Source organism: Caproiciproducens galactitolivorans (assembly GCF_026672255.1).
GTDB lineage: Bacteria > Bacillota > Clostridia > Oscillospirales > Acutalibacteraceae > Caproiciproducens > Caproiciproducens galactitolivorans_A.
Genome location: NZ_JAPOHA010000012.1, coordinates 1 through 57671 on the forward strand (window position 1 = coordinate 1; position 57671 = coordinate 57671).

55 protein-coding genes and 1 pseudogene are annotated in these 57671 nt (G+C 50.4%); 43 read left to right on the plus strand and 13 right to left on the minus strand.

Annotated elements, in window-relative coordinates; genetic code table 11:
• Positions 1-240: 240 nt before the first annotated feature.
• On the minus strand, positions 241-540 hold the full coding sequence (locus tag OUY18_RS13890; RefSeq protein ID WP_419196142.1) for a methyl-accepting chemotaxis protein: 300 nt from the start codon (positions 538-540) through the stop codon (positions 241-243).
• A gap of 54 nt (positions 541-594) precedes the next feature.
• Here OUY18_RS13890 and OUY18_RS11385 point away from each other — a divergent pair, with 54 nt between their 5' ends.
• The 3 genes from OUY18_RS11385 to OUY18_RS11395 all read left to right on the plus strand — a co-directional run bounded on the left by OUY18_RS11385 (position 595) and on the right by OUY18_RS11395 (position 2120).
• Entirely contained in the window at positions 595-1362 is a 768-nt protein-coding gene (locus OUY18_RS11385) for a DUF3849 domain-containing protein (RefSeq protein WP_268058913.1), read from the plus strand.
• A gap of 1 nt (position 1363) precedes the next feature.
• Positions 1364-1702 carry a plasmid mobilization protein gene (locus OUY18_RS11390; protein ID WP_268058914.1) on the plus strand — a complete coding sequence of 113 codons (339 nt, stop codon included), beginning with the start codon at positions 1364-1366 and terminating at the stop codon, positions 1700-1702.
• Between the two features lie 127 nt (positions 1703-1829).
• Positions 1830-2120: a CD1845 family protein gene (locus tag OUY18_RS11395; RefSeq protein WP_268058915.1), complete on the plus strand. Its 291-nt coding sequence runs from the start codon at positions 1830-1832 to the stop codon at positions 2118-2120.
• 236 nt (positions 2121-2356) lie between these two features.
• On the opposite strand, the gene OUY18_RS11400 is transcribed toward OUY18_RS11395, so the two are convergent.
• Entirely contained in the window at positions 2357-5218 is a 2862-nt protein-coding gene (locus OUY18_RS11400; RefSeq protein WP_268058916.1) for a TrlF family AAA-like ATPase, read from the minus strand.
• 230 nt (positions 5219-5448) lie between these two features.
• On the opposite strand from OUY18_RS11400, the gene OUY18_RS11405 reads away from it, so the two are divergent.
• From OUY18_RS11405 to OUY18_RS11440, 8 genes are all read left to right on the plus strand, one after another.
• The gene (locus tag OUY18_RS11405; protein ID WP_268058917.1) at positions 5449-6855 is read left to right on the plus strand and encodes a relaxase/mobilization nuclease domain-containing protein; all 1407 of its coding nucleotides are present in this window, start codon (positions 5449-5451) and stop codon (positions 6853-6855) included.
• A 472-nt stretch (positions 6856-7327) separates the two neighbouring features.
• On the plus strand, positions 7328-8404 hold the full coding sequence (gene rsgA / locus OUY18_RS11410) for a ribosome small subunit-dependent GTPase A (protein ID WP_268058918.1): 1077 nt from the start codon (positions 7328-7330) through the stop codon (positions 8402-8404).
• 127 nt (positions 8405-8531) lie between these two features.
• Complete coding sequence (locus OUY18_RS11415; RefSeq protein WP_268058919.1) at positions 8532-8801, plus strand: CD3324 family protein; 270 nt, start codon at positions 8532-8534, stop codon at positions 8799-8801.
• 149 nt (positions 8802-8950) lie between these two features.
• Entirely contained in the window at positions 8951-9718 is a 768-nt protein-coding gene (locus OUY18_RS11420; protein ID WP_268058920.1) for a class I SAM-dependent methyltransferase, read from the plus strand.
• A gap of 589 nt (positions 9719-10307) precedes the next feature.
• Positions 10308-10724, plus strand: coding sequence for an RNA polymerase sigma factor (locus OUY18_RS11425; RefSeq protein WP_268058921.1), 417 nt, complete (start codon positions 10308-10310; stop codon positions 10722-10724).
• Positions 10725-10890: 166 nt separating this feature from the next.
• Complete coding sequence (locus OUY18_RS11430; RefSeq protein ID WP_268058922.1) at positions 10891-11193, plus strand: helix-turn-helix domain-containing protein; 303 nt, start codon at positions 10891-10893, stop codon at positions 11191-11193.
• 576 nt (positions 11194-11769) lie between these two features.
• Positions 11770-11967 carry a hypothetical protein gene (locus OUY18_RS11435; RefSeq protein WP_268058923.1) on the plus strand — a complete coding sequence of 66 codons (198 nt, stop codon included), beginning with the start codon at positions 11770-11772 and terminating at the stop codon, positions 11965-11967.
• A gap of 97 nt (positions 11968-12064) precedes the next feature.
• On the plus strand, positions 12065-13774 hold the full coding sequence (locus OUY18_RS11440) for a recombinase family protein (RefSeq protein WP_268058924.1): 1710 nt from the start codon (positions 12065-12067) through the stop codon (positions 13772-13774).
• 192 nt (positions 13775-13966) lie between these two features.
• On the opposite strand, the gene OUY18_RS11445 is transcribed toward OUY18_RS11440, so the two are convergent.
• The 8 genes from OUY18_RS11445 to OUY18_RS11480 all read right to left on the minus strand — a co-directional run bounded on the left by OUY18_RS11445 (position 13967) and on the right by OUY18_RS11480 (position 19473).
• Entirely contained in the window at positions 13967-15025 is a 1059-nt protein-coding gene (locus OUY18_RS11445; RefSeq protein ID WP_268058925.1) for a hypothetical protein, read from the minus strand.
• Between the two features lie 15 nt (positions 15026-15040).
• Positions 15041-15337, minus strand: a complete 297-nt coding sequence (locus OUY18_RS11450) for a hypothetical protein (protein ID WP_268058926.1) — start codon at positions 15335-15337, stop codon at positions 15041-15043.
• The gene (locus tag OUY18_RS11455) at positions 15295-15648 is read right to left on the minus strand and encodes a hypothetical protein (RefSeq protein WP_268058927.1); all 354 of its coding nucleotides are present in this window, start codon (positions 15646-15648) and stop codon (positions 15295-15297) included. Before OUY18_RS11455 ends, OUY18_RS11450 begins: the two co-directional genes overlap by 43 nt.
• Positions 15649-15650: 2 nt before the next feature.
• The gene (locus OUY18_RS11460) at positions 15651-16883 is read right to left on the minus strand and encodes an MBL fold metallo-hydrolase (protein WP_268058928.1); all 1233 of its coding nucleotides are present in this window, start codon (positions 16881-16883) and stop codon (positions 15651-15653) included.
• Between the two features lie 10 nt (positions 16884-16893).
• Positions 16894-17361 carry a hypothetical protein gene (locus OUY18_RS11465; protein ID WP_268058929.1) on the minus strand — a complete coding sequence of 156 codons (468 nt, stop codon included), beginning with the start codon at positions 17359-17361 and terminating at the stop codon, positions 16894-16896.
• Entirely contained in the window at positions 17361-18083 is a 723-nt protein-coding gene (locus tag OUY18_RS11470; RefSeq protein WP_268058930.1) for a WG repeat-containing protein, read from the minus strand. Before OUY18_RS11470 ends, OUY18_RS11465 begins: the two co-directional genes overlap by 1 nt.
• On the minus strand, positions 18073-18573 hold the full coding sequence (locus OUY18_RS11475) for a hypothetical protein (protein WP_268058931.1): 501 nt from the start codon (positions 18571-18573) through the stop codon (positions 18073-18075). The genes OUY18_RS11470 and OUY18_RS11475 overlap by 11 nt, the downstream gene beginning before the upstream one ends.
• A 96-nt stretch (positions 18574-18669) precedes the next feature.
• Positions 18670-19473, minus strand: a complete 804-nt coding sequence (locus OUY18_RS11480; RefSeq protein WP_268058932.1) for a hypothetical protein — start codon at positions 19471-19473, stop codon at positions 18670-18672.
• 156 nt (positions 19474-19629) lie between these two features.
• On the opposite strand from OUY18_RS11480, the gene OUY18_RS11485 reads away from it, so the two are divergent.
• The 28 genes and pseudogenes from OUY18_RS11485 to OUY18_RS13895 all read left to right on the plus strand — a co-directional run.
• Entirely contained in the window at positions 19630-20541 is a 912-nt protein-coding gene (locus OUY18_RS11485; RefSeq protein ID WP_268058933.1) for a hypothetical protein, read from the plus strand.
• Positions 20538-21335 carry a hypothetical protein gene (locus tag OUY18_RS11490; protein ID WP_268058934.1) on the plus strand — a complete coding sequence of 266 codons (798 nt, stop codon included), beginning with the start codon at positions 20538-20540 and terminating at the stop codon, positions 21333-21335. The genes OUY18_RS11485 and OUY18_RS11490 overlap by 4 nt, the downstream gene beginning before the upstream one ends.
• Positions 21336-21656: 321 nt before the next feature.
• Positions 21657-22475: a ParA family protein gene (locus tag OUY18_RS11495; RefSeq protein ID WP_268058935.1), complete on the plus strand. Its 819-nt coding sequence runs from the start codon at positions 21657-21659 to the stop codon at positions 22473-22475.
• Positions 22432-23370 (plus strand): ParB/RepB/Spo0J family partition protein, encoded by a 939-nt coding sequence (locus tag OUY18_RS11500; protein WP_268058936.1) that lies wholly within the window; start codon positions 22432-22434, stop codon positions 23368-23370. The genes OUY18_RS11495 and OUY18_RS11500 overlap by 44 nt, the downstream gene beginning before the upstream one ends.
• Positions 23371-23436: 66 nt before the next feature.
• Complete coding sequence (locus OUY18_RS11505) at positions 23437-24024, plus strand: hypothetical protein (RefSeq protein ID WP_268058937.1); 588 nt, start codon at positions 23437-23439, stop codon at positions 24022-24024.
• Positions 24025-24070: 46 nt separating this feature from the next.
• Positions 24071-24661 carry a hypothetical protein gene (locus tag OUY18_RS11510; RefSeq protein WP_268058938.1) on the plus strand — a complete coding sequence of 197 codons (591 nt, stop codon included), beginning with the start codon at positions 24071-24073 and terminating at the stop codon, positions 24659-24661.
• A gap of 60 nt (positions 24662-24721) precedes the next feature.
• On the plus strand, positions 24722-26584 hold the full coding sequence (locus OUY18_RS11515) for a DUF5057 domain-containing protein (protein WP_268058939.1): 1863 nt from the start codon (positions 24722-24724) through the stop codon (positions 26582-26584).
• A gap of 28 nt (positions 26585-26612) precedes the next feature.
• Positions 26613-27479 carry a DUF6017 domain-containing protein gene (locus OUY18_RS11520; protein WP_268058940.1) on the plus strand — a complete coding sequence of 289 codons (867 nt, stop codon included), beginning with the start codon at positions 26613-26615 and terminating at the stop codon, positions 27477-27479.
• Positions 27480-27535: 56 nt separating this feature from the next.
• Positions 27536-27901 carry a hypothetical protein gene (locus OUY18_RS11525; RefSeq protein WP_268058941.1) on the plus strand — a complete coding sequence of 122 codons (366 nt, stop codon included), beginning with the start codon at positions 27536-27538 and terminating at the stop codon, positions 27899-27901.
• A 248-nt stretch (positions 27902-28149) separates the two neighbouring features.
• Complete coding sequence (locus OUY18_RS11530; protein ID WP_268058985.1) at positions 28150-28641, plus strand: PcfB family protein; 492 nt, start codon at positions 28150-28152, stop codon at positions 28639-28641.
• Positions 28638-30428: a VirD4-like conjugal transfer protein, CD1115 family gene (locus OUY18_RS11535; protein WP_268058942.1), complete on the plus strand. Its 1791-nt coding sequence runs from the start codon at positions 28638-28640 to the stop codon at positions 30426-30428. The genes OUY18_RS11530 and OUY18_RS11535 overlap by 4 nt, the downstream gene beginning before the upstream one ends.
• A 42-nt stretch (positions 30429-30470) precedes the next feature.
• Entirely contained in the window at positions 30471-30686 is a 216-nt protein-coding gene (locus OUY18_RS11540) for a Maff2 family mobile element protein (protein WP_013485766.1), read from the plus strand.
• Positions 30687-30808: 122 nt separating this feature from the next.
• Entirely contained in the window at positions 30809-31618 is an 810-nt protein-coding gene (locus OUY18_RS11545; protein ID WP_419196143.1) for a VirB6/TrbL-like conjugal transfer protein, CD1112 family, read from the plus strand.
• 16 nt (positions 31619-31634) lie between these two features.
• Positions 31635-32042, plus strand: a complete 408-nt coding sequence (locus OUY18_RS11550) for a hypothetical protein (RefSeq protein WP_268058944.1) — start codon at positions 31635-31637, stop codon at positions 32040-32042.
• The gene (locus OUY18_RS11555; protein ID WP_268058945.1) at positions 32043-32501 is read left to right on the plus strand and encodes a PrgI family protein; all 459 of its coding nucleotides are present in this window, start codon (positions 32043-32045) and stop codon (positions 32499-32501) included. It begins immediately after the preceding gene.
• The gene (locus OUY18_RS11560) at positions 32428-34806 is read left to right on the plus strand and encodes a VirB4-like conjugal transfer ATPase, CD1110 family (protein WP_268058986.1); all 2379 of its coding nucleotides are present in this window, start codon (positions 32428-32430) and stop codon (positions 34804-34806) included. Before OUY18_RS11555 ends, OUY18_RS11560 begins: the two co-directional genes overlap by 74 nt.
• 34 nt (positions 34807-34840) lie before the next feature.
• Entirely contained in the window at positions 34841-36568 is a 1728-nt protein-coding gene (locus OUY18_RS11565) for a C40 family peptidase (protein ID WP_268058946.1), read from the plus strand.
• Positions 36569-36588: 20 nt separating this feature from the next.
• Positions 36589-36828: a DUF4315 family protein gene (locus OUY18_RS11570; RefSeq protein WP_268058947.1), complete on the plus strand. Its 240-nt coding sequence runs from the start codon at positions 36589-36591 to the stop codon at positions 36826-36828.
• The gene (locus tag OUY18_RS11575; RefSeq protein WP_268058948.1) at positions 36815-37564 is read left to right on the plus strand and encodes a DUF4366 domain-containing protein; all 750 of its coding nucleotides are present in this window, start codon (positions 36815-36817) and stop codon (positions 37562-37564) included. The genes OUY18_RS11570 and OUY18_RS11575 overlap by 14 nt, the downstream gene beginning before the upstream one ends.
• 300 nt (positions 37565-37864) lie before the next feature.
• Complete coding sequence (locus OUY18_RS11580; RefSeq protein WP_268058949.1) at positions 37865-38722, plus strand: AraC family transcriptional regulator; 858 nt, start codon at positions 37865-37867, stop codon at positions 38720-38722.
• Between the two features lie 103 nt (positions 38723-38825).
• Complete coding sequence (locus OUY18_RS11585) at positions 38826-40886, plus strand: DNA topoisomerase 3 (protein ID WP_268058950.1); 2061 nt, start codon at positions 38826-38828, stop codon at positions 40884-40886.
• Entirely contained in the window at positions 40883-41185 is a 303-nt protein-coding gene (locus OUY18_RS11590; protein ID WP_268058951.1) for an immunoglobulin, read from the plus strand. Before OUY18_RS11585 ends, OUY18_RS11590 begins: the two co-directional genes overlap by 4 nt.
• Before the next feature lie 83 nt (positions 41186-41268).
• On the plus strand, positions 41269-43716 hold the full coding sequence (locus OUY18_RS11595) for a YodL domain-containing protein (protein WP_268058952.1): 2448 nt from the start codon (positions 41269-41271) through the stop codon (positions 43714-43716).
• 1 nt (position 43717) lies between these two features.
• Positions 43718-43936, plus strand: a complete 219-nt coding sequence (locus OUY18_RS11600) for a transposon-transfer assisting family protein (protein ID WP_268058953.1) — start codon at positions 43718-43720, stop codon at positions 43934-43936.
• Between the two features lie 113 nt (positions 43937-44049).
• Positions 44050-44607, plus strand: coding sequence for an RNA polymerase sigma factor (locus OUY18_RS11605; RefSeq protein WP_268058954.1), 558 nt, complete (start codon positions 44050-44052; stop codon positions 44605-44607).
• The gene (locus OUY18_RS11610) at positions 44604-45215 is read left to right on the plus strand and encodes a hypothetical protein (RefSeq protein ID WP_156989537.1); all 612 of its coding nucleotides are present in this window, start codon (positions 44604-44606) and stop codon (positions 45213-45215) included. Before OUY18_RS11605 ends, OUY18_RS11610 begins: the two co-directional genes overlap by 4 nt.
• 939 nt (positions 45216-46154) lie before the next feature.
• The gene (locus tag OUY18_RS11620; RefSeq protein WP_268058957.1) at positions 46155-46508 is read left to right on the plus strand and encodes a TnpV protein; all 354 of its coding nucleotides are present in this window, start codon (positions 46155-46157) and stop codon (positions 46506-46508) included.
• Between the two features lie 119 nt (positions 46509-46627).
• Positions 46628-52774 (plus strand): annotated as a pseudogene (locus OUY18_RS13895) (DEAD/DEAH box helicase family protein); the annotation flags it as partial.
• Between the two features lie 21 nt (positions 52775-52795).
• Here OUY18_RS13895 and OUY18_RS11630 read toward each other — a convergent pair.
• Positions 52796-53056 carry a hypothetical protein gene (locus OUY18_RS11630; protein WP_268058958.1) on the minus strand — a complete coding sequence of 87 codons (261 nt, stop codon included), beginning with the start codon at positions 53054-53056 and terminating at the stop codon, positions 52796-52798.
• Between the two features lie 64 nt (positions 53057-53120).
• Between OUY18_RS11630 and OUY18_RS11635 the strand changes: the two genes are divergently transcribed.
• The 3 genes from OUY18_RS11635 (at position 53121) to OUY18_RS11645 (ending at position 54608) form a co-directional block, all read left to right on the plus strand.
• The gene (locus tag OUY18_RS11635; protein ID WP_268058959.1) at positions 53121-53885 is read left to right on the plus strand and encodes a DUF3849 domain-containing protein; all 765 of its coding nucleotides are present in this window, start codon (positions 53121-53123) and stop codon (positions 53883-53885) included.
• Position 53886: 1 nt separating this feature from the next.
• On the plus strand, positions 53887-54225 hold the full coding sequence (locus OUY18_RS11640; RefSeq protein ID WP_268058960.1) for a plasmid mobilization protein: 339 nt from the start codon (positions 53887-53889) through the stop codon (positions 54223-54225).
• 92 nt (positions 54226-54317) lie between these two features.
• Positions 54318-54608 (plus strand): CD1845 family protein, encoded by a 291-nt coding sequence (locus OUY18_RS11645; protein WP_268058961.1) that lies wholly within the window; start codon positions 54318-54320, stop codon positions 54606-54608.
• A 164-nt stretch (positions 54609-54772) separates the two neighbouring features.
• Here the strand turns inward: OUY18_RS11645 and OUY18_RS11650 are convergent, their stop codons facing one another.
• Positions 54773-55546, minus strand: a complete 774-nt coding sequence (locus tag OUY18_RS11650) for a sulfite exporter TauE/SafE family protein (RefSeq protein ID WP_268058962.1) — start codon at positions 55544-55546, stop codon at positions 54773-54775.
• Between the two features lies 1 nt (position 55547).
• Positions 55548-56123, minus strand: a complete 576-nt coding sequence (locus tag OUY18_RS11655; protein ID WP_268058963.1) for a TetR/AcrR family transcriptional regulator — start codon at positions 56121-56123, stop codon at positions 55548-55550.
• A 138-nt stretch (positions 56124-56261) separates the two neighbouring features.
• Between OUY18_RS11655 and OUY18_RS11660 the strand changes: the two genes are divergently transcribed.
• On the plus strand, positions 56262-57668 hold the full coding sequence (locus tag OUY18_RS11660) for a relaxase/mobilization nuclease domain-containing protein (RefSeq protein ID WP_268058964.1): 1407 nt from the start codon (positions 56262-56264) through the stop codon (positions 57666-57668).
• Positions 57669-57671 lie beyond the last annotated feature (3 nt).

A 57671-nucleotide genomic window follows, 5' to 3' on the forward strand; every position in this document is an offset into this window, starting at 1 on the left:
AATATATACAGGAGCTTTATTTTTGTCCATATCTAAAGATTTTTACCCACCAGCAGAGCTGGTGGATTTTATACCACGAAAAAGCCGCTCCTTCCGTTTGCACCCGGAAAGAGCGACTCACTATCAGCAGGGCTGACAGTATGAACAACTTAAAGGGAGATAAAGCTGCTCATATTCTGGCAGCTTGTTGTGTAAAAGGATGGTATCTAAATCTCTTGTATCATTGGTGCCGAAAGTTCATTAGATATTTATGCCCATGTTAGCGGAGCTGGTCCTTTCCAAATATACATCCGTTAACTTCCGTAAGCTACCATTAATCTTTCCTATGAATTTCGTCTGGTCCATTGCATGTTCCAACGTTGAGTTTGAATAATCGATTGTCCTATTCACGGAGTTCTGAATGTTTGATGTCATCCCTTCAATATTGTGAGCTGTATCTTTTGATCTTTGCGCAAGTCTCCGTATTTCTTCCGCTACAACCCCAAAGCCCTTTTCAGAAGTACCCGCCCTCGCCGCCTCAATCGCAGCATTGATCCCCAAGATTCTAATTTCATCCGCAATGCGCTCAATTGATTTTAATATTTTATTAAGATGATGATGGACAAAACACCGTTATACAAATATCCCGGCGACTATGCGCGGGAAAAGGATGAACTGGAGCAATACCGCGCGTCCCACAAGGCAAACGTGGCCTGCAAGGACGCAATTGAAACGGCCATCCGGGACAATTATCGCGATAACCGTCTCGGAAAAGAGGGCGTAAAGCAGGTTTCCAATCAGTTCGGTTATGAACGGATGTTTTATGTGCTGGCGAATACGGTGCAGCGAAAGGACTTCAACGGGCGTATTTCCCATGACAACAAGGATTGGGCAAAAACCATTCCCATCTTTGAAGATAAGGATTATTTCGGGGATGATCGGCGTTCATCGTTTGAAGTGGATTCGTGTAACCCCGGACTCACGAATATTTTCATCAATCAGGCGCGGCGCGAATATCTGCTGGCCCAGCCCCTGACCAAAGAGGACATTCGGACGGAGGCCGCACGGCTGCTCCGGGGTCTGCAATCCGAGTGTGAGCCTAACAGTCCAAGCGGCACACATTTCATGGCACAGATTTCGCCGGATTTTCTGATCCGTGCTTCCACCAAGGACCACGACCGGCTGTTCGCGCTGCTGCCGTTCAAGTCACTGACATTTTCCACACTCAAGCACCGGAAAGGTATTTTCGCGTTCATCCAGAAGGATGAAAACCGCGACCAGCCGCTTCGCCAGCGCAAGCCGTCCGTACGAAAAGAACTGCAAAAAACACAGACTGAGCCAAAATCGTCTGCCACATCCAGGGGCAAAGAAATGGAGCTGTAACATGGCGAATCGCAACCGACAAATCCAGCTTAAGTTTCGCGTTACCCCGACGGAACGTGAAATGATCGAACAGAAGATGGCGCAACTCGGTACGAAAAATATGGCGGCGTATCTCCGTAAAATCTCCATCGACGGGTATGTGGTGAAGCTCGAACTGTCGGAGCTGAAGGAGATGGTTTCCCTCCTGCGCCGGTCGAGCAACAACTTAAACCAGCTTACCAAGCGGGTGCATGAAACGGGGCGCGTTTACGACGCGGATTTGGAGGATAGTGTCCAAAATCAGGAACGGCTGTGGCAGGCGGCTACTGATATTCTCGCCGCACTTGCAAAAATAAAATAGGGGCGTATGCCCCGAAAAGTGGGGCGATTTACGACGTGTAAGCCGCCCCGCTATTTTTTGCCGCATCCTTGCAAAAAACAGCATAGACGTTATAGTTGTATTAGAAATTGTAAAGGGGGCCGATTTTATGAGGCTGATGCTGAAAATACTCGTCGCTCCGGTCATCGTGGTCCTGACCGTTTTCGTCTGGATCTGCTCCGCTCTGCTGTACTTCTCGGCGTGGGTGTTTGGCCTCGCGGGAACGGTCCTCGGCATCTTCGGTGTGCTGGCGCTGATTACCCATCAGGTTACAAACGGGATCATCCTGCTGGTGATGGCGTTCCTCGTCAGTCCGTTCGGAATCCCGATGGCGGCGGCGTGGCTGATCGGTAAAATACAGGATTTGCAGTATGCAATTCAGGACAAGGTTTACGGGTGAAAAAAATTTTTTAGATTTTATTTGAAAAATTAGGGACTTATTTAATTCAGCGAAAATAGTACTACCCAACGTCAAAAATACTCGGTACACATAAGTACTCCGATGTTTTTTCACTTACAACAATTTTATTTTTAACATCTATTATACATTTCCCCATTCATTGCTTTTTTGATATTTTCTGCCACTAAGTGAAATTAGAGCTATCAATTCTGATATCAATCCTAGATCTAAGAACGTCAACCTCTATTGATAATTCCGGTATTATATTTGCGACGTCTCAAATCGAATGCTGGCATAGTACCTTCCAAAACATCAATAACATGATTGCGCATTCTAGGATCTTCAATACTTCCTGATTCGTAAGTAATAGAATTCGTTTTTTTATTGATTGAACAATAAACAATTTCTTCAGAATCACAGGCAACAGCAATATTGGGATTATGGGTAACTATTATAACTTGACGCTTTTTTTTAGCTTCTAAAATACATTTAACGAGTTTGTTGTATACGGACTGATTATCCAAATTGTCTTCTGGCTGATCTATAATCAGTGGAATATCATCTTTGCTTAGTGCTAAGTAGAAGATAAGTAACACTATTCCACGTTCACCTGGAGATAACTCGTCAAGCGTTCTGCCGCCCATTCTAAGACTATACTGAGCGTCGATGTATTCTAATCCCCAGAGTTTTTCATAAAAATCTTCTTTGTTTTTCACTTTGCTTGAAGATACGTCTATGTCTTCAGTGATAACTTGCATTACATTATTTATAAATGCCATAACACTATCCCAGGAATTAAAGTCAGTTTGTTTTATAAATGAAGCCATTTTTGCCGCAGATTCGGTTACTCCATAAAATATACCAGTATAATTTTTTCCAATCAGTGATAATAATTCAGAGCCGATTTCATTGTTTTTGAGCGATAATTCTGACACAAATTCAATATTGTCGTCCTCCATATCGCCAATTAATTTTTTGAGCTCACTCTCGACTGGCTTATATATTGAAGAATAGATATCAGAAATTTGATGTTTTAATACGAATATTTGCCTGGTTATGTCCACACGTTCCTGCAATCGTTTTTCGTAATCGGTATCTAATTGTGATTTTATATACTTAACTTCATTAGTATAATATTCTAGCGTATCAGGAGTGTTGATATCACCGATAATTTGCTGACGGAGACGTTCCCATTCTTTTAAATCCTCTTGGTATTTCTGGTATGCTTTTTCTTTTGAGTCAGCTGTAGAAACTAAAGCTTTTTTATCAGCATTTAATTTTGCATATTGAAAGTAAAGGGAAGTCGACTTGGCATTATCAGAAGAATCAAGCTTCTCTTTTAACTCGTTTTTCTGTGATTCTAAGGCCTCTTTTCTTTTGTCTAGCATTTTGCGAGGGGTTTCAAAATCAGCAGAAATAATTAGGCTGTCAAGTCCAAATTTGGTTGCAGCATCGCTTAATTCACTGTTTAACGACACAATTCCCTTTTGGGCACTGTCAATTTTTGAAATCAATGTCGCCATCTCATCAACAGAAGAGTTTATTGCTGTTAAGTCAGATGTCTTTCGCTCAATTTGCTTTTCAATATTTTTTATTTGATCGTCAAATTCTTGGATCTTAGTTTCATATTCTGGATCAATATTGTCAGTTGGCTTATCGACGCTCTTCGGCTTGTTTTTATCATGTCGGGATAATCTTTCTTGACATTTTTCCAAACTATTTTGCTGGGTTAACTGATATTTTTTTGTTTTCTTATCCTCTAATTGAATTATTCTCTTATTTACAGATTGTAAGTCTAAATTCAGTCTTGATATCTGGCTTATTATACTGCCGGATTTTTGACTAATAAGTTCCACCAAATCTCCGGCCGTACCTTTTTCTGTCGTATCAACATAAGAAAAAATGACTCTATTAATTTCATCTTTAAAACCAGATCCCAAATCGTTGCAGACATCCTCGATGTACTTTTGTGGTAAATATTGGGCGTACTCTGCAGTTATATCTGTACGAGATGAACTTAAATTAGTAACCGGATCAACTTGTCCATCTTCCCATATTAGATTTCCTTCATAATCGGCGGCATAGTTTTTGGGAAGTTTTCTAAACCGATCCGAATTAAGGAAGGATGCTTTATTCATAGATTTACAATTAGCAAACAAGCCGATTATGTCTGATAAAGCGCTTTTTCCGCTTCCTTTATTTCCAATAACAGTTGTTAAGCCGATATTTATTGGCAATCTAAAATCGAACCAAGTTTCTAAAGAATTTACAGGTTCAGATTTTCTTGATACACAAATTGTATCTATATAGCATTGCTTGTTTTTTCCCACTCTATCGAGACTTGGTGGCATATCCCCGACAAAAACGCGTTCATTTGGCTGCAGCACAGCCTGCTGTAGTCCCTCAAAAGTTAAATCGGCTTTTATCCATAATTTTTCTTTTCTAGTATAATTTTTAGGGTCATGGCAATCTGAACATAAAATTAGAGGCTTTTCTTCAATTTCTTTAAATACAAATTTGTGATAATCCGCTATGTCACTTATTTTTCCTATTTCGAAAAAGTCAACATCTTGAGCAATATCTGCTTTAATAGCTTGATTAACTTCCAAAGCATTAGTGATCACATCATCTATTCCACTTGTCTTTTTGCCCGCATGAATAGATATTAGGCCATGATTAGATTTTGCAAAATCTACGATATGTTCAAAAATCCAGTAAATAGTTTGGGGACTATCGCCTGATTTAGCTTTATTACGTAACATAATCGAGTTAAAGTCCGCGGATAAAGTATGAATATCTGTATCATCTGGAAATATGAGAATCATATGTAAGTTACCATTAGAGGCTCCCTTGTCGGTTCGAAGCTCAACGCCAGGGAAAAAGACTATGTCTGGAGCAAGATGACGCAAGTTATTTATTCTTACTTCATCGATTATAAAATGATCCGTGACTGCCACTGCGGAAATATCATTTGCTCTTAAAGAATCTACAAGTAATTGATCAGAATCGTCACCTTTATATTTATAGTCATATGAAGAAGCAGTATGCAGGTGAAGATCCCATTGTCTCCATTCTGATCCGCGCGAATAATTAAACACAGTAACCAGCTTCCTTTCGCTATTAGCAAAATTCCCTACATAGTTTAATCTTTAAGCACATTATATAATCATAATCACTAATTTTCAATTAGTTTCCCTATAAAACATTTAAATGCGCAGAACAAAGAAGCTTAGGACTGATTCATAAATGTTTAATTCACGCGTTTGTTCGCTAGGGCTATCCACTCATGGCCTAAAGCGCTTTGATTGCTTATAAGGGAGGAATGATTATGGCAACTACCCGGTTGATGCCACTACATACCGGCAAGGGCCGGGATGTCGGCACGGCAATCAGCGATATTATTGATTACGCGGAAAACCCGGAGAAAACGGATTACGGCAGGCTTATCACCGGTTATGAATGCGACAGCCGGACAGCAGATGCCGAGTTTTTTTTTTCCAAGCGGCAGTATGCCGCGCTCACCGGCAAAACGCGCGGCGCGGACGATGTGATTGCCTACCATCTCCGACAGTCATTTGTCCCCGGCGAGGTCACGCCGGAGGAAGCAAACCGGATCGGCTGTGAGTTTGCCAGACGGTTTACGAACGGGAACCATGCTTTCATCGTCTGCACTCACATCGACAAACACCACATTCACAATCATATCATCTGGAATTCCACGACCCTCGACTGTACCCGGAAATTCCGAAACTTTTGGGGTAGCACAAGAGCCGTGCGTCGGCTCAACGATACGCTGTGTATTGAAAACGGACTGTCCATCGTGGAAAATCCGAAGCATCACGGCAAGAGCTATAATAAGTGGCTGGGCGATCAGGCAAAGCCCTCAAACCGGGAGCTTTTGCGTGTGGCAATAGACGCGGCCTTGGTTCAAAAGCCCGCCGATTTCGATGCACTCCTGAAGCTCTTACGGGAAGCCGGGTATGAAGTGAAGTTTGGAAAAGTCCCCACCCTGCGCGGCAAAAATCAGAAGCGGTTTATCCGGCTGGATACGCTGGGCAACGGTTACAGTGAAGCAGAGCTTCGGGTCGTTCTTTCCGGCGAAAAAGCGCACAAACCGTGCAAAAAAAACGTCCGGCCCGTGCCGGATAAAAAGATCAATCTGCTGGTGGATATTCAGGCCAAGCTCCGCGCAGGAAAAGGCATCGGTTACGAACGCTGGGCCAAGGTGTTCAACCTCAAGCAGATGGCGCAGACAGTGAACTATCTGACCGAGCACAATCTGCTGGAGTACGATGCGCTGGCCGCTAAAACGGCTTTGGCAACCGCCCGGTACAATGAGCTTTCCATACAAATCAAATCGGCTGAAAAATGGATGACCGAGATCGCCGTTTTGAAAACACAGATTATCAATTACGCCAAGACCCGTGACACCTATGTTGCCTACCGGAAGGCGGGGTATTCAAAAAAGTTTCTTTCGGAGCATGAGAGCGATATTCTTCTGCACAAGGCAGCGAAGAAATCATTCGACGAGCTGGGCATGAAAAAACTTCCCTCCATCAAAAGTTTGCAGGCCGAATATGCGGTGCTTCTGGCAGAGAAAAAGGCGGCTTACGCCGACTATCGCAATGCCCGCGATGAGATGAAAGAGCTGTTGACCGTGAAAGCAAACGTCGATCATTTGCTTGGCCCCGATAGGCGCGAAGCGGAGAATAAAAAAGAGCATGGGCAGCGTTGAACTGTGCATGCTCCCGGAAGCGTCCGCAGGACGTGCAGCCGCAGAATTTATTGTGCGATCAAAGGGGGTTGGGGGCGCTGCCACCAACAAGCAAAAGGTCGGTTTCCGTAGAAGCGGAAATCGACCTTTTAGCTTTGTGGGTACCACAAAGCATTGCTTGCCATTTAGTGAAGCGCCAAAACGACACGCAAGATTTGACTTACTTGACAATCTAGCAATTCTGTGCTAATTTATAGAAAATGAAAAATTAGAGGTGTGTTGATGTCTGTCAGCCGATAAGGTAATTGGTTTGTGTAACAAAAAGCAGGTCTTGCCTGCTTGATTTTGTGTACCCAAAACGCCTTATGGGATGACTGAAGAAGTGTTTCACCAAACGCCTCTTTTATTTGTCTTGTAGCGCAGTGGGTAACTGCGCTTTTTTTATTGCCCAAAGGTAATTTGGGCAATGCTCTTTGAAAGGATTTGAAAACCATTGAATAGCTATTTAAAAAAATATGGGCTTACTGAGTTTTTTGAACAAGAAGCAACCTTATATAACGGCCTGTTTCTTGCAAGGATTACTGAGCAACACCGCGATTTGTATAAAGTGATCGGCGAACAGGGAGAATTGAACGCAAGTATATCCGGAAAGCTTGCGTACAGTACAGAGAATCAACTGAATTACCCGGCTGTCGGTGATTGGGTTATGATTGACAGAATTGACGGAGCTACCGGCAATGCGATCATTCACCATGTCTTACGGCGTAAAAGTATGTTGGCGCGGCAAGCGGCCGGAACAGCTAAGGTTGAGCAAGCGATTGCGGCAAACATCGACACCATTTTCATTTGTATGTCGCTCAATGCGGATTTCAATTTAAGAAGAATCGAAAGATATCTGACGATCGCATGGGATAGTATGGCGACCCCTGTAATCATATTAACCAAGGCCGACTTATGTGATGATTTACAACAAAAAATGAATGAGCTTTCCTCCGTCAGCATGGGAGTAGAAGTTGTTGCCTGTTCCTCTGAAAATGAATATGGGTATCAAGCAATTAACGCGCAAATCGGGCAGGAAAAAACGATTGCATTTGTTGGTTCTTCCGGTGTCGGTAAGTCAACGATTATCAACCACCTTATGGGCCGGGATGTTCTAGCAACTAAAAAAATCCGCGAGGATGATGATAAAGGCAGGCATACCACCACGTATCGCCAATTATTGCTTCTGCCAAACGGCGGTATCGTAATTGATACGCCCGGTATGCGGGAATTGCAGATTTATACAGGCAATCTTTCAAAGTCGTTTGAAGATATTGAAGAGATAGCCGCAAAGTGCAAATACAGCGATTGTTCTCATGGAACCGAACCTGGGTGCATGGTCAGAAAGGCAATCGAAGATGGGCTGCTTTCAGAAGAGCGGTTTAAGAGCTATCAAAAACTGCAAAGGGAAATATCTTACGATGGATTGAACTCTCGCCAATTGGAAAATGAAAAAATCAACAGAATGTTCGGAAGTAAGGCGGAAATGAAGCAGACACTCAAACGATTCAAAGATAGAAACAGCAGATAAAAATGGAAGGGGCATTGTCTTATTTCAAGTGTATTGGAATCGGTAATGTGCGTAGCAAGGGCTATCGCATAATTCAAAATTGAAGATAGTCCTTGCGTATCCTAATTTTAAATTTAGGAGGCGCACAATGGGCTACAAAAATGCGATTTGTGTATTACCGAGCGATTTACTCATAGCAATACAACAGCACATTGACGGGGAATATATTTATATTCCCCGAAAGGCTGATAATAAAAAGCAATGGGGCGAACTCAAAAACAGCCGGCATCAACTTGACAAACGCAACCGAGCAATTTTTGAAGAGTATCTGTGTGGAACGGCTGTCGAGGAGTTAGCGGAGCGATATTATTTATCACCCAAGACAATATATAAGATATTGTCTGCTATGAAAAAATGATAGGTGGCTTAATAGGCGGCATGGGTTAATGCCCTGTCGCCTTTTTGCTTCTGAACTGTTTAGTAGGGAGCCTTTATAAAAGAAGCAGGGTATAATTATGATTATGAGATATAAGGCGAAAAATAGATTGGAAATAAGGAGTATAAGCAATGGAAGAAATAACAATCCACGAATTTGACTTTTCCCTCATTAATGAATATTTTTCGGAGCTTGAACGGCAGGGACCGGGCAGCCCCAAAGAAACTATTAGAGCATTAAGCTTTATTGGCAACCTTTCAAGTAAAGCGCAAATTGCCGATTTAGGCTGTGGTACAGGTGCGCAGACAATGGTTCTGGCACAAAATACAGAAGCAACCATTACCGCCCTCGACCTTTATGCTGGCTCGATTGATAAACTTAATGCAACCGCTGAAAAACTTGGTTTGCTGAACAAGGTAAAAGGTATTATCGGCTCAATGGATGATTTGCCGTTCCAGAATGATGAATTTGACCTTATATGGTCTGAAGGGGCTATTGCCAATATCGGGTTTGAAAACGGCTTAAATTACTGGAAGAAGTTTCTTAAAAAAGATGGTTATGTTGCTATAACCTATGAGTCATGGTTTACTAATGAGCGCCCCATAGAAATTGAAAAGTGGTGGAAGAATGCGGTTCCTGAAATTAGCACAATAGCGCATAACATTTCCATCATGCAAAAAATAGGCTATATTCCTGTTGCCGTATTTACGTTGCCTGAAAGTTGTTGGATAGACAATTATTTTATTCCTCAAAAAGCAAGGCAAAAGGAATTCTTAAAAAAGCATGCAGGAAATAAAACTGTCGAGAATTTGATTGCATTTATGAGGCGTGAGGCAGATTTATATTCAAAATACAAACAGTATTATGGATATGTATTTTATATTGGAAAAAAGATATAAATTAAGCTCTTATAAAAAATCGGCTTTAGAAAATGAAGCAACATGGTGATATATCCACCACCCCAACGGAAATAAAAAAAACCGTTGTTGCGGCGGCTGAATAACTGTGCACTAAATATAGGAATGTAGCCAAGCGGCGGTTTTGAAATTAAAAACAAAGCCGCCGCTTTCTTTTTCAAAAAACGAGATTGCGGAGGGCGTAATAACTGCGCTCTTTTTTATCGGCGGCTTTGGGACAGGAGGCTTTTATGCACCCGAAGTCGCTGTTTTTCGTATGGGAGGAACCGTTACACCACCGTAACGGTTTGGCTTAGCTGACAGCCTAATCTTTTACAACTTCAAAAAAGTTTCAAAAATAATCGTGGGCGAATACTGCGCTCATTTTCCATCCAACACCTTGTGGGGGCCTCCCTGCACAGGTGCTTTTTTATTTCTCGTCACGGTATCGCAGGACAAGCCCCGTCACTTCGGCCCAACTTGGTCCGAAGTCCGCGCTGGGCCTGTGCATAAAATTTCCCCCGGCTGTCGTTCCCCGCCATTCTCCGTTCATCAGCCATAGCCCATGACCAAATTGAACGGAGGTAACATAATGGAAAAGTCCCTTGTAACGATAACATATAAAACCGCCAATGGAAACAAGATTTGTGTTGAGGTTTCAACCCCGGTCAAAGAACTGTTGGAGCAGTCCGACCGGCAAATCCGTTCCCAAAGGCGGCAAGACAGGCGACACCTTGACTTTGCGGTACGCACAGACGAAAGTTTCTCCGATTTCCTGTTGCCCGCATATGAAGATACCGCCGATCTGTTGATAAGAATGGAGCGCGATGCCAAGCTCCATGAGGCCATCGGTAAGTTGACAGAGGTACAGAGACGGAGACTGCGCCTATATTACTTTAAAGGGTTCAGCTACAGCCGAATCGCCAGACTGGAAGGTGTATCCTGCCAAACCGTTGTCGGCACAATCGAACAGGCGCTTAGACGGCTCCAAAAGCTCTGCCGGAAATAGTCCCATTCCAAGCAGGACGCCCCGCCTCCGGGCGGGGTTGTCCTTTGTCATTCTATAGTTATCCACATGTTCAATTATACATTTACATGTGCGTATTTGCAAGCTGTATTAATCGTATTTTACGCTTTCATATATGTGTATGCTATAAATGGACGGAGGCGGTAAAGTGGATATACTGGATAGAATTAAACAGTTACGGGATGAACGCGGCTGGAGCAATTACAAGTTGGCGAAAGAGGCCCATATATCGGAGGGGTCGCTCAACAATTTGTTTCGATTGAATAATCAGCCGACAATTCCCACTTTGGAAGCGATATGCGCGGGCCTCGGCATAAGCCTTTCCCGATTCTTCGCTGAAGGAAACGAGGCCGTTGTCCTTAATCAGGAACAGCGGGAAATGCTTGATATATGGAGCACTCTCAACAAAGAACAAAAGGCCGCGTTATTGGAACTTCTGAAAAAAATGTAATGAGAAAATGTAATGTGAAGAAACCCGGAAGGTGATTATACCTGCCGGGTTTCTTTGCGCCATAAAACACATTGAAAAACTGAAAATTTTCAAAAAAGATTCCCTGAAAAACGGCCTTTTTCCGTCCTAATAATGTAGAGGATACTTTTTCCTCGTTTGTACTTTGAAAGCTGAATAAAAAGATACCCGGATACGAAGGGTACGTGTGCCGAGTGACAGGCCCGCCATGACCTCCATTATCAAAGAATGGAAAGAGAGCGACAAGGCCCATGCCGCAGGCGAGCCGAGGCTAGCCCCGCCTGATAAAGCACACAAACCCGGATACTTGCGTTCAGTCACAGTCCGAGCGTGAAGCGGCCATATTAGGCCGTGAGCCGTCGCAGGCAATGAGAACGCTTTGCCATCAGAATGGGGAAAGGTGAGATTCCTATGGGGCGGACAAGCCGCCGCCCGTCCGGGTTATCTGTTTAAATTACAGAAAAAGCGCCGCGCCGTCATTCCGTAAATTGCCCTGTCGGGCAATGAGAGTATGAAAATAGACGGCGCGGCTGTTTTTATTTAGACGGAGGTATAACCGTGAAAAACACGAAAGCTGCTGTCTGCAGCAGCAATATACCGCCCGGCACTTGCGGGCGCAGTCGTTTAGATAAAACATCCACCTATAAGGTAGACGGCAAAACATTTATTGTTGAACCTGTTTTTCAGACAAATGGGCATGACACGCTGGGAACCATTTTAATAAAACTGATGAGGGCCGACGTGGATCGGCTTTGATAATAAGTGACAAAGCGGCAGGCGTGACAATCGGCGGTCGATATGGTATACCTTTCCCTGTAAATACTGCTTATTTGACTGCCAGAAAGGGGGATTTATGAAACGGTCAAATAGGAGAAAAAACCGGGAAGACACAGCTTTCCTTTATGAGCGACTATCACGCGATGACAATCTTGAGGGTGAAAGCTACAGCATAAGCAATCAGAAAAAACTTTTAATCAAGGTTGCCAAAGAAAAAGGATATTCCAACCTTGTCCACTTCTCAGACGATGGCATTTCCGGTGTTACAATGGAGCGACCTGGTTTTGTGGCGATGATTCAAGAACTTGAGGAAGGCCATGCGGCGGCTGTTTTCGTAAAAGATATGTCGCGCTTGGGCAGAAACTACATTGAGGTTGGGAAACTCACAGAGGAATTCCTCCCCGATCACGACATAAGGCTTGTCGCGGTCTCCGATAACGTGGATACTGCCGAGGGAGAAAATGAGCTGACACCGATTCGCAATTTGTTCAACGAGTGGTATGCCCGTGATATCAGCAAAAAACGGCGCATCAGCAATAAGATCAAAGGAAATGCCGGAGAACCGATGGGACAACCGCCTTACGGTTACATCAAGGACCCGGACAATCCCAAACGTTGGATCGTGGATGAGGAAGCCGCCACTGTTGTTCACCGGATTTATCAAATGACGCTGGACGGCTTTGGGCCGGAACAAATTGCCGCCTCGCTGGAAAGGGACAGTATCCTGACTCCAACATCTTATTGGCAGACACGAGGCGTCAACCGCCCCGGCAAGCATAAAGACGCACCACCCACGAAGTGGAACAGTTCTACTATCACCAAGATTCTTTCTTTGCAGGAGTATTGCGGGGACGTTCTCAATTTCAAGACGTACAGCAAATCCTACAAGAATAAGAAGCGGATTGAGAACGACCGTGATAATTGGGTTATCTTTAAAGATGTACACGATCCGGTCGTTGACCGCGCAACATGGGAAAAAGTGCAGCAGAAACGTGGCAAAATCCGCAAGCGAAAAACGAATGAGGGAGAAACCAATATGTTTTCCGGTCTGCTTGTCTGTGCTGACTGCGGACATAATCTGCATTTCCACTTCAATCAGGGCAATCCGGATATCAAGTATTTTAATTGTTCCAACTACAAAGGCAATCGGGGCACTTGCACCTCTACTCATTACATCCGTGTTGACTTTCTGGAACAGGTCGTGTTGGGAGAAATCCGCAGACTCACAAAATTTGCGAGCAAATATGAGGATGAATTCGTTAAAGCGGTTATGGGACATTCCCAGCAAGCGGTAGAACTTGAGCGACAAAAGAGGCAAAAAGAATATAATTCTCTATTGAGCCGTGACAAAGAGATTGACCGGCTGTTTGACCGAATGTATGAGGACAATGTGGCCGGAAAAATTTCCGATGAACGGTTTTCAAAAATGAACAAGCAGTATGAAGATGAACAGAGCGATCTGACAGGTCGGATAAAAATCCTCAGAACCGAGCTTGATAAGGAAAACCATCGAACAGCGGGCACCGATATGTTCATTGTTACTGTCCGCAAATATACAAGAGCCAGAAAGCTCACGCCGCGTATGCTGAATGAACTAATCGATCACATTGAAGTTCATCAGGCCGAAAAGGTGAACGGCGTATATGTCCAGAAACTGACTATTCATTATAATTGTATCGGTTCCATTGAAATACCGGATATTTCAACTCTGCCGGAGCCGGACGTTATGATAGAGACAAGAAAAGGAGTAGCCGTAAGCTACTCCCAATCACAGATGGCAGGATAAGCATATAAAAAAGCGAGTGTTCTTACGGCATTTTCAAATGCTATAAGAACACTCGGCATGGTGCAGTGTTTAATGATAAATCCGAACCCTCAATGTCCTTGAGTGTAACTGTTTTTGTAAGAGGACAATAAGTCTAACGCACATCTCCAAGGACTTTGCGTCCGTTATAAAATCAGTAAGCCATTCTCTTATTCACAACATTCGATTTGTGCAGGTAGCGCTACCGCCCCACTCACTTTTCAATAAATGAGTCTCCAGATGCTTTTGATATTCCACACAGTGTGCTTCTTCCAGCAGTTCGGCTAATTTCAAAGGCGTTACACGGTAAGGAAAAAGCCTGAATTCGCCTTTCAGTCTGGATATGGGGTTAAAAAGCGTGTCAAAAAACAGTTTTTCGACCGACATGGGGTCTTGCTGTCCTAACCGCTTCATCAAATCTCCGATTTCACGCAAGATGCCCTCCCCTAGCGGCAGTTCGCCATGAAAGGAATTCAGACGGGTCCAGTTCAGTGTCAGGACGGAGTTTTCCCCCAATTCCAACGAATCTAAGTACCCGTCATGAAGATAACCCAGATAAGCATATAACGTTCCGTTGCCGTCGAGTTCCTGATAAAAGAAACCATGCCTGGAAACACCGTCCACTTCCAGACAGACCAAATCGCCGTTTTCAAACGGAAGCAGTCGGCGCAGATACAGTCGGGAGTCAAACAAATCGTGCGTATTCGGAGCGTATACATCCCCTGTTTCTGACAGCGGATTAAATGGCAGCATATCGTTGTCAATCCAAAAATTGGTTGCCTTAAGTTGTCCGTTCAATGGGAGCAAATGATATTCAATCGGATTGATAAGGCCTCCATTTGGCGTTATCTGCCACAATTCCGCCAGATAACACGACGCTATTTTATCGTTCGCGGCTTGCTCCAATACCTGTGTAAAGGTGACATAGGGAATCGCGCCAACCAGTTTGTCCGTATTAGAAAAAGCTTTTACGAGGAAAAAGCTGCTGGATGGCTGCTCCTCCATCAACCGTAGTGCCAACCGATAAACCTGTATCGCCCGACTCATGAATTCCTTTTCCCATTCTTCGGACGCTTCTGTTTCCAATTCCAGAAGCGCTTCCAGCTTTTCTTCCAAAGGGCGCGGCGCGTCGTGAATCAGCTGATATTTTTCCAGCAGGGTAAACGTCCGTTTTTGACGGAGATATTCAGACACCTCGGAAGATGGAATCCAGGAATAAATATCAAGGCTCATGATCTGATTTTCCTTTCATAAAACATAGTGAACTACCATATAGCTGTCCGTTTCGGGTTCAAAATCGTGCCGCACAGCATCCCATGAAAAGTCTGGCAGAGAAGAAAAAGGAGAAAGCATCGTCGCCACTTCGTCCAGTGTTTCGTTTTCACAGCAATGGACACAGACCGCGACGGATTTCACCGCGTTTCGGCGCAAACACTCCGCCAGCTTTTCCGCTTCGTCTTCTTTAATATTCCTTTCCGAGGGACAGGCTTTCTCGTTCCAGCTCAGTGTTTTTTGCTCCGATTGCTCAACGCGCTCAAAAGCCATGTGATCGCTCCGCCAATTAAAATCAGCCATAGTGTCATGAGAAAACCGTGCAGTACACTTTTGGAATCCTGATAGTTGACCAAAAACAGCAAAAGAAAAATGCCTCCTGCAATCAGGAACAGAATAATCCCATGCATGGTGCTGTCGGCATCAAGCGCAGCCAGCCACAAAAACAAATCTGCAATGCCGCCGATCACCCGCCAGAAAGTAAGCGCGGAGCAACCATGGGTACGCTTTAGCCATGAATTGTAGTACACGCCGAACGAAACAACGCCAATCACTGATAAAATTGCAAGCCAGCCTTCCAGCATTTTTATACCTCCCATCTCTCGCCATCGCGCACCATCAGGCAGTTCGGATGAAGTGCCTTGAATTGCTCCCGGTCTTGTGCTTCACAATGAATGGGAATCAGCGCTTGAGGATTGAGCACCCCAATCAACTCTTGTATGGCGTTTCGGTAAGCGTGTCCGCTGCAATGCAGATCTGCTACATCTATCCCATAAGAATCACAGAAGTCTAGCAGATCGTTGACCGGGCGAGTTTCCCGGTACCCCTGCCATATGGAATAGATGAGCAAATTCTTTTCATCAGGGCGGCACGCCAAATAGTTTTTTAAACAGGGAAGCATGGAAGTTCGCACAAAAATTACCTTTTCCCCCGGGAGTTTTGCAAGACTTCCCGCGCTCAGAAGCTCGCGCCGCTCAAAACAGCGCTGAAAATAGGCGTATGTACGAGGCGTTTCTTTCTCGCTTGTGTAATGCGCTACAAAGCGCAGGGTATTTTCCTCCCGTTGTGTACGCACCGCAGTCAAAAACAAATCCTCGCACACGGCTCGCCCGGCAGCCTTTGCAGCGCGATGCATGGCGCGTATTCGTTCTTCATTCGTAGAGGAACACAGGACAAACACCGTGCCGCCGTGTTGCTTCATCAACTCGAAAGCCCGCTGTTCTACCTGCTTTTCATTCTGCGGGGTGTTACTACTTTGCTTTTCCACGCGGATATTGGTTCCCTCGCTGATGAGTACGTCCAGTTTTTGCCCTCCAAGCAGCTGCCGGATTTGTGCGGGAATCTGCGCCGTTACTCGGTAGTCCCCGGTATAAAGCACACTTTTGCCTTCTGCCTGAATTAAAAACATATGGGCATCCACAGCGGAATGGTCCACCCCAATTGGCGTGACCCGTATATCGTCTAGTTGAATGGGTTGACCGCTTTTAAAATGCAGATAGATTTCCGGGCGGGGAGAATCGGTAAAATCCGAGATCACATCCAGAATACGGTGCGTTTCTTCTCCCGAAAGAATCGGAATACCTGGCAAAATCCGATCCACCAGCCCGCAATGGTCGTTATGATGATGACTGAGGAAAACCCAGTCAAACGCAGGCTTGCCGCAAGTAAGCCCTTCTATTTCGATAGAATCTTTTGATCCTTTTTCGTCAAGAGGCGGCAGGTTGGCCCCCGCATCAAACAAAATCCTGGTTTGCGCTGTTCCGATTTCAATTAGGTTCCCGCCAATCTGTGTCGTTCCGCGATGAATTTTTATGTACATTCGTTACTCCTTATCTTGTAAGCGTAGGTGGATTTGCCCAACGGAATGTCTCATGCACCCGGTTTGTGTTATCTTTCTCCCATTGGAATGCTTCTCGGTATTCCTGTGTAAAATCCGTGCCAAAGCAGCCTTGCAGTTCATTCCACAGTATTTCTAGTTTCTGAAGGTCAGCAATCAATAAAAAGCCTTTTAACACGATCACCGCATGCAGAAAATCCTTGCCGCGATAATCGCCTGCCGTCAGATATTCTTCAAAGCGCCGCTCTAATTCCACCTGCTCCGGAGCGTGGAGGATATCGAGCATGCACGCTTTGATTAGCGGGTCTGATTCCTGCTCAAGGAAAAGGGCCAGTGCCAGAAATCCCTCCGCCCGTGTCACTAGCAGATAATAGCTGATCCGAGCCATGGTTTGCAGACATTCGATTTTTTCCTTATGACTGCGTGGCAGCCTTGCGGCAAAGTAGGATAAGTCTTTCATCAGCAAGCTCCCTCCAATTTCTGAATCAAACGCACCGCTTCCCGTTTGAGCATGGTAACGTTGGTAATGAGCCGTCCATCCCGGCAGATCACTCCGAATTTCCGCTTGCGCTGCAGTATCATATATTCCCCATATCTTGACGGGTTCGTGCTATATCCCCGCGGGTGGGCGGTCAGATGATCCTCCAATATCTCACCATACCGATCAAACAGAGTCACCTGTCCATCCTGTATGGCACTGATTCCTCCATAAAACGTAAACCAGCCTGCGGTGAGGTCAAAGCAGCCATCCAGATCAATTCTGTCGTAAACAAAGTGGAGTATCGGCTCATTTTTCCCGTTTATCACCCCCCATTTTCCACGCTTGACCGCAAAATATCCATTTGAAGAAGGCTGATCCTTGGCATCCTCATACGCAAACGGAACGACCGTCTGTCCCTGCGCATTGATATATCCGTGCAAACCATTTTTTACAGCATGACCTGCTATATAATCATCGAACAGCGTTTCAGTATAGTCAAATTGCAGAGGAACCACAATCTCATCCGTCGCTCCGTTCATCAAGCCCCATTTACCGTCGGATTCGATCGGCAGCAAATAGAAACCATGAAAATCATAATATAAGTCAAGCTCGGATTCCGGGTAAACGTGGCTACCAGAAATGAACCCGCCGAAAGCTTTTTCGGTTAGCGTGTAAATACGGCATTCTTTTTTATGATCCATACGATCTCCTTTCAAAGGTTTCCAGTCCATAGGTGTCCGGAATTTCGTAGCTGTAATGTCCAGGCTCGCCCCATGGGTCTGTCGGCATGTAGCGGATGCGATAGCCGATTTTCAAAAGCTCGGCAAAGTCCCGCTGCCTTGTGCGATCTGATAAAGCCGGATAATGCTCCCGATACCAGCCTACGGGATTTGCTCCGTCCATCTCTACCATTAATGTGCATAACCGTATAATTTTTTCAAGGTACAGCTTGCGTGTTTTGTTTTCAGGAAATTCCGGTTCATGGAACTGCGCATCGATTAAAACGAACGCCTTTCTCTTTTGGGAGTAGCGGATGTGCAGAACCCCCGCCTGCCTGAGTAGCAGGATATCCCGAGAAACGGTCTTTTCGCTGACCGGCAGCAGATCGGTGATTTCCCTAAAAGAAACCTCACTGCAATACCGGAATAAATGAAAGACAGAAAGAATGCGGGATGTCTTGGTGAGTTCCATGGGGTTTTCCTCCCTTGCTGTTATGAGTTTATCATACCACGTTTGCTATTAAAAGACATACGTATTGTCGCAAAATGTATCCTCATCGCAATACCCTTACAAATATTGCTGAAGAAACTGAAGCTGCATTTTCTGTAAATAATTGTATTCCTGACCATCATAGGCTTCAAGCTCGCTCTCGTGAATATGATCATAGTCCGGTATGCAATCGCATTCGATTTGTTCAAAGGGATATAATAGATATTCATTTTCCCATGTAAATACATTTCTGGCATCGCGAAGGCGCCCGGCGTTGGCGCCAACCAGATAAAGCTTTTTCGGCTCGCTTCTCAGGCAGACGACCTGTCCAGCCGCGAATTTCACCCCGGCGTCTTCCTCGTAATCCGAGGGCATGCGATAATATCCGCCCCCACCTCTCAACTCTAAACGGCTGATTAAAGCGCCGGTATAATCGAGCCGGTACTCTATGTATTCGCTTTGCTGGCTGCAAAGCTGATACAGATTCGTTTCTGGGGTAATTGGAACAGGGTTGTTGGAACAGATGAGCTGTCTTGCCCAATTTTGGCACTCCTTGATCCAGTCTTGGGACTCTTTGTCATCACGGGAATTCGCCCACAGTATGTGTTTGGGATATTGCTCTTTGACCATAAACAAATAATTAACCTTGTCCTTGACAAAAACGTCGAATGATTTGTTTTGATCCGCGGTGAATTCTTCTTTCAGCCGTTCGATTTGACGGGTGAGCTCCTCCTTTCCCGCCTGAACGGCAAGCTCCATCCGATCATACACTTCGCAGAAAAAGGATGAGGGGTCACACCGCTCCCACATACAATCGTTGTATGCCCAAAGAAACACGGTGTATATTTTTGTGCTGTACGCCGCAAAAGGATTGTCCATCATTTAATACCCCCCGATAGTAAAAAATCACAAGCTTTTGAAGGGAGTATATCACAGGCTGATTTCTGGATTCAGACACACGTAATGACGTGTAGCTTGCTTTTTTGGCAGAATGTGATAAAGTTTATAATAAGATTTTACGAATTAGGGGGCGTTAGTGTGGGGGAATTTAAACGCGATTTGTATAAAAGGAAGCATGACAGGCAACTTGGAATTGAGCAGCTACAGAAAATGCAGGAAATGCCATGGTTCAAACTGCTGAAAGAAGATGTTGAACGGGGAGAGGTTTTCCCAGCTCTGCGCTATAGCGGAGAAATTGATTTTTACTATCGGGGCGCGCTACTTTGTAAATATAAAGGGAATCTAAAAGGAGAACCAACGACAAGCAGAAATAAAGGGCCTTTCAATCCCGAAAATCGAGACGACTACAAAAAGATTAAAGAAAGCTGTGAGGAGTGGGGCAAGAAAGCAAGTGGTGAAGCCAACGAACGCGCTACGCTGTCCGTGCTTTACAGCAAGTTTTCACCATACATCAAGCCGGCCCCCAGTATGATCCTGCTGGATATTGAGGTTGGGTTTCCTAAACTTTTCTTAAGTGATGAAGAAAATCATCGAAATACACAGGTAGATTTGCTTTTTCTTGACAAAAGCACCGGCAAACTCTACTTTATCGAAGTAAAGGAAGCCGGGGACGGCAGAGTCAAAGTGGAATCCGCAGGTCGGTCTGTGGAGAAGATATTTGACAGCATGCCGGTCATGGAACAGCTCGACGAGTACGACGCAAATTTGGCGGCAAGAGAGGATCAAATTCTTGCTGCCTATCAAAACTATTTTAGTATTACGCGTGAGATTTTCGGCTGTGAGATTTATTCGGGAAAGCTTTCGCTGTATAACCGTACCAAGTTGCTGGTCTATGGGGAATCTAATACAAACAATAGCCGTAAATCACTTGAGGCAATCCACACGAAGCTTGGCAATGATTTAATCGTCTTTGAGAACGGCCTGGATTTGGTTGATGACTTGCCGGAAAGGATTATTTCCGGTTCATTTTGTCGGAGCCGTAACTCTTGATCGAAAGAATAGGTGAACGAATGAATACCATATGGATGATTCGTAATGACGGCAAGGCTTTTCCTTGCTCACAGTATCTTTACGCGAATGCTTTAAATATGGAGGAGACTTTGCTTGCGGCGGAATGGCTGTATGCCAACACGTGTCATAAGGAATCCCGGCAGCTTGCACTGGAAATGGTCGCGGCATGGATGGCTTCTGCGTCTGTTGACGGCGATGCTGTTTCTGATGCGCCCGGCTCCCTTTTACAAAAGCCCGGTTGCCCCTTGTCGCAGGAGTTTGTAAAGGCACACACAGAGGAAGTCATGGCGATTCGCACAGAAAATCTGGATTTGAACGCCTTGTGCAGCGAGGTTGTTGCTGAACTGAACCAAGAGTTTTTACGGGCGCGTTATTGCGGTATGGAGCATACGGGTGCGTCATCCAAAGAGATGTTCTTCCGTATCTCTTCGGTTGGGTTTGATTGGTATAACCGCATACATGATTTTGTCACCGCCGCTAATTTCCCAATAGAATTCATTAACATTGTCCGGGGTGAGGAGAGTGCTGGCGCAAAAAGCGGGCTTCATCTTCGATTACCGACAGAAACATTTCTCGCGGAGCAACCAATTCAACTTATCCCTCCGAGTAAGCTGAAAGGCGGCGTAATGGTGCGCGAAATATTTGCACATCTGTCGTTTGGAAGTTCTCTAAGACATATTTTGGGGGATCTGACGATTGATGCAAGAAGTCTTGCCAATGCTCTGACCGTTATTGCTGATTGGGAAAATCAGCAAGGAATTGAATCAAAGTAAATTTCTCATTCTTGCAGCAATATATTTGCCATCATAACAAAAAGGACGAAGGTAGCTGAGCCCTCGTCCTTTTTGCTGTCACATTGTTAGAAATAAAGCAATAATCCGAACCCATCCCCAACGGGGACAAGGTTCGGATTATCATGATTTGGTGCGAGTGTTCTTACGGCATTTATTCAAGAAAGTCAGTAATATCAAGGGCTTACGGGCAGTTAAGAAGCAGTATTTACCCCTAATAATTGAATAAATTCATTATATTTTAAGGGCGTTCCGTGAAAAGGAGCGTCCTTTTTCTATTTCAGCGGGAGGTGAAAAAATCACATGACCAATGTAATTGCCGTTGCCAATCAAAAGGGCGGCGTCGGCAAGACTACGACTTGCGCCAATCTCGGCATCGGGCTGGCGCAGGAAGGAAAGAAGGTTCTTCTGGTGGACAGCGACCCGCAGGGTTCCCTGACCATCAGTTTGGGCAGTTCCCAGCCCGATCAACTGCCCGTGACGCTGGCGACGATCATGGGCAAGGTGCTGGACGAAGAACCCATCGGCCCCGGTGAGGGACTTTTGCATCACGATGAGGGCGTCGATCTGATGCCCGCTAACATCGAGCTTTCCGGCATGGAGGTATCGCTCGTCAACGCCATGAGCCGTGAAAAAATCCTGAAACAGTATCTGGACGGCGTGAAGCGCCAATACGACTATGTACTTCTGGACTGTATGCCTTCGCTGGGAATGCTGACCGTCAACGCGCTGGCCGCAGCCGACAGCGTACTCATTCCCGTTCAGGCGCAGTACCTTCCGGCAAAGGGCCTCGAACAGCTTTTGCAGACAATCAACAAGGTACGGCGGCAGATCAATCCGAAGCTCAAAATCGACGGCATTCTGCTGACGATGGTGGACAGCCGTACCAACTACGCCAAAGAAATCAGCGCTCTGTTGCGGGATACCTACGGTTCAAAGCTGAAGGTTTTTGATATAGAGATTCCTCATTCCGTTCGCGCCGCCGAAATCAGCGCGGAGGGCAGGAGTATTTTCGCTCATGACCCGAAAGGCAAAGTTGCCGAGGCGTATCGGAAGCTGACGAAGGAGGTGCTTAAAATTGAAAAGCAGCGCCAAAAACATAAGTCTGAACAGTTACGATGATATTTTCTCCACGGAGGAAACCCGCGAGGATGAAAAACGGGAGAAGGTCACGGATATGCCGCTTTCGGAGCTGCATCCCTTTCCCGACCATCCGTTTCAGGTATGGGACGATGATTCCATGAAAGAAACCGTGGAGAGCATCAAAGAATACGGCGTGTTGGTTCCCGCCATCGTCCGTCCTCGCGCGGACGGCGGCTATGAGCTGATTTCAGGCCACCGGCGCAAACACGCCTGCGAGCTAGCTGGGCTTCCCACCATGCCGGTGATCGTCCGCGATCTGGATGATGACGCCGCGACCATCATCATGGTTGACAGCAACATCCAGCGTGAAAACATTCTGCCGAGCGAACGGGCCAAGGCATACAAAATGAAGCTGGACGCCATACGGCGTCAGGCTGGCCGACCGTCCAAAGAAAATTGTGCCCAAGTTGGGCACAATTTTGACGGCAAAAGAAGTGTTCAGGTTGTTGCCGATCAAGCCGGAGAAAGCAAGACACAGGTGCAGCGGTATATCCGGTTGAACGAGCTGACACCGCAGCTTCAGCAGATGGTAGATGATAAGAAAATCGCCATGACCCCCGCCGTGGAGCTGTCGTACCTCAAACCGGAGGAACAGACGCTTTTGCTGGACACCATCGAAAGCGAACAGGCCACCCCCTCGCTCTCACAGGCCCAGCGGCTGAAAAATTTCAGTCAGGAGGGCCATCTGAACGAGGACAGTATGCTGGCGATCATGTCGGAGGAAAAGAAACCGGAGAAAAACGACCTGACTATCAAGGCTGATAAGCTCCAAAAATATTTCCCAAAATCGTATACCCCGCAGCAGATGGAGCAGGTCATTATCCGGTTGCTTGATGGATGGCAAAAAAAGCGGCAACGGGATCAGGAAAGGTAATAACCGTCGTTTCAGGCGTTCCGAAAGGAGCGCCTTCTTTCATGTCTTGATAAAGGAGGAAACCGCATGACAACTGAAAAAATCAACAAAAGCGAAGGTAAAAAGGAGGATGAAAAGAGAAAGCGCAAATGGCCGTATATCCTTGCGATTCTTCTGCTGTTACTGCTTCTCCTGCTGCTTTTGCTGCGGAGCTGCGGAAATCAGCATCCCTGCCCGAACCCGCCGCCGTCCAGTTCCGTCCCCTCGTCGTCTGCTCCGTCGCTGGACGATACCGGGAGTGCGGAACCGGGAAGCAGCAGTTCTCCGTCGCGGCAGGAAATCCTGTCTCGGCTTCAAAAGCAGGAAGTCACCGTCACCGACAAGGTGAGTGCGCAGGCTTCTTTTTCCAGCGGATCGAAGGGCAGCACCGGCACATGGGAAGTGGAAAACCCGTCCTCTAACAGCGTCATTATGCAGTGTGAAATTGTGCTGGACGGAGAAACCGTGGCGAAATCCGCGCCGATCTATCCGGGGCAGCATATCGACGGCCTCACTCTTTCCCAGCCGGTTTCATCTGGAAGCTACAGCGTGACCGCAGCAATCAAGTATTATAGCAAAACAACCAAAGCGTATCTCGGCATGGCCGACTACAAGATTCGTCTTTCCGTTTCGTAATCAACCGCATTCGCGGTTGAAATAAAAACATGCAGGAGGTTTTCTAATGAAAAACAGGCTCAGAAAGATCCTCGCGGGCATCATCACCTTTGCCGTGCTCGGCGTGACGGCGGCAGTCCCGGCGCTCGCCGCCGACAAAACCGACACCGGCACGGGCAGCATTACGGGGAACGTGACGATCAACGGCTCCATTTCGCCGCTGACCATCTCCGTCACACACCCAGTCAACGTAGCCTACGCCATTAGCCCGGACGCCGAAACATTTACCGCGCCCGACATCACCGTGACCAACAACACCAAAGTCGCGGTGATCGCCACGGTGGAATCCCTGAAAGCCGCTTCGGGCGGAACGCTGACCTTCACCGACGTTGACCCGTCCGCGAAAGCGTGGCGTTCGCTCAACCTCGCGGATTCCAAGAAGTACATTGCGCTTGGTATTACAGCAAAAGGCAATTCCGGCTGGAACAGCGGGTACAGCACTTCCACCCATTGGGCGGTGAGCGATTCGCCGTTGCAGATCGGGACGCTGAATCCGAGCACTTCCGGCACGCTGTCCCTCACGGCGGACTACGGTCTCGCGTTCGACGGGGCGTACACGGCCAACCATCAGCTTGTTTTCCAGTTCCAACTCGCATAAAGACATAAGCGCGGGAATAGGCCGGGACTTCCCGGCCTATTCCGAAAGGAGGGCTTCTATTTGAGGCAATCATTCAGGCGGCTTTTTCTCGTACCATTGCTTGCCGCCGGTATTCTGCTGTCCGGTGCTTCGCCCGTATTTGCGGCCTCCGCCGCGTCGGTTCTGTCACTGACCGCGACGCCGAATCCGTCCGGGAACTATGTAGCACTGAACTGGACCAACAGCGACAAAAGCCAGCCGTACAGCTATATGCTCTATTCCAAATCCACGCATGAATCGACCTTCCAGAGCATTCCCGCCAAAGATCACGCGAAGGTTCTGAACATTTATCCCGTTGTCGCACCGACCGTTTCCTTTACGACATGGCAGGGCAAGAGCTACACTCTACCGAAGTCGGCGTCCCTTAAAATGTGGATGGAGACGCCGAATACGTATGATCCCAAAGGCTACGGCAAGGGTCTCATTTCCGTCGATACCGTGTCAATCTCCGATTTTAACGCCAACCCGGACGCTTACCTGAAAAACGCGGACGGCAGTTACAAATACGATGTGTTGTATTTCGGCGCGTGGGACGCTTTCGCAAGTCAGGATTTGTCCGCGGCGGCGGAAACCAAGACCGACGCCTTTATCAAAACGGGGCGCGGCGTCCTGTTCGGGCATGACACGATGGTAGACAATGATACGATCTCCATGCCGAATTTCTTCAAACTCGCGCATTACTGCGATATTCAGACTATCCCGCACTATACGGTGCTCGGCAGTTCGCAGATTAAGGTTTCCAAGAAGGGCCTGCTCACCAACTACCCGTGGAAAATCGGGGACGTGGGCACGGTTCTGAATGTTCCGATGTCCCATTCCAATCAGCTTGCTTTTGGGGATGTCTGGATGACCTATCAGCAGCCCTACACTTACCCCAACAGCGCGGCGGCAACCGGCTCGGACGGGCAAGGCACCAACACGTTTTATCTCACCAGTTGGTCAAACTGCGCCATGATTCAAACCGGCCATTCAAACGGGGAAGCCACGCCGGACGAGCAGCGCGTCACGGCCAACACTCTGTTTTACCTTGCGCAGATCACGACCGATACAAGCTGGAACGACCACAAGGGGCAGGATTTGGACGCGCCGAATGAACCGGCCATTTCAAGCGTCACACACAATTCCAATCGGACGCAGTACACCGTCAATTATTCCTCGCAGGACAACGCGACCGGCTATCAGTATTATGTCGAAGCCACAGGCCAGAACGACGGTGCGAAATATGATTCCTCGGTTATTTCCACGTCTTTGAAAACCGGGATGAAGGGCTATTCCATCGTGGAGGACAACAACCCCGATACCGTCCCGGACGGGAGCATTACGACCGCATCGGACAGCTATACTTTTTCCCGCCCGTCCGGCAGCAGTTTTTACATCCATATCGCCGCCGTGGACAACGCCGGAAACATTTCGGCTGTCGCGCACTACCATGCGGATGAGCTTGTCTCCGTGACCCATCCGGTCAGTATCAGTTACGCGATTGACCCGAACAGCAATACGCCGTTCACCGCACCAGGCATTCCGATTACCAACCATTCCACTTTTCCCGTCCAAGTTTCTGTCGCGGGGCTGAAAGCGACATCCGGCATCGGCGACGCCGCCCCCACGTCCTATTCCGACTGGAACAGCCTGACGGCCTCGCAAACCGGAAACGGAATGGCGCTCGGCGTGGGAATCAGCCAAACAGCTGATTCAGGTTGGACTGCGGTTGACAGACAAGCACCGGTTTATGCAAGTGATGTTGCGTCGGAAGTTCCATTGGGGACACTCGGCGCGAACGGAGCTTCCGGGAATCTGGCGCTTACCGCTAAATTCGGTTTGGCGTGGGTAAAGACAACGAACGTGTCCCATGAGCTGACGCTGAATTTTACGATCGCGGACTGAATCGCCCGTTCAGAAGGGAGTGATACAAATGGCAGTTTTTCGTGTGGAACGGACGCGGGATTACACGGTCATGAGCAACCATCACCTGAAGGACAGAGCCTTGTCCCTGAAAGCGAAAGGTCTGCTTTCCATGATGCTCTCCCTTCCGGACGATTGGGATTACACCACGCGGGGCCTTGCATCCATCTGCCGGGAAGGTGTGGACGCTATCGGAAAGGCGCTCAAGGAACTGGAAAACGCGGGCTATATGGAGCGCCGCCAGCTTCGCGGCAAAGACGGGCGCATCTCGGATACCGAGTACACCATCTATGAGCTGCCGCGCAAGCCGCCGGGTACGCCTTTTCCGGATACGGATTCACCAGATACGGAAAAGCCGTATCTGGATAACCCGGATACGGAAAATCCCGCGCAATTAAATACTAAGGGAACTAATATCCCTAAAAAATCAAATACGTATGGATTAAATCCTTATCAATCCAATCCGGCAGACCGAAAACAAGAGGACGGTGCCCCGGCTGATTCGATGGATGCGACGGACGCCTACCGCGAAATCATCAAAGAGAATATTTCCTACGACGTCCTGCGGCAGAGATGCGACCCGGAAAGGCTGGACGAAATCGTGGGCATCATGCTCGACACCGTGTGCAGCCGAAAAAAGGAAATCCGGATCGCCGGTGAGAATATGCCCGCCGAAACGGTAAAAAGCAGGCTTTTGAAGCTCGACGACAGCCACATTGAATACGTGCTGGACTGTTTAGACAAGAACACCACCGATATCCGCAATATCCGAAGCTACATTCTGACCGCGCTGTATCAGGCTCCGACCACCATCAGCAGCTACTACTCGGCGCTGGTCAATCACGACATGTACGGAAGCGGCCCGCCCGGACGGTAAACGTCCCGCGCGGGCTGTTTTCATGCCCGACAAAATCGGAAAGGAGTAATTTTATCATGAAACGACCCCTCGCATACATCACCGCCCCGTGGGGCGCGGACGAAATAGAAAACACCGAGGACGCGGCGCAGTACTGCCGCAAAATTTACGACGCGGGCTTTTCGCCAATCTGCCCGATCCTGTTCCTGCCGCTTTTCCTCAACGACGCCATCCCGCAGGAACATAAGGACGGCATCGACATCGCCTGCAACTTTCTGCGCCGTGCTCATGTGCTGGTGGTCTGCGGCAGAAACGTGGATGAAACCGTGAAAAACGACATCGCCACGGCGGAACGGCTGCACATCACCGCCACCACGCTGGACGGCATTCTCACCGTCAAGGGACAGGGCCGGGAAAAGGACGAGGAAAAGGAGCGGAGGTAACGTGCCGGACTATCAGAAAATGTACCACTCGCTGTTCAATGACGTGACCGACGCTATCGCAAAGCTCCAGCAGGCGTAGCAGAAAACCGAGGAAATGTACATGGACAGCAAAGAAACCGTCCTCACCCCGTTTTTGAAAAAGAGTGAGGAACAGAAAAATGACCGGAACCCGGCCCCGGCAAAGAAAAAGCCGCCCTCTCACGATGAACGGTGACGGGGCGGCTTTGCCATGACAGGAGGTGCTTTGTTTGCAGGAAGAAATCGAAACCCGCTCCGTGACGCTCATCATCAGCGGCACGAAGCTCACGGGCCGGGTGCTCAAGGCGGCGATTGCCAAGTATCTGGCCCACCGGAAGGAAAAGAAAAACGCGAAGGCCCGCGCCGGTCCCGTGGTCCTTCACGGCAGGCAGACGGTGAAACAGCTCGTTGGTCAGAACGCGGGCGTGTCCAACATGGAAATCACCGACAGCAACATCCGTTCCTTTGATCGTGTGGCGCGGAAATACGGCGTGGACTACGCCGTCAAAAAGGACCGCAGCGTTTCGCCACCCAAATATCTCGTCTTTTTCAAAGCGCGGGACGCGGACGCGCTCACCGCCGCTTTTACTGAGTTCACGGCGAAAACAGTGAACCGGGAGAAAAGGCCCTCCGTCCTCTCGCGGCTCCGTCAGTTCAAGGATCTGGTCAAGGCAAATACCGTTGACCGGGTGAGGCATAAGGAACAGGAGCGGGCGCGATGAGTGAGAAAACAAAAAAGCTGCTTCTAATGAATCTGCCGTACCTGTTCGTCGCTCTGTTTGCCACCAAGTTCGGACAGGCGTGGCGGCTGTCCGCAGGCGCGGACGCTTCCGGGAAGCTCCTGCACCTGATGGACGGCCTCACCGCCGCGTTTGCCTCTCCGCTGCCGAGCTTTTATCCGACCGACCTCGGCGTGGGCGTTCTTCTCGCCGCCGCGCTCCGGCTGGCGGTTTACGTCAAAGGCCGGAACGCCAAAAAATTCCGCAAAAACGTGGAATACGGCTCGGCCCGCTGGGGCAAGGCCGAGGACATCAAACCGTACATCGATCCTGTTTTTGAAAACAACGTCATTCTCACGCAGACGGAACGGCTCACCATGAACAGCCGACCCAAGGACCCCAAGACGTCCCGTAACAAAAATGTGCTGGTCGTCGGCGGCTCCGGTTCCGGCAAGACGCGATTTTTCATCAAGCCGAACCTGATGCAGTGCGATTCCAAGGATTATCCGACGAGCTTCGTGGTCACGGACCCGAAGGGCAGTATTGTCGTGGAGTGCGGAAATCTCCTGCGGCGCAGGGGCTACCGAATCAAAATCCTCAACACCATCAACTTCAAAAAGTCGATGCACTACAATCCCTTCGCGTACATTCATTCCGAAAAGGACATCTTGAAGCTGGTTACCACGCTCATCACCAACACCAAGGGCGAGGGCAAGGAAGGAGATGATTTCTGGGTGAAGGCCGAAACGCTCCTTTATACGGCGCTTATCGGATACATCCACTATGAGGCCCCGGCCGAAGAACAAAATTTTGCCACACTGATTGAATTCATTAACGCTTCGGAAGTTCGAGAGGATGATGAGGAATTCAAAAACCCCGTGGATCTCATGTTCGAGGCGTTGGAAAAGGAAAAACCAAATCATTTCGCTGTCCGGCAGTATAAGAAATACAAGTTGGCGGCGGGCAAGACAGCAAAGTCGATCCTTATTTCCTGCGGCGCGCGAATGGCCCCCTTCGACATTCAGGAGCTTCGTGACCTGACGGCCTACGACGAGCTGGAGCTGGATACGCTGGGCGACCGCAAAACCGCCCTGTTCATCATCATTTCTGATAACGACGACACGTTTAATTTTTTAGTTTCGATGGCCTACACGCAACTTTTCAACCTGCTGTGTGAAAAGGCCGACGATGTGTACGGCGGGCGCTTGCCCGTCCACGTGCGGTGCCTGCTTGACGAATTTGCAAACATCGGGCAGATCCCCAAGTTCGAGAAGCTGATCGCCACTATCCGCAGCCGCGAAATCTCGGCCTGCCTTGTTTTACAGGCGCAGAGTCAGCTCAAGGCCCTGTACAAAGACAACTCCGACACGATCATCGGCAACTGCGACAGCGCCATCTTCCTCGGCGGCAAGGAACGCACGACCCTGAAAGAACTGACCGAATCACTTGGGAAGGAGACAATCGACACCTACAACACCGGAGAAAGCCGGGGCCGCGAGGTTTCTCACAGCCTCAATTATCAAAAATTGGGGAAAGATCTAGCTTCGGTCGATGAGCTGTCCGTCCTTGACGGAGGCAAGTGCATCCTCCAACTTCGCGGCGTCCGGCCTTTTCTTTCGGACAAGTACGACATCACAAAGCACCCGAATTACAAATACCTGTCCGACTATGATCCCCGCAACGCTTTCCCTATCGAAAAATTCCTGTCCACCAAATTAAAACCGAAACCGGACGATGTGTTCAACACGTATTCCGTTGATCTCTCCGGGGACCCAAAAGCCGCAGAATAGCGGCTTTTTTATATATGCAACTTAAAAAATGGAGGTAGTATTATGAGTTTCTTTCATTCCGCAATCGGTGTTCTCCAGACCCTCGTGATCGCCCTCGGCGCGGGCCTTGCCATTTGGGGCGCGATCAATCTTCTGGAAGGTTACGGCAACGACAATCCGGGAGCGAAAAGTCAAGGCATTAAACAGCTTATGGCAGGCGGCGGAGTAGCTCTGATCGGCATTACGCTGGTTCCGCTTCTCTCCAACCTGTTCGGCTGATGCCGACGCCAAAACACTCCGCGCCCCCATTTACGGGGGCGCGGGAAAGGAGGTGATGCCGTTTGGATTTCATCAAACAGCAGATTACCGAATGGCTGAAAGAAATACTCGTCGGCGGCATCATGAACAACCTGTCGGGCATGTTCGACAACGTGAACAGCCAGGTCGGGCAGATCGCCTCTCAGGTGGGAACGACGCCGCAGGCATGGAACACCGGCATTTACAACATGATCCGGACTCTGTCCGAAAACGTCATGATGCCCATCGCGGGCCTGATTCTCGCGTTCGTCATGACGCTGGAGCTGATCCAGATCATTACCGACAAAAACAATTTTCACGACATCGAAAGCGCCGTTTTCTTTAAGTGGATTTTCAAAACGGCCTGCGCCATCCTCATCGTGACCAACACATGGAATATTGTCATGGGCATATTCGACGTAGCGCAGAGCGTGGTCAACAGCGCGGCGGGAATCATCGTTTCCGATACGTCCATCGACATCAGCTCCGTTACGGCAAACCTTCAGACGCGGCTCATGGCTATGGACCTTGGCCCCCTGTTCGGGCTGTGGTTCCAGAGCATTTTCGTGGGCTTTACCATGTGGGTGCTCACGATCTGCATTTTCATCATCGTGTACGGGAGGATGATCGAAATCTACTTAGCCACTTCCATCGCGCCGATTCCGATGGCGACGATGTTGAACCGGGAATGGGGCGGCATGGGGCAGAACTATCTTCGCTCCCTGTTCGCGCTCGGCTTTCAGGGCTTTCTCATCATCGTCTGCGTGGCGATTTACGCCGTTCTTGTAAAAAGCATCAGCGTGAGCACGGACATCAGCAAGGCGATCTGGACGTGCATGGGCTACACGGTGCTACTGTGCTTTACGCTCTTTAAGACCGGAAGCCTTGCAAAATCCATTTTCAACGCGCATTGACGGAGGTGATATTTCAATGCAGGACAAATTACAGGAACTTCTTGACCGGCTGGACGCCAACTTTTCAGCGTTTCAAACGGCATGGGAAGCAAAAAGCAAAACGGAACTGATCGGCGCATCCCGCGAGATCACCGCGATTAAGGACGCCCATTATTACCTGACCGAAAGCCACGGCTTTGAACCGGAGGAAATCGACTATCTTCTTCTGTTTGAAAATCCCTTGCAGGTTGTGGCCGACAAGTGGCTGGAGCGCACGGAGGACCTGAGCGATTTCAGCTTCGCACTCGACGAGGTGTTCGACAAGCAGGACGCGCTCCGGGATTACGAACAGAAGGAAAAGCCGTCCGTTCTGGAACAACTTCATCATACCACCGAGACTGCCGGGAAAGCCGCGCGCCCGACGAAAGAACAGGAGGCGCGATAAATGGCTTATGTTCCCGTCCCCAAGGACCTGACCGCCGTGAAAACGAAGGTCTTGTTCAACTTAACAAAACGGCAGCTTGTCTGTTTCAGCGGCGGCGCGCTTGTTGGCGTACCGCTTTTCTTTTTGCTCAAAGGGCCTGTGGGATTCAGCGCCGGAGCCGCTTCCCTCTGCATGGTTCTTGCCATGCTGCCGTTTTTCCTGATGGCCGTCTATGAGAAAAACGGCCTCCCGATGGAAAAGATCGTCCGCAACATCGTTCGGGTGCTCTTTCTCCGGCCAAAGCAGCGGCCCTATCAGACCAACAATTTTTACGCCGTGCTCGCGCGGCAAAGTAAACTCGACAAGGAGGTGCATCGGATTGTCGGTAAAAAAGCAAAAACCGACCATGAATCGGTCATTGTCCCGCGCCGAGAGGCGTCAGATCGAAGCTGCCGTCGCAAGGGCACGGCAGACCGATAAGAAAAAGCAGTCGGCGCAGGACAGCATCCCGTTTCAGCGGATGTTCCCGGACGGCATCTGCCGCGTGACCGACAGTTATTACACGAAAACCGTTCGGTTTCAGGACATCAACTATCAGCTCAACCAGAACGAGGACAAGACCGCCATCTTTGAGGGCTGGTGCGATTTTCTTAACTATTTCGACAGCTCCATCAAATTTCAGCTCTCGTTTCTGAACCTCTCCGCGACGCGGGACAGCTTTGCAAAAATCGTCACCATCGCGCCGCAGGGCGACGATTTTGACAACCTGCGCTCGGAATATACGGAAATGCTTCGGAATCAGCTTGCCAAAGGCAACAACGGCCTCATTAAAACCAAATACCTGACCTTCGGTATTGAAGCGGATAGCCTGAAAGCGGCCAAACCCCGGCTGGAACGTATCGAGATCGACATTCTCAACAACTTCAAACATCTCGGCGTAACAGCCGCTTCCCTGAACGGCGCGGACCGCCTGCGGCTGCTGCACGATATTTTCCACATGGACGCGCCGGAGCCGTTCCGCTTTTCGTGGGACTGGCTGGCTCCCTCCGGCCTGTCCGTCAAAGACTTCATCGCGCCCAGCTCTTTCGAGTTCAAAAGCGGCAGCATGTTCGGCATGGGGCGTCAGGTAGGCGCGGTCAGTTTTCTCCAAATCCTCGCGCCGGAGCTGAACGACCGGATGCTGGCCGATTTTCTCGACATGGAATCCAGCCTCATCGTCACCATGCACATCCAGTCCATCGATCAGGTGAACGCCATCAAGACGGTGAAGCGGAAAATCACGGACTTGGATTCCATGAAGATTCAGGAGCAGAAAAAGGCCATCCGTTCCGGTTACGACATGGATATCCTCCCCTCCGACCTTGCCACCTACGGCGAGGAAGCGAAAAAACTGTTGCAGGATTTACAGTCCCGCAACGAGCGCATGTTCCTTGTGACCTTTCTCGTCCTCAACGTGGCCGAGAACAGGCAGCGGCTGGACAACAACGTATTTCAGGCAAGCTCCCTCGCGCAGAAATATAACTGCGCGCTGACCCGCCTCGATTTCCGGCAGGAAGAAGGGCTGATGTCCTCACTTCCGCTTGGATACAACCAAATAGAGATTCAGCGGGGCCTGACCACGTCAAGCACCGCCATTTTTATTCCCTTTACCACGCAGGAGCTGTTCCAGACCGGGCGCGAGGCGCTGTACTGCGGGCTGAATGCTTTGTCCAACAACCTCATCATGGTGGATCGGAAGCTCTTGAAAAACCCGAACGGTCTGATTCTCGGCACACCGGGCGCGGGCAAATCTTTCGCCGCGAAGCGGGAAATCGTCAACGTGTTCCTCGTCACAAACGACGACATCATCGTCTGCGACCCGGAGGCCGAATACGGCCCGCTGATTGAGCGCCTGCACGGGCAGATCATCAAAATATCGCCCGCATCCACCGATTACATCAATCCCATGGACATCAACCTCAACTATTCCGAGGAAGAAAACCCGTTATCTTTGAAGTCGGATTTTATCCTCTCCCTCTGCGAGCTGATCGTCGGCGGCAAGGAGGGATTGCAGCCTGTGGAAAAGACGGTCATCGACCGCTGCGTGAGACTGGTGTATCGGAATTACCTCAACGACCCGCGCCCGGAAAACATGCCGATTCTGGAGGATTTGTACAATGAACTGCGGCGGCAGGATGAAAAGGAAGCGCAGTACATCGCCACGGCGCTGGAAATCTACGTCACCGGTTCCCTCAATGTGTTCAATCACCGCACCACAGTCAACGTAAAAAACCGTGTTGTCAGCTACGATATCCGGGAGCTGGGCAAGCAGCTCAAAAAAATCGGGATGCTCATCGTGCAGGATCAGGTCTGGAACCGCGTCACCGTCAACCGGGCCGTGGGAAAATCCACGCGCTACTATATCGACGAATTCCATCTGCTCTTAAAAGAAGAACAGACCGCCGCCTATTCCGTGGAAATCTGGAAGCGGTTTCGCAAATGGGGCGGTATTCCGACCGGAATTACGCAGAACATAAAGGACCTTCTTTCCTCACGGGAAATCGAGAACATCTTTGAAAACTCGGATTACATCTATATGCTCAATCAGGCGTCCGGCGACCGCCAGATTCTTGCCAAGCAGCTTGGCATTTCTCCGCACCAGCTTTCCTACGTCACCCATTCCGGTGAGGGCGAAGGGCTGCTGTTCTACGGCAACGTCATTCTGCCGTTTATCGACCATTTCCCGAAGGACACGGAGCTGTACCGCATCATGACCACCAAGCCGCAGGAAGTGGCGGCAACATGAGCGTCCTCGCTCAGCGGGACCGGAGGTGATGGTAATGGAAAAGCGAGCGCCCCGCCTGCAATTTACGAAGGAGGAACGAACCGACCCCGTATTAAAAAATTCTGTCCGCAGAGTACAGAAAGCGGCGGCAAAGGCCAACCGCGCACAGGCGATAATCCCGAAAAAGACCGTTTTTAAGCGGCAGCGCGTCGTTGACCCGGCCACCGGCAAGATCACAACGCACCTGAAATTTGAGGATGTGGATAAGAAAAAACCGTCCAAGCTCACTCATGCCGTCCGGGACGCGCCCGGAAACGCCGTTTTGATGCAGTTCCACCGGGAAATTCGGCAGTCGGAGGATGAAAACGTCGGCGTGAAAGCGGCACATAAGAGCGAGGAAGCCGCCGAAACGGGCGGGCGTCTGGTTCGCAGCGACCACCGTTCCCACAAATTGAAGCCCTATCGGAAATCGGCCAAAGCGGAAAAGCGACTGGACCGCGCCAATCTCGGTTATTTGCAGAAAAAGGCCGCGCGGGACAATCCGCAGCCCTCCGGCAATCCTTTGGCCCACTGGCGGCAAAAGCGGGCCGTCAAAAAACAGTACGCCGCCGCGAAGCGGACCGGACAGTTCGCTGGTTCTGCCGGGAAAGCCGCCGGGAACACCGCAAAGGCGGCAAAAGCGGCGGCACGGGAAAGTAAACGGGCGGCGGCTTTTGTCGCGCGGCATCCGAACGGCTTTTTGATCGCCGCAGGCGTTTTTCTGGTACTGGTTCTGCTTCTGAACGTCCTGTCCTCCAGCTCGGTTCTGCTGGAAGGCGCGCTGTCCGGCGTTACCGCGTCCACCTATCCTTCCACGGACGACGCCATGCTCGGTGCGGAAGCCGCTTACGCCCAAAAGGAAGCGGACCTTCAGGATGAAATCGACCATTACGAGCAGCGGCACGGCGGGTGCGATGAGTATCATTACAACCTCGATAAAATCGGCCACGATCCCTATGTGCTGATTTCCATCCTGACCGCGTGGCACGGCGGCGAATGGACGCTGGATGAAGTCCGGGGCACGCTTTCCATGCTGTTCTCACAAGAATACCAACTGACACAGACCGTGGAGACGGAAACCCGATATCGCACGGAAACACATACAGTGACGGACCCAGACGGTACAACTCACACCGAAACCCGGCAGGTTCCCTATACCTACACCATCTGCAATGTGAAACTGCACAACGAGGCTTTATCCCATCTTCCCATTTCCATCATGAATGAGGATCAGGTCGGTGTGTACTCAATGTACATGTCTACTCTCGGTAACAGGCCCGACCTGTTCCCTTCGTCGGCCTATCCGAACGCATCCACCGCCAAAAAGCCCACGGAATACGATATTCCCCCGGAGGCGATGGCAGACGCGCGGTTCGCCGCCATGATGGCGGAAGCGAAAAAATACATCGGCTATCCCTACGTTTGGGGCGGCAGCAGCCCGAAAACCTCGTTCGACTGTTCCGGCTACGTGTCGTGGGTGATCAATCACAGCGGATGGAACGTGGGACGGCTGGGGGCACAGGGTCTCTGCGACATATGCACTCCGGTTTCTCCTGCCGACGCCAAACCCGGCGACCTTGTTTTCTTTGAACACACCTATGACACTGACGGCGTGTCCCATGTGGGCATCTATGTGGGAAACGGCATGATGCTCGCGGCGGGGGACCCCATCGGCTACTCGAATCTCAACACAAGTTACTGGCAAAGCCATTTTTACACGTTCGGGCGTTTACCGAATCCATAAACAGATTGGAGGAATCAACCGTGAATCCGAAATTCAAAAAAATCGACGCCGAGTATGAAAAGAACGCGGCGAAAATCTCCGCGCTGCAAAACCGGCAGAAGGAACTGGAAAAGCAGCGCCGGGAGCTGGAAAATCTCGATATTATCGGCCTTGTGCGGGGCATGGGCATGACTGCGGAGGAACTGGCCGCGCTCATGAAAGCATCCCGCGAAATATCCGGTCAGAACAAACAGGAGGAAAATGTTCATGAAAAAATCTAAAATCCGCGTATTGGTCTGCCTGATGGCCGCCGTGTCCTGCACGGCGGCTTTTTCCGCCAACGCCCTCGCTTACAGCACAGGGACGACCTCTCCGACCTTGAGCAGTTCCAACGCCGCGCAGAGCAGCACCGCATCGTCGGCAGCATCATCCGCAACGTCGTCCGGAACATCTCTCAAGCCGCTGACGCCGGACGGCACAGGGACAATGATCGACAACGTGACCAACGAGGACGGCAAGGAGTTTTTCACCATTACCACGCCGAGCAAGCACGTCTTTTACCTGATTATCGACCGTCAGAAGAATGCCGAAAACGTCTATTTCCTTGACGCCGTTACGGACAAGGACCTGCTTGCGCTGGCAAAGAACGACAACGAGGACGTATCCGGTTCTTCCTCGGCCAAGACTGCTTCCACCCCGGAGACATCCTCCGCGCCGACTGTATCGACGCCCACCGCTTCGTCCAACCCTCAGCCGGAAAAACAGAACAGCAGCGCCGGAATCGCGGCGGTCGCCGTGCTTGCGGCCGTTCTCGTCGGCGCGGCGGTGTGGTTTTTCAAATTCCGCAAGCCGGGTAAAAAGGATAAGAACAAGCCTGACCCGGACGATTACGATTACGCCGATGACGGGGATGAAGAATCCGAACCGGAGAATGAACCGGATTCCCCCGATAAAGAAACAGAGCAGAAAGATGAGTCGGAAACTTCCGATGATGAAGCGGAGCGTGAGGACGAATGACCTTTTTCACCGACAGTCCTTTCGAGCGAATGATGGTGCAAAAGCCGCAGTATAGGCGGGAGGAACGGCCTCCCGCCCCGCCGAAAGGCCATCCTGACCGTCCCCGTGACTGTTACCGTGACCTTATCATCACGCCGAAAGCTGGCAAGCCGGAGCGATAATGTTCCGGCTTGTTTTGTCTAAGCCTGAATGATAAGATGTTTACGGCAGATTTAATTTGCGGACAAAAGACAACAGAAAAAGTCGGGAACAGCCGCTTTGAAAGTAATAAGATAGAATCACAGGCAAGGAGATGTGTACATGGGTTGGGTTGAGTGCATAGGTGAAGCCATCAGCTATATTGAAGGCAATATCACTGACGAACTGACAGTTGAAAAGATTGCAAAGCAGGTAATATTATCACCTTTCTATTTCCAAAAAGGATTTGCCATGCTTTGCGGTTTTACGGTCGGAGAGTATATCCGGGAACGCAGGCTTACTCTTGCCGGCAGCGAGCTTGTTTCCACAGACGAAAAAATCATTGACATTGCGCTCAAGTACGGTTACGACTCGCCGGACAGTTTTACCAAAGCATTTACCCGTTTTCATGGCGTCACACCGACTGCCGTTCGAAAAGACGGAGCAATGATTAAGTCTTTTGCTCCGCTGAAAATCAAATTTACTTTGGAAGGCGGCTATGTTATGGATTACAAGATTGTCGAAAAAGATTCATTCACGGTTATGGGAGCAGCCAGAACATTCAAGTATGACGGTGCGAAAACAGAAATTCCTAAGTTTTGGATGGAACTCCATCAGCCCGGAAAAGAGCGGGTCGTATGCGGAATGTATGGAATCAGTATTGACGAGAGTATGGGATCGGATGAATTCGAGTATCTGGTCGCAGACAATTACAATCCGGCCGCAGAAATTCCGGAAGGCTTTGTTGCAAAAGTCATCCCCGCATACACTTGGGCTGTTTTTGCTTGCAGAGGCGGAATGCCCCAGTCTTTACAGGATGTAAACAAAAAAATCTTCTCGGAATGGCTGCCGAACAGTAAAGACTATGAAATTGCGGCGGGCTACAATATCGAAATGTACAGTGATCCTGCCGAGTATTCCAAGGGAATTCAGGATGAGAAATATTACAGCGAGATATGGATTCCCGTCAAAAAGAAGTAACCCGACAAACGGCGTAATTCCTGTTATGTAGCTATATACTCAAGAGCAATCGAGAAATCGGTTGCTCTTTTTTTGTGTGCCAATGCATGAAAGGAGAAAAAATTTGAAGCTTGTAATCAGTGAAAAGCCCTCGGTTGCCCAAAGTATCGCCGCCGTGATCGGCGCTAAGCAGCGCGGCAACGGGTTTCTGGAGGGTAACGGCTACCTCGTTTCATGGTGCCTCGGCCACCTCGCGGAGCTGGCAAGCGCCGACGCCTATGATAAAAAATACGCCAAATGGCGGCGTGAGGATTTACCCATTCTGCCGGAGAACTGGCGGTTCACCGTAAGCGGGGATAAACAAAAGCAGTTTGATATTCTCCGCGACCTGATGCACCGCGACGGTGTGGATGAAATCATCAACGCCTGCGACGCCGGACGCGAGGGCGAACTGATCTTCCGCACCGTGTACCACATGGCAGGCTGCTCCAAACCAATGAAACGGATCTGGATTTCGTCGATGGAAGACGAGGCTATCCGACAGGGATTTACCAATCTGAAGCCGGGCCGGGATTACACCGGCCTGCATCAGTCTGCTCTCTGCCGCTCCAAAGCCGACTGGCTGGTGGGCATCAACGCGACGCGTCTGTTTTCGGTTTTATATCACCGCACACTAAACGTCGGGCGCGTCATGTCCCCGACGCTGGCCCTCATCGTGCAGCGGGAAGCGGAGATTTCCGCGTTTCAGCCGGAGCCGTTTTACACGGTCAATCTCGACTGCGGCGGTTTCACCGCCACCGGCGACAAGCTGAAAGCGAAGCCGGAGGCAGAGGCCGTTGCCGCCGCCTGTAAAGGGAAAACGGCCACTGTCAGCGCCGTGGAACGGAAAGAAAAATCCGACAAGCCGCCCGCACTTTACGACCTGACTACCCTCCAGCGCGACGCCAACCGTCTGCTCGGCTACACGGCCCAGCAGACGCTCGATTATTTGCAATCGCTCTATGAAAAGAAGCTCTGTACTTATCCGCGCACTGACAGCCGGTTCCTGACAAACGATATGGAAGGGACCGTCCCGGCGCTTGCTTCCGTCGCCGCCGCGATCTGCGGCGCGGATGTTTCCGAAAACCTCAACGCCGGTCAGGTCTGTAACAGTGCGAAGGTCAGCGACCATCACGCTGTCGTTCCCACATCGGGTGCGGGTAAAGCGGAGGTTTCCGCACTGCCTACCGGGGAGAGGGAAATCCTGCGGCTCGTTTCCCGGCAGCTTCTCTGCGCAGTCGGCAGTCCGCACCGATACACTGAAACCGCCGTCACGCTGGACTGTGCCGGGCATGGATTTACCGCCAAGGGCAAGACAATCCTCGTTCCGGGCTGGAAAGCCTATTTGCAGGAACAGGCCGACAGACCCCTTCCGGAACTGGCAGAGGGACAGGACATCACTGCTCCCTCTGTTTCCTTCAAAGAAGGCAAAACCTCGCCGCCCAAGCACTATACAGAGGACACTCTGCTTTCCGCGATGGAGACGGCGGGCGCGAAAGATATGCCAGAAGATGCGGAGCGCAAGGGCCTCGGCACCCCCGCCACCCGCGCGGCTATTTTGGAAAAGCTCGTCACTACAGGCTTTGTGGAACGAAAAAGGGCCAAGAAAACGGTCAACCTCATTCCGACGCAGGTTGGTGTGTCGCTCGTCACTGTCCTGCCGGAACAGCTTCAATCCCCGCTGCTGACCGCCGAATGGGAAAACCGGCTCAAACAGGTGGAGCGCGGAGAACTGGAACCGGACGCTTTTATGAACGGGATTTCATCCATGCTCTGGGAGCTTATAAAAACATATACGCCGGTCAAGGGTGCGGAGGTGCTGTTTCCTTCCGGGCGCGAGATAATCGGCAAATGCCCCCGCTGCGGTGGCAGCGTGAGCGAGAGTAAGAAAGGCTTTTTCTGCGAAAACGACGGTTGCCGATTTGGGCTTTGGAAGGACAACCGGTTTTTCTCCGCCAAGAAAAAGACGCTGACAAAGCCCGTCGCCGCCGCGCTCCTGAAGGACGGGCGCATAAGGCTCACCGGCTGTTATTCCGAGAAAACCGGCAAGACCTATGACGCCACGGTGATTTTGGAGGACACCGGGGAACACGTCAATTTCAGGCTGGAATTTGATTCGGGGACGAAAAAGCGTGGCGGATCATGAAACTTACGAAATATGAGCGGGAGACGATCATTTGCTATAACGAGGAAGAAACGACGGCCAGCGTCTATACGCACAATAAAAAGCTTATTCAAAAGCTCAAACGGCTTTCGGAAAAATACCCCGACAAGGTAAAACCGGAGCGCCCGGAGCATCGCGGGACCGTCAGCTATCTTGTCCCCAAACGCTGTGTTTCCGTTCGGGAACCGTACAGCGACCGGCGGCGCGAAACAGACAGTTTACGGGCCAAAACAGCGAAAATACGCCCTCCCGACAGGAGCATACGCTCCGAAAATGAATAATGAGCGCGCTCTCACATAGGTTTATCCCGGCCTGTGCGGGGGCGCACTTTTTTCGATTCTACGATCTGTGAAAGGAGCATACTATGGCCGAAAAAAATAAGGAACGGCTGAAAGAGATCACCGACAGCATTGAGCAGGGCATCCAAGACCTGTTTCAGAGCGACCGATACGCGCAGTATCTGCGCACCATGTCCCGGTTCCACCGCTATTCCGTCAACAACACCATGCTGATTTACATGCAGAAGCCCGACGCTACCCTTGTAGCCGGGTTCAACAAGTGGCGCGATCAGTTCAGCCGGAACGTCATGCGGGGCGAAAAAGGTATCAAAATCATCGCGCCCACGCCGTTTAAAAAGAAAATTGAGGAAGAAAAGCTCGACCCTGATACCAAAATTCCCGTGCGGGACGCAGACGGCAACATCATCATGGAGGAAAAGGAAATCAAAATCCCCATGTACAAAGTGGTTTCCGTTTTTGACGTGTCGCAGACTGAGGGGAAACCGCTGCCGACGCTGGCGAACGATCTCACGGGAAATGTGAAGCAGTATGAAATTTTCATGGAGGCGCTGCGGCGCTCGTCCCCCGTTCCGCTTGCTTTTGAGGGGATGGAACCGAGTACGGACGGCTATTTCAGCGAAAAAGACCAGCGTATCACCATCCGATCCGGCATGAGCGAGGTACAGACCGTCTCCGCAGCCGTCCACGAGATCACCCACGCCACGCTGCATAACTACGAACAGGCCCGGCTTGCCGCCGCGCAGAGCGACGAAATAGCAGAACCGCCCAAACCGAAGGACCGGCACACCGAGGAAGTGGAGGCCGAGAGCGTTTCCTACGCCGTCTGCCAGTATTACGGCATCCAGACCGGCGAAAACAGCTTCGGTTATATCGCTTCATGGAGCAAGGACAAGGAATTGCCGGAGCTGCGGGCCTCTCTGGAAACCATCAACAAGACCGCTTCCGGCTTGATCTCCGACATCGACCAAAATTTCCGCGAAGTCCTGAAAGAGTACGACAGCGTTCTGGAACAGTTCGCCGGGGACGCATATCGGTACACGGCTTCCGTCATGGAGCCGCCGTTCCCTCTTAACTCCATTGAAGAAGAAGTCCCGGCCACCGTGGAAGATTTGAAAAGCGGTTACGGAAAAGACACCCGTGCGGCAATCCTCAATGCTGCCAAGGTCGAGGGCGCGGCGTCACCGGATGAGTTGCTGCGGCGACTGTACGAAATCGAAAAAATCTACCCGCCGAGAGAAACCGAGGCGATGTATCTGCTGGATAACGACGCCTATCTTTATTTGAAGGAAAACGAGGACGGATACGGCTATACCATTTACGATAAGGAGAGCCTGCGGGAAACGGCAAGCGGGTTTGCCGATGAGGGCGTCAGTTCCATTCCGACCGCTTACGAACAGGCGCTTCTTCTCGAACACCTGGTTCCTGAAACCTCGGGAAAGGTGTCGCTTGACATTCTTCGGGATATTGTCGCCGTGCGTGAGCAGGACGTACAGGAATATATCCGTAAAAACAATTTGGGCGACCATGAGCAAGCTGAACCGGAGACGCGGACAGCGCCCGACCCGCCCAAAGCGGCGGACATGCTGCCGGATGCGCCGGATTTGGCGCTCGACGAATATCCTATGCCGGATTCGGAACTGACCGTGGCCGATCTGGAAGCCTGCGGGTATCTGGACGGCGACCTGCTGCCACTCTCCAAAGACCGGGCGCTGGAGCTTTTTGATCAGGACCTTACCGTTTACATGATTGAGGACGGCGGCGCAAGCATTGCATTCGACCCAGATGAGATTCAGGCGCACAGCGGCCTATTCGCCGTGAGCCGTGAAGAATGGGAGGAAAACCGGGAGTTTTCCGCAGCCATAGAGGACCGGATGAAGCATCAGGATCAGCGGGAAGCCGCCTTTCTGAAAACCTCTCAGGACGCTTTCGCCATTTATCAGGTCAAGGGCGGCGACGAGCTGCGCGATATCCGGTTTGAGCCTTTAAGCTGGCTGGAATCCAAGGGTGTTTCCATAGACCACGAAAACTATGATCTTGCCTACACTGCCCCGCTCACCGATACCGGCAGTACGGATGATAGGCTGGGAGAATTGTGGGATCGGTTCAACAACGATCATCCCGCCGATTATCACAGGCCAAGCCTGTCCGTCAGCGACATCGTTGCGCTCAAACAGAACGGCGCTGTATCCTGTCATTATGTGGACAGCTTCGGTTTTCAGGAGATCCCGACCTTTCTAAAACCGGAAAACTACCTGAAAAGCGCGGAAATGTCGATGGAGGACGATTACGACATGATCGACGGCGTCATCGACAACGGAAAAAATCCCACCGTTGCGGAGCTGGAGCATCAAGCCAAAACCGGTCAGCCGATCTCCCTTCTGGAGCTTGCCGAGGCGTCGCGTCGGGAGTATGACGAAAAGAAAAAATCCGTCGTGGAACAGCTCAGAAGCCAGCCGGTCAGCCGGGAACACAAAAAAACAGCGCCCGACAGAGACGCGGAAATGGAGCGGTGATATGTTTACCAACGACGAAATTAACCTGATGTGCATTTACAATACTGGAACGCGGGAGGGCCTGATCGCGGAGCTGACGCAGATGCGCGGCTATCTCGGTTCGGAGGAAACGGAGCTTCTGACGCTGACGGATTCCGCACTGGGAAAACTTCGGAATATGAGCGACACCGAATACGCCAAACTTGACCTGCTCCCGGATTTTGACGTGGAGACTGAATGAAAAACACGATTATCAATTTTTTACATGATTTTTCTCAAAACATTGCAACCAATTTATTCTTTTCCGATCTATAATAAGTGAAAGCTTTCATTAAATAAGAGAGGGGGAAAAGCATGGATGATTCCCAAATTATTCAGTTGTATTTTGAGCGTTCCGAAGAAGCAATTGACAATACTAAGATAAAATATGGAAATTTCTGCTTTTGTATTGCTAACAACATCCTAAAAAGCAAGGAGGATGCCGAGGAATGTGAAAGCGACGCATATTTGAGGGTATGGAATGCTATTCCTCCCCAAAAACCTAGTATGTTAAAATCCTATCTTGGGAAGATCGTTCGCAATCTTGCCTTGCAACGATACGAATATTATTCAGCTCAAAAAAGGAACACTGAATTAGAAATCGTCTTTTCTGAACTGGAAGAATGTATTGTCGGATTAAAGGGTGTGGAAGGGCAATATGATGCCGATGATCTTGGAAGGTCAGTGAACTGTTTTCTCCATACTATTGATCGCGAATCACGAATTATATTTGTTAGGCGATATTGGTTCACAGATTCCATTAAAGAAATTGCAGTTCGTTTTGAAATCAGTGAAAGTAAAGTTAAATCCTCTCTCTTTAGGACAAGAAACAAATTGAAAGTCTATTTACAGAAAGGAGGTTTTATGGCATGACAGGGAAAAATCTGTATAATGCCATCAATAGTATCGATGATAACTTCATACAAGAGGCCGATGAAGCTGTCACCCTCAAAAAAAATGTGGTCAGCTTCAATTGGAAACGTTTCACTGGAATTGCCGCATGCATAGCGCTTGTTTTATGTGCTTCTGTAATCATACCCAAATTTCTTCCTACTTTAATATCAAGCAAAGAGGCACATCAGGAAAAGACCACAAACGCCATTCTCAATGACTATGTTGATATATACTATCTTGAAAATGGCACAACTGAAATAAAAAAAGAATCGGTGAAGTTAGATTACACTCCACAGAATATCTTTCAAGAATGGAAAAAGTTGAATAACATTCCTGATAGTGTGAGTATGGTTGATTATAAAATTGATTCGAATGGGTATGAACAATCAGGGAATAGCAGTACCGCCACGTATGTTGTTGGGGATGTTTTTACCTTAAATGTGACATTGTCGAACGAATTTACGGATTGTCTTACCAAGAGCAATCGCACGGCTTTATTAAAATCTCTTGAAAAAACACTAAGTTATCAAAAAATTAAATATAAGTCAATCAATATCTTCGTTGATGGGCAAAAAATCAACAATTAAGCGTTTCCCAAAAAGTTTTAATTCAGAGAAACAGTGCGATACCAAAGATGATGGCCGTTACAAAACTTCCGTTTTGTAACGGCCATTTTAGCATATTGAAAATCTAGTTTATGTTGCGTTTTATTATAAAACTCATTTGAGTAACAGGAAGGAGTTGTAAATATATGCCGACAAAACTGCAAGCCTGCGAGCAGATCGCAGAGAAAACGGCGATGCAGATCACCGCCAGTCATGAAAGCTGGACGGACTTTCTGAAAACTGCCGCCCGGCTCTACAAATATCCTTACCATGAGCAACTCATGATCTATGCCCAGCGCCCCGATGCGACGGCCTGTGCCGGTTATGAGCTTTGGAACGAAAAAATGCGCCGGTATATCCGGCGCGGCAGTAGAGGTATTGCGCTCATCGACGCCTCCGGCGACAAGCCGAGAATCCGGTACGTCTTCGATATATCCGACACGGGAAGCCGGGACGATTCCCGCCGCCCGCTCCTTTGGGAGTACCATTCGGAAAATGAAAACGTGGTTACGGCGGCACTGGAACAGGAGTATGAGGTTTCCGGCGAAAAAGGTCTTGCCGACCAGTTGGAGCAGATCGCCGGACAGTTGGCGAACGAATATTGGCAGGAGCATCAGTACGACATTCTTCACATCGTTGACGGCAGCTTTTTAGAGGAATATGATGAGTTCAACATCGGAGCGCAGTTCCGAAGCGCCGCTGCCGTCAGCATCACCTACGCAGTTTTGTCCCGCTGCGGCCTAGAACCCGACGAATACTTTGAGCACGAGGATTTTCTGAGCATCTTCGATTTCAACACACCCGATACCGTTTCCGCTCTTGGCACGGCGGTCAGCGAACAGTCGGGACGGGTGCTGCGGCAGATTGAAGTCACCGTCAAGAATTATGAACGCGAACACCTCGCGGAAAGGAGCGCCACACATGGAGAACAATTTAACTTACAGCCGGAACGGGGATTACCTGATTCCCGACCTGACAATCACGGAGCAGACGGAGAGCATCGGCAAATACGGGAGGATGCGCAAGGACTACCTGAAAGAGCACCGTCCGGTCCTGTACAACAGCCTGCTGTTGTCGGAGAAACTGTACCCGCACCTGTTGGAGATCGAGCGGACGGCGACGGCGCGGCTGGAGCGCATGATGCCGGAACTGATGAAATCGGCGGGCGTGACGGAGAGCCTGAAAGCATCGGACCCGATGCGCTGGGTGGGCCTCATGAACGACCTGAAAACGCAGGCCGAGGAAACGGTTCTAACGGAACTTATCTACAGCTAAGTTTCTTCCCGTCGGAAAAGGAGCAAATACAGCGGATTGATGAAGCGGAGAGCGAGAAGCCCTCCGCTTTTTCTGTACCCGTACCGCAGAAGCCGGAAAAGCGCGGTACGGCCCAAGCCGACATTGACGCCGCCCTTCAGGAGTGGAACGGCAGCATCGAAAGCAAGCACGCCGTTGCCGAGTATATGCGGGAACATGCCCGCGACAAGGATACGGCGGCGTTTCTGCGCTCCGTGTACGGCGACGATCTCCCAGCCTTTCCCGTAACCGTGGGCCGCACATCGACGGATTTACCTTGGACGAAGGTGCAGCGGCGAATCGCCCAGCTCATCCGGGAGAATCGGTTTTACACACAGGAAGAACGGCCCGTGCCGCCCGATCTGAGCGGACAGCCGATCACACGCATTGGTGACACCATCACCATCGGAAACGGCGACGCTTCCCATGAAGTGGATATAACGCTTTCCGACGAGCAGTGGGCGGCGTTACAGCGCGCGGTTCCCGACAGCACCGCCATTTCACTTCCCTACAAGGTGGGCGACACGGTATATCTGGACAACAAGCCTTTTGAGATTACCGACATCGGCACTTCCGACGTTCAGCTCCGCGATCCGGCGCTTGCCTATCCCATTTTCCGTGCCGAGAGCCGGGAGAACTTTGAACGCCTGCTGCGGCAGGATTCCCGGAACGGTCCCATTACGGAGTTTTTTCCTGCGGATTTGGGACACACGGACGCCGATCTGCGGGAGGCCCTAACCTCCGGCCTGCTGGAACAGCGGGACAAGGAAAATATCGCGGAATATTTCCGCGAAAACGAGGGCAATACCCGCGTGGCCCAGCGCCTTTCCGAAACCTACGCCGGTACTTCCGATACGATGGAACTGACCACCGGCGAGACGGCAGATTTTTTTGCCACTACAACGGGTTTCGAGATTGATATTCACGACAAGTACAACAGCCGCCGGAGCGCCCGTTGGGATGAAATCTCTCCCATTCTCCGCGCTTTGTATCAGCGGGAGCAGGTTGGTTTTTCCCATGAGCCGGTCCTGCGGGAGCCTGCGAATCTGGATGGCAAGCCGTCCTATGAAAAAGGCGATCACGCGGTGCAGGATTACGGCGGGCATGAACTGTCCAGCACCGTGGGGTACGTCGGGGAAAAGGACGTGCGCATTGACACCGGCCCCTATTCGTGGAGCCATGAGGTGGTCAGCCGCGACGCCTTTGAAAGCGGCATCCGGCATGACGAACGAAACGCCGCCCTGTTTACACCGGAACAGTCCGCCGCCGAAAATTTCCGCATCACCGACGATCATTTGGGCGAGGGCGGCGCAAAAGCCAAGTACGGCTATAATATTGCGGCTATCCGCACCCTGAAAGCCATTGAGGCCGAGGGCCGCACGGCGACGCCGGACGAACAGCAAACCCTCTCTCGCTATGTCGGCTGGGGCGGCATCCCGCAGGCGTTCGACCCGGACAACGCCGCATGGTCGAAAGAATACGCGGAACTGGTCGGCGCGCTGACCGCCGAGGAATACGAAATGGCGCGGGCCTCCACCCTGAACGCCCATTACACCAGCCCCACGGTTATCAAGGCCATCTATGAAGCTGTGAAAAATCTCGGCTTTCAGACCGGCAACATTCTGGAACCGGCCTGCGGCGTCGGAAACTTTTTCGGCCTGATGCCGAAAAGTATGGCGGCGTCCCGGCTCTACGGCGTGGAGCTGGACAGCATCACGGGCCGAATCGCCAAACAGCTTTATCCCAACGCCAACATCACAGTGGCAGGCTTTGAAACCACCGACCGGAAAGACTTTTTCGACCTTGCCGTGGGCAACGTACCGTTCGGCAGCTACAAGGTTTCCGACCGGGCCTACGAAAAACTCGGTTTTCCGATTCATGATTACTTTTTCGCCAAAACGCTCGATCAGGTGAGACCGGGCGGCGTGATTGCGTTTGTCACCAGCCGCTACACGATGGATAAACAGTCGCCGGAGGTGCGGCGGTACATCGCGCAGCGCGCGGAATTGCTGGGGGCCATTCGGCTGCCAAGTAACGCTTTCAAGGCCAACGCCGGGACGGAAGTCACCACTGACATCCTCTTTCTCCAGAAGCGCGACCGGCCCATTGTCATCGAGCCGGATTGGGTGAATCTGGGCCAGACCGAGGACGGAATCCCCGTCAACAGTTATTTTGCCGATCATCCCGAAATGGTGCTGGGAACCATTCAATGGGACGATAAGATGCACGGCGATAAAAAGGAAACAACCTGTAAGCCGTTTCCCGATACCGATCTTTCCGAACAGCTCCACGAGGCGGTTTCCCACCTTCAGGGACAGATGGCCGAAGCGGAACTGCCGGATCTCGGTGAGAACGAGGAAATCGACGATTCCATCCCGGCAGATCCCGACGTAAAGAATTATTCCTACACGGTTGTGGACGGTAAAGTGTACTACCGGGAGAATTCCCGCATGGTGCGGCCGGAGCTGAACGAAACAGCCAAGGCCCGCGTCATGGGCATGGCGGAGCTGCGGGACTGTGTGCAAAAACTCATCGACCAGCAACTCGACGAATACGCCTCCGACACAGAAATCAAAAGAACACAAGCGGAGCTGAACCGGCTCTACGACGCTTTTTCCTCAAAATACGGCCTCATCAACTCGCGCGGCAACAGTCTTGCGTTCGCGGAGGATTCCTCGTATTATCTGCTCTGCTCACTGGAAGTGATCGACGAGGACGGCAGGCTGGAGCGCAAGGCCGACATGTTTACCAAGCGCACCATCCGGCAGCGGAAAATCGTCACTTCCGTGGACACGGCGTCGGAAGCTCTCTCGCTCTCCATCGCGGAAAAGGCGCGGGTGGACATGGACTACATGGCATCCCTCACTGGCAAGTCGCCGGAGGCGCTGGCCGACGAGCTGCGGGGCGTCATTTTCCGCGACCTTGGTGAACAGGACCCGGCAAGCGTTCCGAAAGCCTTTTATAATCTGGAGAAAATTCCGTTCGTCACAGCAGACGAATACCTGTCCGGCAACGTGCGCCGCAAGCTGCAGCTGGCGAAAGCCATCGCGAAAATGCGACCAGACCTTGCCGAGAAAATCGCACCAAACATTGAGGCGCTGGAAGCCGCACAGCCGAAAGACCTCGACGCCTCGGAAATCGAGGTGCGCCTCGGCGCGACGTGGATCGACAAAGGGTACATCCAGCAGTTCATGGAGGAACTGCTGAACCCGCCGTCCGGTGTGCGCGACGGCATCCGGGTAAACTATTCCTCGTTTACAGCAGAATGGTCTGTTTCCAATAAAAGCAGCGTCGGATACAACAACGTGGCGGCTTACGTCACCTACGGCACCGACCGCGCCAACGCCTACCGGATTCTGGAGGACAGCTTAAATCTCCGGGACACACGGATCTACGATACCGTGACCGACCCGGACGGCAAGGAGCGCCGCGTCCTCAATTCCAAGGAAACCACTCTCGCCCAGCAGAAACAACAGGCCATCAAGGACGCTTTCCACGACTGGATTTGGCGTGATCCGGAACGACGCCAGACGCTGACGAAGAAATATAACGAGCTGTTCAATTCCAGCCGCCCGCGTGAATACGACGGTCGGCATCTTGTATTCCCCGGCATGAATCCTGAAATCAAGCTGCGTGAGCATCAATTAAACGCCGTGGCGCACCAGCTTTACGGAGGGAACACCCTGCTGGCGCACGTCGTGGGCGCAGGCAAAACCTATGAAATGATCGCCGCCGCAATGGAGGGTAAGCGGCTGGGACTGTGCCAGAAATCCCTGTTCGCCGTTCCGAATCACCTGACGGAGCAGTGGGCATCAGAGTTTCTGCGGCTGTATCCCTCGGCCAATATTCTCGTCACCACCAAAAAGGATTTTGAGAAACGCAACCGCAAAAAATTCTGCGCCCGGATCGCCACCGGCGATTACGACGCGATCATCATGGGACACAGCCAGTTCGAAAAAATCCCCGTCTCGCTGGAACGCCAGAAACGGCTGATTCAGGAACAGATCTGGGAGATTGAAAACGGGCTGGAAGAACTCAAAGACAGCGGCGCGGAGCAGTTTACCATTAAACAGTTGGAGCGTACCAAAAAGGGACTTGAGGCCCGGTTGAAGCGGCTCAACGACAATTCCCGTAAGGATGATGTCGTCACCTTTGAACAGCTCGGCGTGGACCGTTTGTTCGTGGATGAAGCGCACAACTATAAAAATCTGTTCCTTTACACAAAAATGCGCAACGTGGCGGGCCTTTCCACTACCGACGCGCAGAAATCCAGCGACATGTTTCTGAAATGCCGGTATCTCGACGAGATCACGCACAGCCGGGGCGTCGTGTTCGCCACCGGGACGCCGGTCAGTAATTCAATGACGGAATTGTATACGATGATGCGCTACCTCCAATATGAAACCCTGAAAGAGCGGAACCTCGTCCATTTTGACTGCTGGGCTTCGACGTTCGGGGAAACCGTGACGGCCATCGAACTGGCCCCAGAGGGGACCGGCTACCGGGCGCGGACGCGCTTTGCACGGTTCTACAATCTGCCGGAGTTGATGCTGCTGTTCAAGGAGGCGGCAGACATCAAGACCGCCGACCAGCTCAATCTTCCCACGCCGAAAGCCGTGTACCACAACGAAGTCGCGCAGCCCTCTGAAATCCAGAAAGAAATGGTGAAAAAACTCTCGGAGCGCGCCGCCGCCGTCCATTCCGGCAACATTGATCCGCATTTGGACAACATGCTCAAAATCACGTCGGATGGGCGCAAGCTCGGCCTCGATCAGCGTGTCATCAATCCCATGCTCCCCGACAATCCCGGCAGCAAGGTTAACATGTGTGTCAACAACGTTTTCCGATTTTGGCACGACGGGCAGGACAAAAAGCTGACCCAACTTGTTTTCTGCGATATTTCCACTCCTAAAGGTCACGCCGCCGCCAAAGAAGAGCGGGCGGTGCGGGCCGGTGGAAAGCTCGCGGGCGGCACGGAGCTTCATGCTTTACAGGACGCCACGCCGGAGGCCAACGCACCAGAAGCGTTCAGCGTCTACTCGGACATCCGCGACAAGCTCATCGCGCGGGGCGTCCCGGCCGGTGAGATCGCGTTCATCCACGACGCCGATACCGAAGTGAAGAAAAAGGAGTTGTTCGCAAAGGTGCGCGCCGGGCAGGTGCGCGTCCTCATAGGCAGCACAGCCAAAATGGGAGCCGGGATGAATGTGCAAGACCTCTTGATCGCCTCTCACGATCTCGACTGCCCTTGGCGTCCCGGTGATCTGGAACAGCGGTCCGGGCGTATCATCCGGCAGTACAACACCAACCCCGAAGGGCACATTTTCCGTTACGTCACCGAAGGGACATTTGACAGCTATTTGTGGCAAACTGTGGAAAATAAGCAAAAATTTATTTCGCAGATCATGACCAGCAAAAGCCCCGTCCGCTCCTGCGAGGACATCGACGAAACGGCGCTTTCCTACGCCGAAATCAAGGCCCTGTGCGCCGGGGACGAGAGGATCAAGGAGAAGATGGACCTCGATATGGATGTGGCCAAGCTGAAACTCATGAAAGCGAATCATCAAAGCCAGCAGTTCCGGCTGGAGGATAATCTTCTCAAATATTTCCCGGAGGAAATTGAGCGGAACAAAGGGTTCATCAAAGGGCTGGAAACGGATATGGCGACGCTGGAAGCACACCCGCATCCGAAGGACGGATTTTCCGGGATGGTGGTGCGGGGCGATTCTCTCACCGACAAGGACAACGCCGGAGCCGCCATTCTGGAAGCCTGCAAAGAGGTCAAGGGGCTGGAGCCGATGGAGATCGGCAGCTACCGGGGCTTTACCATGTCGCTGTCCGTGGAGGGGTTCGGACAGGATTTTATTCTCACCCTCAAAGGGCAAATGACACATCGCGTCACGCTGGGCAAGGACGCGCGCGGCAATCTGATCCGTATCGACAACGCCCTTTCCGATATGCCCAAACGGTTGCAAAATGTTCACGCCCAGCTTGATAATCTTCATTCGCAAATGGATGCGGCAAAGGCCGAAATTGGCAAGTCGTTCCCGCAGGAAGCGGAGCTTGCGCAAAAGAGCGCCCGCCTCGCGGAGCTGAACGCCCTGCTGGACATCGACAGCCGCGCCCCCGCCCAGCGGCAGGCGTCGGAAGTTCTGGAAAAAAGCGAAAGGCCCTCCGTGCTGGAGGGCCTGAAAACGCCCTGCGTCTGCGGAACAGGCAGAAAACCAAAACATGAGTTGACCCGATGAAGGAACGGCTCCGGCACAGAATTATTTTGTGTCGGAGCCGTCATTCTGCGTGGCTGCGGCCTTTGCCCTGCGTTTTTGTTTTTGCTCGGTTTTCTTCCGGCGTTTTTCATCTATCTCATGCAGCCAAACGCTGACCGGCGCTTTCCACGGTTCGCTTTTATTGGGGATGTTTTTGACAAGGCTGCGCGGATTCAGGCCGAGCCTTTTCGTCAGTTCAATGTCCTCGTTATTCAGGCGGCATTTCTTTTTCGCGTCCTGCCACATCTGTTTACTGTATGCCATTCGCACACCCCCATTTCCTCGTAAATTATATCATAAATCAGGACAAAGAATCAGGAGGTTAAAAATGAATACTATACCTGTCTACAAATATCCGGCTACCTATGCCCGTGAGCATGATGAACTGGAGATTTACCGTGCGTCCCACAAGGCGAACATTGCCTGCCGGGATGCCATCGACGATGCTATCCGAGACAATTACCGCAATAATTGTCTCGGCAGCGACAGCGCAAAACAGGTCATTGCCGAGTTTGGATTTGACCGCACTCTCTATGTGCTTGCGAACACTGTCCGCGAGAAAGATTGGGATGGGCGCATTGACCGCAGAAATAAGGATTGGGCGCGGACGATTCCTGTCTTTGACGATGAAAATGGCTTTGGGGATAATCGAAACCGGGAATTTATCGTAGATAGAGCGCATCCCGGTCTGGTAGACCTTTTCATCAATCAGGCGCGGCGCGAATATTTGTTGACCCAGCCTCTGACCAAAGAGGACATTCAGTCGGAGGCCGTGCGGCTGCTCCGGCGTCTGCAATCCGAACGTGAGCCGAACAGTCCCAGCGGGACGCATTTCATGGCGCAGATTTCGCCGGATTTTCTGATCCGCGCTTCCACCAAAGATCAGGACCGGCTGTTCGCTATGCTGCCGTTCAAATCTCTGTCCTTTTCCGCACTCAAGGATCGGAAAGGGATTTTCGCGTTCATCCAAAAGGATGAAAACCGCGACCAGCCACTTCGTCAGCGCAGGCCGTCTGTGCGCAAAAAACTGCAAACAACACAGGCCGAGACAAAGTCGCCCGCCTCGTCCAAGGGCAAGGAAATGGAGCTGTGACATGGCGAATCGCAACCGGCAAATCCAGCTCAAGTTTCGCGTTACCCCGCAGGAGCGCGAAATGATCGAACAGAAGATGGAGCAGCTCGGCACGAAAAATATGGCGGCGTATCTTCGTAAAATCTCCATCGACGGCTATATCATCAGGCTGGAGCTGCCGGAGCTGAAGGAGATGGTTTCCCTCCTGCGCCGGTCCAGCAACAATCTGAACCAGCTTACCAAGCGGGTGCATGAAACAGGGCGCGTTTACGACGCGGATTTGGAGGATATTGTCCAAAATCAGGAACGGCTGTGGCAGGCGGCTACTGATATTCTCGCCATGCTTGCAAAATTGAAATAGGGGCGTATGCCCCGCTATTTTTTTGCCGCATCCTTGCAAAAAACAGCATAGGCGTTATAGTTGTATTAGAAATTGTAAAGGGGGCCGATTTTATGAGGCTGATACTGAAAATACTCGTTGCTCCGGTCATTATGTCTCTGACCGTTTTCGTCTGGATATGCTCCGGTCTGCTGTACTGCTCGGCGTGGGTGTTCGGCCTTGCCGGAACGGTCCTCGGCATCTTCGGTGTGCTGGCACTGATTACCCATCAGGTTACAAACGGGATCATCTTGCTGGTGATGGCGTTCCTCGTCAGCCCATTCGGAATTCCGATGGCGGCGGCATGGCTGATCGGCAAGATACAGGATTTGCGGTACGCGATTCAGGACCGGGTGTTTGGGTAAAGATCAGTAAAGAGGGAAAAAAGACGTGAAGTTATTGCGGGCTTACTTGCCCATGCAACTCTGTTATGCAAAAAGGATATGAAACGAGGCACCCATTCGAGTGGTGCCTCGTTTTTTCACCTATGAGTTTGTCACATATATACCCGCACAGTTTGATATCCAGCTTATCTGAAAATTAATGTTCCACCCATAGCCACAATCATAACAAACAATACCGGCTGAAGCAGTCTTTCCAATTTTCTCTTGTCAGCTTTTTTAAGTAGGAACGGCCCCACAATCGCACCACACATTGTGCCTACAGCCAAAAATCCAACGAGTTTCCAATCAATATTACCGACACTTAAATGTGCCAAAAAGCCTGTGACCGCTATACCGAACAGTACCAACACGGATGTCCCGACTGTCTCCAAAGCGGGACATCCCAGAATCATCAGTCCTGCCACGATTGGACCGCCGCCGCTTAGTCCCACTAATCCTGACATAATTCCACCGAGCAGTCCAAAACATATCGCTTTTACAGTATTTATTTTTCCGCTTTGAGAATCCTCGTTTGTATTTTCTTTGCTGTGCCTTTTTCTTAAAAAGGAAATCAGCATTTGCAGGGCAAGCAACAGCAAAATAATCCCGGTCAGTTTATTGTATAAATTCTGCGGCAAATACCCGGAGCACAGCGAACCGATAACCGCTCCTACCGCACCGCCAATCAGCATGGTTATACCAAACCGCATATTTACATTTCCGGCTTTCCAGTGGCTGAAAGCGCCTACTGCGGTTGTCGGAATAGTAGTCGCCAGAGAGGTGGACGCTGCGACAGCGGGCGGTATATGAAAAAACACAGTTAAAATTCCTACATAGACGGCCCCACCACCGCCGCCTAAAGAAACGATCAATAAACCGACGATAAATCCGACAATAGGCAATGCAATATAAGTACCCATATCAGCTCTCCCTTCTGTCTGTCAAAGACGAAATCAATCGATCCACAAGCTGGTCATAGCTTTCATTTACGTCTGCACTTGTTCCACGAAAAAATCCTGCTTCTTCCAGTGAGACAAAGCCATGTAAAGCGGCACGGAAACCCCGTACAAAATGGATCGTTTCTTTTTCGCTGTAGTGATATGGTTCCATCACCTGATACAAAATGCGAACGACCGCATGTCCGGCTTCCTGCACATTGTCATCCTTATAATCCGGGAATCGCAAAATCGCCTTATAGAGTTCAGGATTTTCTTTTGCATATTTACGATATGCTGTGGCAATTCCCATCAGAGCCTCACCTTTTGACCGGCCAACCGCAGCGCAGCGAATCGCATTTTCCAGTCTGCTGACAGCAAGTTTCGCAATTCCTATGGAAAGCTCTTGCACTCCATTTAGGTGGTTATACAGAGACGGAGATTTAACACCCAGCTTGTCTGCTACTTGCAGCAAAGAAATGTTTTCCAGCCCTTTTTGCTCTGCCAATTCCGCTGCGGCATTCATAATAGTTTGTGCATCCAGTCCTCTTTTTGCCCCCACACTTATCACCTCACGATAACTATAATAATATTGTTATAAACTAATTAGATTAGTTTGTCAATAAGTAAGTCTTATGCTAACTAAAAAATAAACTGATTGCTGGAGCACATTACGATAAGCAAAGGAGGGGTTTGATCTATGGCAACGACGCGGCTGATGCCGCTGCATACCGGCAAAGGCCGGGATGTCGGCACGGCAATCAGCGATATTATTGATTACGCAGAAAACCCGGAGAAAACGGATTACGGCAGGCTCATCACCGGCTATGAATGCGACAGCCGGACAGCCGATGCCGAGTTCCTTTTTTCCAAACGGCAGTATGCCGCGCTCACCGGCAGGACGCGCGGTGCGGACGATGTGATTGCCTACCATCTCAGGCAGTCCTTTGTCCCCGGCGAGGTCACACCGGAGGAAGCAAACCGGATCGGCTGTGAGCTTGCCAAACGCTTTACAAACAGGAACCATGCTTTCATCGTCTGCACCCACATCGACAAACACCACATTCATAATCATATCATCTGGAATTCCACGTCCCTCGACTGTACCCGGAAATTCCGAAACTTTTGGGGAAGTACCAGAGCCGTGCGGCGGCTAAACGATACGCTGTGCATCGAGAATGGGTTTTCTATCGTGGAGAATCCGCAGCGGCACGGAAAGAGCTACAACAAATGGATGGGCGATCAGGCAAAACCCTCCAACCGGGAACTTTTGCGTGTGGCAATAGACGCAGCTCTTGCCCAAAAACCCGCCGATTTTGACGCGCTCCTGAAGCTCTTGCGGGACGCCGGATATGAAGTCAAAACGGGAAAAGTCCTTGCCCTGCGCGGGAAAAATCAGAAGCGGTTTATCCGATTGGATACGCTGGGCAGCGGCTACAGTGAAGCGGAGTTGCGGGCCGTCCTCTCCGGCGAAAAAACGCACAAACCGCGCAAGAAAATCATCCGGCCCATGCCGGAAAAACAAGTCAATCTGCTGGTGGATATTCAGGCCAAGCTTCGCGCAGGAAAAGGCATCGGTTACGAACGCTGGGCCAAGGTGTTCAATCTCAAGCAAATGGCGCAGACGGTGAATTATCTGACCGAGCACAATCTGCTGGAATACGATGCGCTGGCCGCTAAAACGGCTTTGGCAACCGCCCGGTACAATGAGCTTTCCACACAAATCAAAGCGGCTGAAAAACGGATGGCCGAGATCGCCGTTCTGAAAACACAGATCATCAATTACGCCAAGACCCGCGACACCTATGTTGCCTATCGCAAGGCAGGCTACTCTAAAAAATTTCTTTCAGAGCATGAGAGCGATATCCTGTTGCACAAGGCAGCGAAAAAATCATTCGACGAGCTGGGCGTGAAAAAACTTCCCACTGTCAAGAGCTTACAGGCCGAATATGCGGCGCTTCTGGCAGAGAAAAAAGCGGCTTACGCTGATTATCGCAAGGCCCGCGATGAGATGAAAGAGCTGCTAACTGTCAAGGCCAATGTGGACCGTTTACTTGGCGTTGACACATGGGGAAAAAGGCGAGAAAGCTCCCTCACCCGTACATGAAAA

Bases quoted from the DNA above. Each gene is read 5' to 3' on its own strand.
- OUY18_RS11385 (WP_268058913.1), top strand. From the start codon at position 595: ATGATGGACAAAACACCGTTATACAAATATCCCGGCGACTATGCGCGG.
- OUY18_RS11390 (WP_268058914.1), top strand. From the start codon at position 1,364: ATGGCGAATCGCAACCGACAAATCCAGCTTAAGTTTCGCGTTACCCCG.
- OUY18_RS11395 (WP_268058915.1), top strand. From the start codon at position 1,830: ATGAGGCTGATGCTGAAAATACTCGTCGCTCCGGTCATCGTGGTCCTG.
- OUY18_RS11405 (WP_268058917.1), top strand. From the start codon at position 5,449: ATGGCAACTACCCGGTTGATGCCACTACATACCGGCAAGGGCCGGGAT.
- OUY18_RS11415 (WP_268058919.1), top strand. From the start codon at position 8,532: ATGGGCTACAAAAATGCGATTTGTGTATTACCGAGCGATTTACTCATA.
- OUY18_RS11420 (WP_268058920.1), top strand. From the start codon at position 8,951: ATGGAAGAAATAACAATCCACGAATTTGACTTTTCCCTCATTAATGAA.
- OUY18_RS11425 (WP_268058921.1), top strand. From the start codon at position 10,308: ATGGAAAAGTCCCTTGTAACGATAACATATAAAACCGCCAATGGAAAC.
- OUY18_RS11440 (WP_268058924.1), top strand. From the start codon at position 12,065: ATGAAACGGTCAAATAGGAGAAAAAACCGGGAAGACACAGCTTTCCTT.
- OUY18_RS11445 (WP_268058925.1), bottom strand. From the start codon at position 15,025: ATGAGCCTTGATATTTATTCCTGGATTCCATCTTCCGAGGTGTCTGAA.
- OUY18_RS11450 (WP_268058926.1), bottom strand. From the start codon at position 15,337: ATGGCTTTTGAGCGCGTTGAGCAATCGGAGCAAAAAACACTGAGCTGG.
- OUY18_RS11455 (WP_268058927.1), bottom strand. From the start codon at position 15,648: ATGCTGGAAGGCTGGCTTGCAATTTTATCAGTGATTGGCGTTGTTTCG.
- OUY18_RS11460 (WP_268058928.1), bottom strand. From the start codon at position 16,883: ATGTACATAAAAATTCATCGCGGAACGACACAGATTGGCGGGAACCTA.
- OUY18_RS11465 (WP_268058929.1), bottom strand. From the start codon at position 17,361: ATGAAAGACTTATCCTACTTTGCCGCAAGGCTGCCACGCAGTCATAAG.
- OUY18_RS11470 (WP_268058930.1), bottom strand. From the start codon at position 18,083: ATGGATCATAAAAAAGAATGCCGTATTTACACGCTAACCGAAAAAGCT.
- OUY18_RS11475 (WP_268058931.1), bottom strand. From the start codon at position 18,573: ATGGAACTCACCAAGACATCCCGCATTCTTTCTGTCTTTCATTTATTC.
- OUY18_RS11480 (WP_268058932.1), bottom strand. From the start codon at position 19,473: ATGATGGACAATCCTTTTGCGGCGTACAGCACAAAAATATACACCGTG.
- OUY18_RS11495 (WP_268058935.1), top strand. From the start codon at position 21,657: ATGACCAATGTAATTGCCGTTGCCAATCAAAAGGGCGGCGTCGGCAAG.
- OUY18_RS11505 (WP_268058937.1), top strand. From the start codon at position 23,437: ATGACAACTGAAAAAATCAACAAAAGCGAAGGTAAAAAGGAGGATGAA.
- OUY18_RS11510 (WP_268058938.1), top strand. From the start codon at position 24,071: ATGAAAAACAGGCTCAGAAAGATCCTCGCGGGCATCATCACCTTTGCC.
- OUY18_RS11520 (WP_268058940.1), top strand. From the start codon at position 26,613: ATGGCAGTTTTTCGTGTGGAACGGACGCGGGATTACACGGTCATGAGC.
- OUY18_RS11525 (WP_268058941.1), top strand. From the start codon at position 27,536: ATGAAACGACCCCTCGCATACATCACCGCCCCGTGGGGCGCGGACGAA.
- OUY18_RS11535 (WP_268058942.1), top strand. From the start codon at position 28,638: ATGAGTGAGAAAACAAAAAAGCTGCTTCTAATGAATCTGCCGTACCTG.
- OUY18_RS11540 (WP_013485766.1), top strand. From the start codon at position 30,471: ATGAGTTTCTTTCATTCCGCAATCGGTGTTCTCCAGACCCTCGTGATC.
- OUY18_RS11545 (WP_419196143.1), top strand. From the start codon at position 30,809: ATGAACAACCTGTCGGGCATGTTCGACAACGTGAACAGCCAGGTCGGG.
- OUY18_RS11550 (WP_268058944.1), top strand. From the start codon at position 31,635: ATGCAGGACAAATTACAGGAACTTCTTGACCGGCTGGACGCCAACTTT.
- OUY18_RS11555 (WP_268058945.1), top strand. From the start codon at position 32,043: ATGGCTTATGTTCCCGTCCCCAAGGACCTGACCGCCGTGAAAACGAAG.
- OUY18_RS11560 (WP_268058986.1), top strand. From the start codon at position 32,428: ATGAATCGGTCATTGTCCCGCGCCGAGAGGCGTCAGATCGAAGCTGCC.
- OUY18_RS11565 (WP_268058946.1), top strand. From the start codon at position 34,841: ATGGAAAAGCGAGCGCCCCGCCTGCAATTTACGAAGGAGGAACGAACC.
- OUY18_RS11575 (WP_268058948.1), top strand. From the start codon at position 36,815: ATGAAAAAATCTAAAATCCGCGTATTGGTCTGCCTGATGGCCGCCGTG.
- OUY18_RS11580 (WP_268058949.1), top strand. From the start codon at position 37,865: ATGGGTTGGGTTGAGTGCATAGGTGAAGCCATCAGCTATATTGAAGGC.
- OUY18_RS11590 (WP_268058951.1), top strand. From the start codon at position 40,883: ATGAAACTTACGAAATATGAGCGGGAGACGATCATTTGCTATAACGAG.
- OUY18_RS11595 (WP_268058952.1), top strand. From the start codon at position 41,269: ATGGCCGAAAAAAATAAGGAACGGCTGAAAGAGATCACCGACAGCATT.
- OUY18_RS11600 (WP_268058953.1), top strand. From the start codon at position 43,718: ATGTTTACCAACGACGAAATTAACCTGATGTGCATTTACAATACTGGA.
- OUY18_RS11605 (WP_268058954.1), top strand. From the start codon at position 44,050: ATGGATGATTCCCAAATTATTCAGTTGTATTTTGAGCGTTCCGAAGAA.
- OUY18_RS11610 (WP_156989537.1), top strand. From the start codon at position 44,604: ATGACAGGGAAAAATCTGTATAATGCCATCAATAGTATCGATGATAAC.
- OUY18_RS11620 (WP_268058957.1), top strand. From the start codon at position 46,155: ATGGAGAACAATTTAACTTACAGCCGGAACGGGGATTACCTGATTCCC.
- OUY18_RS11630 (WP_268058958.1), bottom strand. From the start codon at position 53,056: ATGGCATACAGTAAACAGATGTGGCAGGACGCGAAAAAGAAATGCCGC.
- OUY18_RS11635 (WP_268058959.1), top strand. From the start codon at position 53,121: ATGAATACTATACCTGTCTACAAATATCCGGCTACCTATGCCCGTGAG.
- OUY18_RS11640 (WP_268058960.1), top strand. From the start codon at position 53,887: ATGGCGAATCGCAACCGGCAAATCCAGCTCAAGTTTCGCGTTACCCCG.
- OUY18_RS11645 (WP_268058961.1), top strand. From the start codon at position 54,318: ATGAGGCTGATACTGAAAATACTCGTTGCTCCGGTCATTATGTCTCTG.
- OUY18_RS11650 (WP_268058962.1), bottom strand. From the start codon at position 55,546: ATGGGTACTTATATTGCATTGCCTATTGTCGGATTTATCGTCGGTTTA.
- OUY18_RS11660 (WP_268058964.1), top strand. From the start codon at position 56,262: ATGGCAACGACGCGGCTGATGCCGCTGCATACCGGCAAAGGCCGGGAT.